This window comes from Flexivirga sp. (genome assembly GCF_051955415.1).
Lineage (GTDB): Bacteria > Actinomycetota > Actinomycetes > Actinomycetales > Dermatophilaceae > Flexivirga.
In genome coordinates this window covers 1-43009 of record NZ_JBQCGS010000019.1, presented here as the reverse complement: position 1 = coordinate 43009, position 43009 = coordinate 1, and the positions used below count along the sequence as shown (strand labels likewise).

Annotated in this window: 39 protein-coding genes and 4 tRNA genes; 15 read left to right on the top strand and 28 right to left on the bottom strand. The window is 70.0% G+C overall.

The genetic code is table 11. The annotated features are described in order from the left end of the window. Positions 1–161: 161 nt before the first annotated feature. From ettA to ACTHL4_RS03570, 5 genes are all read right to left on the bottom strand, one after another. Positions 162–1844 carry an energy-dependent translational throttle protein EttA gene (gene ettA / locus ACTHL4_RS03590; protein ID WP_440281363.1) on the bottom strand — a complete coding sequence of 561 codons (1683 nt, stop codon included), beginning with the start codon at positions 1842–1844 and terminating at the stop codon, positions 162–164. A gap of 68 nt (positions 1845–1912) precedes the next feature. After that, positions 1913–2467 carry a single-stranded DNA-binding protein gene (locus ACTHL4_RS03585; protein WP_440281362.1) on the bottom strand — a complete coding sequence of 185 codons (555 nt, stop codon included), beginning with the start codon at positions 2465–2467 and terminating at the stop codon, positions 1913–1915. A gap of 159 nt (positions 2468–2626) precedes the next feature. Further along, positions 2627–4276: a GTPase gene (locus ACTHL4_RS03580; RefSeq protein WP_440281361.1), complete on the bottom strand. Its 1650-nt coding sequence runs from the start codon at positions 4274–4276 to the stop codon at positions 2627–2629. Beyond that, complete coding sequence (locus ACTHL4_RS03575) at positions 4273–6009, bottom strand: ABC transporter (RefSeq protein WP_440281360.1); 1737 nt, start codon at positions 6007–6009, stop codon at positions 4273–4275. Before ACTHL4_RS03575 ends, ACTHL4_RS03580 begins: the two co-directional genes overlap by 4 nt. A gap of 200 nt (positions 6010–6209) precedes the next feature. Then, a tRNA-Arg gene (locus ACTHL4_RS03570) sits at positions 6210–6283 on the bottom strand. Between the two features lie 71 nt (positions 6284–6354). Here ACTHL4_RS03570 and ACTHL4_RS03565 point away from each other — a divergent pair. After that, positions 6355–6900 carry a group I intron-associated PD-(D/E)XK endonuclease gene (locus ACTHL4_RS03565; protein WP_440281359.1) on the top strand — a complete coding sequence of 182 codons (546 nt, stop codon included), beginning with the start codon at positions 6355–6357 and terminating at the stop codon, positions 6898–6900. Here ACTHL4_RS03565 and ACTHL4_RS03560 read toward each other — a convergent pair. After that, positions 6852–7523 carry a phosphoribosyltransferase gene (locus ACTHL4_RS03560; RefSeq protein WP_440281358.1) on the bottom strand — a complete coding sequence of 224 codons (672 nt, stop codon included), beginning with the start codon at positions 7521–7523 and terminating at the stop codon, positions 6852–6854. The two genes, ACTHL4_RS03565 and ACTHL4_RS03560, sit on opposite strands and share 49 nt — an antisense overlap. Positions 7524–7545: 22 nt before the next feature. Then, positions 7546–8700: a PrsW family intramembrane metalloprotease gene (locus ACTHL4_RS03555; protein ID WP_440281357.1), complete on the bottom strand. Its 1155-nt coding sequence runs from the start codon at positions 8698–8700 to the stop codon at positions 7546–7548. Positions 8701–8738: 38 nt separating this feature from the next. On the opposite strand from ACTHL4_RS03555, the gene orn reads away from it, so the two are divergent. Together orn and ACTHL4_RS03545 are read left to right on the top strand one after the other, a co-directional pair. Beyond that, positions 8739–9386, top strand: a complete 648-nt coding sequence (orn, locus tag ACTHL4_RS03550) for an oligoribonuclease (protein ID WP_440281356.1) — start codon at positions 8739–8741, stop codon at positions 9384–9386. A gap of 64 nt (positions 9387–9450) precedes the next feature. After that, a tRNA-His gene (locus ACTHL4_RS03545) sits at positions 9451–9528 on the top strand. A 79-nt stretch (positions 9529–9607) separates the two neighbouring features. On the opposite strand, the gene ACTHL4_RS03540 is transcribed toward ACTHL4_RS03545, so the two are convergent. The 4 genes from ACTHL4_RS03540 to ACTHL4_RS03525 all read right to left on the bottom strand — a co-directional run bounded on the left by ACTHL4_RS03540 (position 9608) and on the right by ACTHL4_RS03525 (position 13745). Then, positions 9608–10504 carry a sucrase ferredoxin gene (locus ACTHL4_RS03540; protein ID WP_440281355.1) on the bottom strand — a complete coding sequence of 299 codons (897 nt, stop codon included), beginning with the start codon at positions 10502–10504 and terminating at the stop codon, positions 9608–9610. Next, entirely contained in the window at positions 10501–11706 is a 1206-nt protein-coding gene (locus ACTHL4_RS03535) for a cupin domain-containing protein (protein WP_440281354.1), read from the bottom strand. The genes ACTHL4_RS03540 and ACTHL4_RS03535 overlap by 4 nt, the downstream gene beginning before the upstream one ends. After that, positions 11703–11891 carry a hypothetical protein gene (locus ACTHL4_RS03530; RefSeq protein ID WP_440281353.1) on the bottom strand — a complete coding sequence of 63 codons (189 nt, stop codon included), beginning with the start codon at positions 11889–11891 and terminating at the stop codon, positions 11703–11705. Before ACTHL4_RS03530 ends, ACTHL4_RS03535 begins: the two co-directional genes overlap by 4 nt. A gap of 138 nt (positions 11892–12029) precedes the next feature. Beyond that, positions 12030–13745 (bottom strand): YihY/virulence factor BrkB family protein, encoded by a 1716-nt coding sequence (locus tag ACTHL4_RS03525; protein ID WP_440281352.1) that lies wholly within the window; start codon positions 13743–13745, stop codon positions 12030–12032. A gap of 176 nt (positions 13746–13921) precedes the next feature. Here ACTHL4_RS03525 and ACTHL4_RS03520 point away from each other — a divergent pair. The 3 genes from ACTHL4_RS03520 (at position 13922) to ACTHL4_RS03510 (ending at position 16339) form a co-directional block, all read left to right on the top strand. Next, a tRNA-Lys gene (locus tag ACTHL4_RS03520) sits at positions 13922–13997 on the top strand. A gap of 107 nt (positions 13998–14104) precedes the next feature. Further along, a complete protein-coding gene (tdh, locus tag ACTHL4_RS03515) occupies positions 14105–15142 on the top strand; it encodes an L-threonine 3-dehydrogenase (protein ID WP_440281351.1) in 1038 nt (345 codons plus the stop codon). Between the two features lie 3 nt (positions 15143–15145). Next, entirely contained in the window at positions 15146–16339 is a 1194-nt protein-coding gene (locus tag ACTHL4_RS03510) for a glycine C-acetyltransferase (protein ID WP_440281350.1), read from the top strand. Here the strand turns inward: ACTHL4_RS03510 and ACTHL4_RS03505 are convergent, their stop codons facing one another. Both ACTHL4_RS03505 and ACTHL4_RS03500 read right to left on the bottom strand, forming a co-directional pair. Further along, complete coding sequence (locus tag ACTHL4_RS03505) at positions 16340–16636, bottom strand: GroES family chaperonin (protein ID WP_440281366.1); 297 nt, start codon at positions 16634–16636, stop codon at positions 16340–16342. Between the two features lie 28 nt (positions 16637–16664). Then, complete coding sequence (locus ACTHL4_RS03500) at positions 16665–16949, bottom strand: DUF3618 domain-containing protein (protein ID WP_440281349.1); 285 nt, start codon at positions 16947–16949, stop codon at positions 16665–16667. Positions 16950–17082: 133 nt separating this feature from the next. Here ACTHL4_RS03500 and bcp point away from each other — a divergent pair, with 133 nt between their 5' ends. From bcp to ACTHL4_RS03485, 3 genes are all read left to right on the top strand, one after another. Continuing rightward, positions 17083–17550: a thioredoxin-dependent thiol peroxidase gene (gene bcp, locus ACTHL4_RS03495; RefSeq protein WP_440281365.1), complete on the top strand. Its 468-nt coding sequence runs from the start codon at positions 17083–17085 to the stop codon at positions 17548–17550. Positions 17551–17614: 64 nt separating this feature from the next. After that, positions 17615–18223 (top strand): class I SAM-dependent DNA methyltransferase, encoded by a 609-nt coding sequence (locus ACTHL4_RS03490; protein ID WP_440281348.1) that lies wholly within the window; start codon positions 17615–17617, stop codon positions 18221–18223. A gap of 30 nt (positions 18224–18253) precedes the next feature. Beyond that, a tRNA-Leu gene (locus ACTHL4_RS03485) sits at positions 18254–18328 on the top strand. Here ACTHL4_RS03485 and ACTHL4_RS03480 read toward each other — a convergent pair. Next, positions 18317–19192, bottom strand: a complete 876-nt coding sequence (locus tag ACTHL4_RS03480; RefSeq protein ID WP_440281347.1) for an alpha/beta fold hydrolase — start codon at positions 19190–19192, stop codon at positions 18317–18319. The genes ACTHL4_RS03485 and ACTHL4_RS03480 overlap by 12 nt on opposite strands. A gap of 64 nt (positions 19193–19256) precedes the next feature. Between ACTHL4_RS03480 and ACTHL4_RS03475 the strand changes: the two genes are divergently transcribed. Beyond that, positions 19257–19589, top strand: coding sequence for an antibiotic biosynthesis monooxygenase family protein (locus ACTHL4_RS03475; RefSeq protein WP_440281346.1), 333 nt, complete (start codon positions 19257–19259; stop codon positions 19587–19589). 82 nt (positions 19590–19671) lie between these two features. Here the strand turns inward: ACTHL4_RS03475 and ACTHL4_RS03470 are convergent, their stop codons facing one another. The 4 genes from ACTHL4_RS03470 to ACTHL4_RS03455 form a co-directional block, all read right to left on the bottom strand. Then, positions 19672–21285 (bottom strand): molybdopterin-dependent oxidoreductase, encoded by a 1614-nt coding sequence (locus ACTHL4_RS03470; RefSeq protein WP_440281345.1) that lies wholly within the window; start codon positions 21283–21285, stop codon positions 19672–19674. 32 nt (positions 21286–21317) lie between these two features. After that, entirely contained in the window at positions 21318–21932 is a 615-nt protein-coding gene (gene rdgB / locus ACTHL4_RS03465) for an RdgB/HAM1 family non-canonical purine NTP pyrophosphatase (protein WP_440281344.1), read from the bottom strand. Further along, complete coding sequence (rph, locus tag ACTHL4_RS03460; protein ID WP_440281343.1) at positions 21929–22687, bottom strand: ribonuclease PH; 759 nt, start codon at positions 22685–22687, stop codon at positions 21929–21931. The genes rdgB and rph overlap by 4 nt, the downstream gene beginning before the upstream one ends. 65 nt (positions 22688–22752) lie before the next feature. After that, entirely contained in the window at positions 22753–23256 is a 504-nt protein-coding gene (locus ACTHL4_RS03455; RefSeq protein WP_440281342.1) for a MarR family winged helix-turn-helix transcriptional regulator, read from the bottom strand. A 69-nt stretch (positions 23257–23325) separates the two neighbouring features. On the opposite strand from ACTHL4_RS03455, the gene ACTHL4_RS03450 reads away from it, so the two are divergent. The 3 genes from ACTHL4_RS03450 to ACTHL4_RS03440 are packed head-to-tail and all read left to right on the top strand — an operon-like array spanning position 23326 to position 26959. After that, the gene (locus tag ACTHL4_RS03450) at positions 23326–24585 is read left to right on the top strand and encodes an MFS transporter (protein WP_440281341.1); all 1260 of its coding nucleotides are present in this window, start codon (positions 23326–23328) and stop codon (positions 24583–24585) included. A gap of 9 nt (positions 24586–24594) precedes the next feature. After that, entirely contained in the window at positions 24595–25740 is a 1146-nt protein-coding gene (locus ACTHL4_RS03445) for an SPFH domain-containing protein (protein ID WP_440281340.1), read from the top strand. Between the two features lie 10 nt (positions 25741–25750). Further along, positions 25751–26959 carry a hypothetical protein gene (locus tag ACTHL4_RS03440; RefSeq protein ID WP_440281339.1) on the top strand — a complete coding sequence of 403 codons (1209 nt, stop codon included), beginning with the start codon at positions 25751–25753 and terminating at the stop codon, positions 26957–26959. A 55-nt stretch (positions 26960–27014) separates the two neighbouring features. Here the strand turns inward: ACTHL4_RS03440 and ACTHL4_RS03435 are convergent, their stop codons facing one another. From ACTHL4_RS03435 to ACTHL4_RS03420, 4 genes are all read right to left on the bottom strand, one after another. Further along, positions 27015–27797 carry an MBL fold metallo-hydrolase gene (locus tag ACTHL4_RS03435; protein WP_440281338.1) on the bottom strand — a complete coding sequence of 261 codons (783 nt, stop codon included), beginning with the start codon at positions 27795–27797 and terminating at the stop codon, positions 27015–27017. Further along, positions 27794–28645 carry a glutamate racemase gene (murI, locus tag ACTHL4_RS03430; protein WP_440281364.1) on the bottom strand — a complete coding sequence of 284 codons (852 nt, stop codon included), beginning with the start codon at positions 28643–28645 and terminating at the stop codon, positions 27794–27796. The genes ACTHL4_RS03435 and murI overlap by 4 nt, the downstream gene beginning before the upstream one ends. Positions 28646–28744: 99 nt before the next feature. Further along, positions 28745–29572 (bottom strand): fumarylacetoacetate hydrolase family protein, encoded by an 828-nt coding sequence (locus ACTHL4_RS03425; RefSeq protein WP_440281337.1) that lies wholly within the window; start codon positions 29570–29572, stop codon positions 28745–28747. Between the two features lie 27 nt (positions 29573–29599). After that, complete coding sequence (locus ACTHL4_RS03420; protein WP_440281336.1) at positions 29600–30718, bottom strand: SGNH/GDSL hydrolase family protein; 1119 nt, start codon at positions 30716–30718, stop codon at positions 29600–29602. Positions 30719–30810: 92 nt separating this feature from the next. Between ACTHL4_RS03420 and ACTHL4_RS03415 the strand changes: the two genes are divergently transcribed. Beyond that, positions 30811–31701 (top strand): 3-methyladenine DNA glycosylase, encoded by an 891-nt coding sequence (locus tag ACTHL4_RS03415; RefSeq protein ID WP_440281335.1) that lies wholly within the window; start codon positions 30811–30813, stop codon positions 31699–31701. Here the strand turns inward: ACTHL4_RS03415 and cimA are convergent. The 4 genes from cimA to ACTHL4_RS03395 all read right to left on the bottom strand — a co-directional run bounded on the left by cimA (position 31673) and on the right by ACTHL4_RS03395 (position 37093). After that, on the bottom strand, positions 31673–33322 hold the full coding sequence (cimA, locus tag ACTHL4_RS03410; protein WP_440281334.1) for a citramalate synthase: 1650 nt from the start codon (positions 33320–33322) through the stop codon (positions 31673–31675). The genes ACTHL4_RS03415 and cimA overlap by 29 nt on opposite strands. A gap of 444 nt (positions 33323–33766) precedes the next feature. After that, a complete protein-coding gene (locus ACTHL4_RS03405) occupies positions 33767–34585 on the bottom strand; it encodes an HAD family hydrolase (protein ID WP_440281333.1) in 819 nt (272 codons plus the stop codon). Positions 34586–34610: 25 nt separating this feature from the next. Next, positions 34611–35711 carry a branched-chain amino acid aminotransferase gene (locus ACTHL4_RS03400; RefSeq protein WP_440281332.1) on the bottom strand — a complete coding sequence of 367 codons (1101 nt, stop codon included), beginning with the start codon at positions 35709–35711 and terminating at the stop codon, positions 34611–34613. A gap of 329 nt (positions 35712–36040) precedes the next feature. After that, on the bottom strand, positions 36041–37093 hold the full coding sequence (locus ACTHL4_RS03395) for a 3-isopropylmalate dehydrogenase (RefSeq protein WP_440281331.1): 1053 nt from the start codon (positions 37091–37093) through the stop codon (positions 36041–36043). 536 nt (positions 37094–37629) lie between these two features. Between ACTHL4_RS03395 and ACTHL4_RS03390 the strand changes: the two genes are divergently transcribed. Next, on the top strand, positions 37630–40896 hold the full coding sequence (locus tag ACTHL4_RS03390; RefSeq protein WP_440281330.1) for an ATP-binding protein: 3267 nt from the start codon (positions 37630–37632) through the stop codon (positions 40894–40896). Here ACTHL4_RS03390 and ACTHL4_RS03385 read toward each other — a convergent pair. Then, positions 40887–41702, bottom strand: a complete 816-nt coding sequence (locus tag ACTHL4_RS03385; RefSeq protein ID WP_440281329.1) for an ABC transporter permease — start codon at positions 41700–41702, stop codon at positions 40887–40889. The two genes, ACTHL4_RS03390 and ACTHL4_RS03385, sit on opposite strands and share 10 nt — an antisense overlap. Next, on the bottom strand, positions 41699–42754 hold the full coding sequence (locus tag ACTHL4_RS03380) for an ATP-binding cassette domain-containing protein (RefSeq protein ID WP_440281328.1): 1056 nt from the start codon (positions 42752–42754) through the stop codon (positions 41699–41701). Before ACTHL4_RS03380 ends, ACTHL4_RS03385 begins: the two co-directional genes overlap by 4 nt. Between the last annotated feature and the right edge of the window lie 255 nt (positions 42755–43009).

The window sequence follows — 43009 nt, the reverse complement described above, 5'->3', positions numbered from 1 at the left end:
GGTGCGGTCCCCGCCCCCACCCCCCCCCTTGTGGGGTGGGGGCGGCCCCCCCCCCCCCCGCCGCGCGGGCGCCCCCCCCCCCCCCCCCCGCCGGCCGCGCCCACCCCCCCCCCCCCCCGGGCCCGTGCCTGTCGTGCGGAGAATCGAACCCGAGGCTCAGCTCAGTCGCGGGTCAGGCGTCGGTGGGTGACGCGATGCGGACGAGCCGCCTCGGCGCCGAGGCGCTCCACCTTGTTCTCTTCGTATGACGCGTAGTTGCCCTCGAACCAGTACCAGTTCGAGGGGTCCTCGTCGGTGCCCTCGTAGGCCAGGATGTGCGTCGCGACCCGGTCCAGGAACCAGCGGTCGTGGCTGATGACGACCGCGCAGCCCGGGAAGTCGAGCAGGGCGTTCTCCAGCGAGCCGAGGGTCTCCACGTCGAGGTCGTTGGTCGGCTCGTCCAACAGCAGCAGGTTGCCGCCCTGCTTCAGGGTGAGCGCCAGGTTGAGGCGGTTGCGCTCACCACCGGAGAGCACGCCGGCCTTCTTCTGCTGGTCCGGGCCCTTGAAGCCGAACTGCGAGACGTAGGCGCGGGACGGGATCTCGACCTGGCCCACCTGGATGTGGTCGAGCCCGTCGGACACGACCTCCCACAGCGTCTTCTCCGGGTCGATGCCGGCGCGGCTCTGGTCGACATACGAGATGTCGACGGTCTCGCCGACCTTGACCGAACCGTCGTCCGGCTCCTCCAGACCCACGATGGTCTTGAACAGCGTGGTCTTGCCGACACCGTTGGGACCGATGACACCGACGATGCCGTTGCGGGGCAACGTGAACGACAAGCCATCGATGAGCACGCGGTCGCCGAAGCCCTTCCGGAGGTCCTTGACCTCGATGACCTGGGAACCCAGGCGCGGGCCCGGCGGGATCTGGATCTCCTCGAAGTCCAGCTTCCGGGTGCGCTCCGCCTCGGCCGCCATCTCCTCGTAGCGCGCCAGACGCGACTTGCTCTTGGTCTGGCGGGCCTTGGCGTTGGACCGGACCCACTCCAGCTCGGACTTCAGCCGCTTGGCCAGCTTGGCGTCCTTCTTGCCCTGGACCTGCAGGCGCTCCTGCTTCTTCTCCAGGTAGGTGGAGTAGTTGCCCTCGTAGGGGTAGAGCCGGCCGCGGTCGACCTCACAGATCCACCCCGCGACGTGGTCGAGGAAGTAGCGGTCGTGGGTGACCGCCAGGACGGCGCCGGGGTATGACGCCAGGTGCTGCTCGAGCCAGTTGACCGACTCGGCGTCGAGATGGTTGGTGGGCTCGTCCAGCAGCAACAGGTCGGGCTTGGACAGCAGCAGCTTGCACAGCGCGACCCGGCGGCGCTCACCGCCGGAGAGCACGGTGACGTCGGCGTCTCCAGGCGGGCACTGCAGCGCGTCCATCGCCTGCTCCAGCTGGGAGTCCAGATCCCACGCGTCAGCGGCGTCGATCTTCTCCTGGAGCTTGCCCATCTCGCCCATCAGGGCGTCGAAATCGGCGTCCGGCTGGGACATCTCCTCGGAGATCTCGTTGAACCGGTCGAGGTCGGCCTTGATCTGCCCGAGGCCCTCCTCGACGTTGCCGCGCACGTCCTTCTCCTCGTTCAGCGGCGGCTCCTGCAACAGGATCCCGACGCTGAAGCCGGGCGACAGGCGGGCCTCGCCGTTGGAGGGCTGGTCGAGGCCGGCCATGATCTTCAGGATCGTGGACTTACCGGCACCGTTGGGCCCCACGACGCCGATCTTCGCGCCGGGGTAGAAGGACATGCTGACGTCATCGAGGATCAATTTGTCCCCGACAGCCTTGCGCGCCTTGGTCATGGTGTAGATGAACTCGGGCATGCGGGTCAGGCTATCGGGGCAAGGCCGCGCCACCGAAATCGTCGTGCCGGAGCGTGCCGGTCCGTCAGTCAGCTCGCATGCTGCTCCACCAGCGGCCCGGTCGAGGCGGCCGGCAGGTCGTCGCCGTCCGCCGGGTCACCGGCGTCGACCACGTCGCTGGCTGCGCCACCCCACGGGTCGGTCATCGCCACCGCGTCGTCCGTGCGCCAGCTGGGCCGCTCCCCGCTGCCCGCGGTCGCGGCGAAGCCGGACCGCTGGTGCTGGCCGGGCACCTTCTGATAGGTCGAGATGCCGAAGCGCAGGTCGGGCCCGACGTTGATCGCCTCGATCTCCGGGGCGGAGCGGTTTTCACCGGTGGACGTCTGCCACTGGCTCATCCGCAAGATGCCGTGGACGAGCACGGGCATCCCCTTCTTCAGCGACTGCTGCACGTTGGACCCGACCGCGCGGAACGCCACGACCTTGTAGAAGGAGCTGCGGCCGTCGACATAACCGTTGCCGGCCTGGTCGCGGTAGAACTCGTTGACCGCGACCCGGAAGGTCGTGAAGTCGCCCTTGCCACTGGTGATCCGGTCCGGATCGGCCACCACGTTGCCGCAGATGGTCACCTTTGTCTCGTTCATGTCGAACCCCTGTCCGGCGTGCTCGCCCGGTCTGCCGATGCACGCCCTGCGCGTGCGTCGATGTGGACCTTCAGAGTGGGCTCGCGACGCGTCGGCAGGAAGACCGCCCGCGGACCGCTGTGGACGAGGCGTGGGTTGCCGCCGGGATGTGGACAGCGCTCAGCGGACCGCGGCGTCCAGCGCCTCGCGGGTCCGCCGATGGCATCGAAGCACCTGCGCGACCGGCTCGATGATCTGCTCTGCGCCCACGCCGGCGATCGCCGCGCGCAGCCGTGATCGCACCCGATCCGCGCGGCGTTCGGCTCCCCGGGTCGCCGCCCACCGGGAGATCAACGCCAGCAGCACGCCGGCGAGGACGCCGAAGACGAGCATCAGCAGCGGGATCGGCAGTCCCCACCATTGCGGCGCGGATGCGTCGACGTGCGTCATACCGAGCACGACGAGCAGACCGAGCCAGACCAGGCCGATCAGGGCGACCGCGGCGAACACCCACTGCAGGGCGGAGGCCACTGACCACCAGGCGGGCGGCTTGTCGTGCAGCTCGGTGCCGATGACGGCCTGGTCCAGCGCGTCGTGCAGGTGCTCGTCCCCGGGCGTCGCGGCCTCCTGCGCGGCCTCCGCCCACGCAGCGGGCAGACCCTCGGCAGCGCGCCGGCCCAGTTGGCGGGTCGCCACGTCGACCGCGGCACGCGCGGCCGGACCGGGCGGGGGCAGCGACGAGCGGCCGAGCGCCAGCTTGGCGCCCGAGCGGTTCAGGGTGTGTGCCTCGTCGAGGCGCAGCCGCCGCAGCGGCTCGGGGCGCAGCCGATGCACCCACCGGGTGAACGGCCAGCCACCGTGATGCTCGGCCTGGCGGCGGTAGTCACGGCGTACGGCGTCCACCACCGCCGGCACACCGGCGGCGCGGCACAACGCGTCGATCAGTGCGGAGTCGTCCTGGGAATCGAGGTCGGCCTCGGACGGCGCGACGCCGTGACGCAACGCCGTGGCCGCCGCCCGCACATCGGCCAGGAGCCGTTGTTCGGCCGCGTTGCGCTCGGCCACCACCGACCCGATCGTGCCCGCCAGATCGTCGACGCCGTAGCCCCGGACGGCGGACGTCGGCAGGATCGGCACGTCGGCCAGACCGTCGGCGGCCAGCAGCCGGTGCAGGTCGTCGATGCACTGCGAGATCTGCGCCCGATCGAGCCGGTCGACCTGGTTGAGCACCACCAGCGACACCGCGTCGTGGCCCGACAACCGCTTGACGTAGTCGTCGTGCAACACCGCGTCGGCATACTTCTGCGGGTCGGTGACCCACACGAAGACGTCGGCCAGCTCGATGACCCGGTCGGCCTCCGCGCGGTGCTGCGCGACCCGGGAGTCGAAGTCGGGCAGGTCGAGCAGCACCAGCCCGTTGAGCAGCTCCGCGCGCCGCGTCGTGCGCGGCACCTGATGGCGGGTGCCGACACCCAGCCAGTCGAGCAGGTCGCCGCTGGGTTCGTCGCCCCACATGGCCGCCGTCGGCACCGCGGTCGTCGGCCGGCGTGCGCCGATCCGCGACACCGGCTCCGCGACCAACGCGTTGAACAAGCTGGACTTGCCGCTGCCGGTGGCCCCGGCGAGCACCACGACGGTGCGCCCGCCCACCATGGCGCGTCGCGCCGGGATCTTGTCCAGCACCTGCCGTGCCGCGGTGACATCGGTGGCCGGCAGGTGGACGCCACCGACGGTCAACGCCTCGTGGAGGGAGTCCGCGCGTGCGGTGACATCCGCCCAGCTGACCTTCGGTGGCATGGTCGCCCCGCGCAACGACTCGCTCCTCATCATCGATCCGACTTCTGGTGAACAGGGCGGCCGTCCGCCGCCCGGACCTCGTCCATGGCCGCGCGCAGCTCGCCGGCCGATGCGCAGCTCGGCGCGATCTCGGTCAGCACGTCGTCGAAGCGGTCGCGCTGGCCGTCATACAGTTCCTCGGCGCGAGCCAGCAGCCGGGTGCGTGCCTTGCGCGCGAGGGTGCGCACCGCCTGGTCGCCGAAGACCGCCTCCAGCAGCCGCTGCGCCAGCACCGCCGAGCCGCCGGCGATGCCGACCTCCGCACCGGTCAATCCGGCAGTCGCCGAGAAGACCACCAGCATCAGCAACACGGCGATCCCGTTGACGCCGAAGGCCAGGAATCGCGCCGTGGTGCGCTTGCCACCGGCTTCCTCGCGCACCATCGCCAACACGTCGTCCTGCCAGGCCCGCACCAGCTTCTCCGTATCGGCGGCGAAACCCGTTGGGACCGAAGACAACTCGGGATGTGCCTGCACCAGCTCCGCTCCCCCGGGTGTATGGCGCCACTGCCGCGCCACGGTGATCGCGGCGCTCTCGCCGTGCGCCTGCAACAGCGCGGCCACCCCGGTCTGCAGGGCCGCACCGAGGTCGTCGGCGGGCTGCCGCGTGCGAGCGCGCAACACCGAACCCACTCGGTCGCGCAGCCGGCTGACACCCGCTTCGAGCTGCCGGAACACCTCACCGGTGCCGACGAACTCCTGCCACCGGGCCAGCACCTCACCGCGCAGCAGCGTGCCGTCCGCCATACCCTCGGCAACGCCCGCCAGGGCGGCGGCATACCCGTCCCGGGCGATGGTGTGCAGCTCGTCGCGCGCGTCGTCCTGGGCACCGAGCGCCGCGACCAGGTCGGCGGCGCGGCTGTCGAGCGACTCGAGCGCACCCTGCAGGGTGCGGCGGATCACGATGCTGCGCGCGTGCTGATCGGCCGCCAGCGACGCCAGCCAGCCGTTGATGCGCTCCACCTCCACGGCAGGCAACAGGCCGTCCGGCCCGAGCTCGGACTCGGCGATCGCGAAGACCGGCGACTGGCCCAGACCCTGCTCCATCAGCATGGTGGCGAAGTCGGCGCGCACCTCCTCCATCGCGTCCAGCGGCACCCGGTCCAGCACCACCGCGACCGACGTGCCGCGCCGGATCGCCTGGTGCAGGAGGTCCCACGGCACGGCGTCGGCATACCGCATCGCCGTGGTCACGAAGATCCACAGGTCGGCTGCCGACAGCAATTGCCGGGCGAGGTCGCGGTTGGCGGAGACGACCGAGTCGATGTCGGGTGCGTCCAGCAGAGCCAGCCCCTGGGGCACGTCACCGGCGACCAGGCGCAGCGTGCCCGGATCGCTGTCCTCCGGCTGCTCACCCGTCAGCCGGGCCAGCCCGGGCAGTACCCGCGGCCCGGTGAACCACCGGGCGTCGGCCGGGTGGTGGATCAGCGTGGACGCCCGCGTCGTGGGCCGCAGCACGCCGCTCCTGGTGACGACCTCGCCGACCAGCGAGTTGACCAGCGTGGACTTGCCCGCGCCGGTCGACCCACCGACGACCGCCAGCAGCGGTGCGTCCAGCGCCGACGCGCGCGGCAGGATGTAGTCGTCCAGCTGAGCGAGCAACTCCGCCCGCTCCCGACGGACCTGATCGACGCCGGTCAGTTGCAAGGGGTATGCCGTCGCATCGACCCCGCGCCGCAGCGACTGCAACGCGGCCAGCAATCGAGCACCATCGACGTCGTCCGACACGTCCACATAATTTCGTGGCCGTGTCCGCGACTCAACTTGGCCCGCCGCGGTGCGCCGGATCACTGCTCTGCCGCGGCCGCAAACCAGCAGCAAGCTGATGAGTGCACCCCCGTCGGCGGCTCGCCCGACCTCGTACCTCGATCGCCCGAGCCGCCTGTTACTTCTGCCGCGGCCGCGAACCAGCAGCAAGCTGCTGTTTGCACCCCCGGCAGGACTCGAACCTGCGACCTAGACATTAGAAGTGACTTGCTCTATCCAACTGAGCTACGGGGGCAAGGGTCCGCAGATTACCGGAATAGGGTTGATCGACGCCCGGCTGTCTGTCCTCGCACCTACCGTTGCCACATGGCGCACCACACAAAGGACAAGGGCGACTTGGGTACTGCAAAGGCCCACGCCGACCTCGTTGCGTCCGGCTTCACTGTCTTGTTCCCCGCCACTGAGCACGCCCCGTTCGATCTGGTGGCGTACCGGCATGGGGAGTTTCATCGTGTCCAAGTCAAATACCGATCGTCACGCGCTGGCGCCATCTCGGTCAACTTCCGCTCCGTGTGGGCCGATCGGCATGGCACCCACACGAAACGAATCTACAAGTCAGAGATCGACTACGTCTGCATTTACTGTCCCGAAACCGACGAGTGTTACTACATCCGTCCGGACGATCATCAGCAATCGGTTACGCTGCGCGTGGTTCCGAGTCGAAACGCACAGCGTAAGCGCGTCCTCGAAGCCGCACGCTTTCGCCACTTCGGAGTACCAGACCCAGCTGTACCCGAGGCCAATCGTCCGTCGCCGATAGTGGCGAGTGGCGTTGACAACGAACCGATCACCCACTCGACCAGTCAGCAGCCTTCCGCGAGCAGCCGCCGCACCTCCACGTTCGAGGTCTGATCGAAGGCGATGTATGCCGCTCCGACAGCGGTGAAGTCGCGCGGCTGCCGGGGACAGATCACCTCGTCGGCCTCCGTCGCCAGTGCGGCGCATACCTCCGGCGGACCGACCGGAGCGGCGAGGACCAGCCGCGCCGGCCCCTGCCGCTGTATGACGCGAGCCGCCACCCGCATGGTGGCGCCGGTCGCGAAGCCGTCGTCGACCAGGACCACGGTGCGGCCGGCCACCGCCACCGCAGAGCGACTCCCCCGATACGCCTGCTCCCGGCGGCGCAGCTCCGCCGTCTCGGCGTCGTGTACGGCAGCGAACTCCACGTCCGCCACGCCGGCCCGCCGGATCACCGCCGTGTTGCGGACGGTCTCGACGCCTGCACCAGCACCGGCGATGGCGCCCATCGCCACCTCCGGGCGGCGGGGCAACCCGAGCTTGCGGACCACCAGCACGTCCAGCGCTGCGCCCAACCGTTCGGCGACGACGGCTGCGACCGGCACCCCACCACGCGGCAGCCCCAGGACGACGACGTCCGGACGGCCGGCATACGCGGTCAGCCGGCCGGCGAGATCCGTCCCGGCCGCCACCCGGTCGGCATACGGCGGGTGCGGGTGCCTGCTCCAGCCGGCCACGGACCACTCCTGCCGCGAGACGTCACGAGACCGTCAATCCCCGGTCCTCGTAATAACGGTAGAGCGCGGTGTCCAGGAAGCGCACCCGCAGCAGATCCACGAGTTCCAGCAGGTGCCCTTCGGACTCGGCGACCGCTGCGCTGGAGTCGCCGCGGTCGATCCGGGCGCGGACCATCGCCAGTTCGCTCGCGACGTCCTGGAGTTGGTGCATCTCCCGGCGCGCTTGCCGCCCACCGTGACGGTCGGCCCAGGCGAGCGCATAGCGGCGTTCCTTGATCGAGGACAACATGACGACTTCCGGCATCGAGAGCCGCCCGGCATCGACATACACACCGAGTTCACGGCGGATCAGCGTGGCCTCGTGCTTGCGCGCCAGCACGATGAGCGTCACGAACGCGACGAAGAGCGGCAGCTGCAGCAACAGGTAGAAGACCAACCAGCCGTGCTGGGACAGCACGGCGCCGAGGTTCCACACCCCGTGCAGGGTCACCGCGCAACACCATCCGGCCACGGGCGCGGCAACCCGCAGCCGCCGGTGCGGCGTCGTGGCGGCGATGCCGATCCCGATGCCGGTGCACACGGTGAACATCGGGTGGGCGAACGGGCTCATCACCACCCGCACCACGAACGTCGCCAGCAACCCCTGGTCACCCGAATGCGCATAGCCGGAAGCGAGGTAGACCACGTCCTCGACCGCCGCGAAGCCGGCCGCGGTGAGGCCGGCATACACGATGCCGTCGACGACACCGTCGATCTCCCGCGGGCGGAACAGCAGCAACACCAACGGTCCGAGGCCCTTCATCGACTCCTCGACGACCGGTGCCACCCACACCGCGGCCGGCGGATGGGTGCTGCTCACCGGGTCGATGAGCATCGAGCCGACGTTGTTGAGCACGGCCGCGCTGAAGGTCGCGATGCACGCGCCCCACAGCACCGCGAAGACCAGCATTCCGGCCGGCTCCCGTTCGAAGCGGTCCAGCCACAGGAAGACCGGGACGACCACACCGAGCACGACCAGCGACAGCACCAGCCCGACGCCTGTTGCGACCACACCCGACTGGTCGTCGATCAGCACCAGCATCCCCAGGCCGCCGAGCACGAAGCAGATCGCGATCAGGGCGACGATCAGCCACCGACGCAGCGCGGGACGCCGATCGGGGCGAGGAGCGGGCAGCACGGGGGCACTGTATGCCGACAGCGCGGCCTCGCCCACCGATGCCCGCTGTCGATCCCTACAGTGAGCGGGTGAGCGAAGACAAGGCACGCACCGACCGGATCGTCTGGATCGACTGCGAGATGACCGGATTGAGCCTGACCGACGACGCGTTGATCGAGGTCGCCGCGTTGGTCACCGACTTCGAGCTGAACCAGCTCGGCGACGGGGTGGACGTCATCATCAAACCGCCGCAGGCGGCGCTGGAGCAGATGAACGACTTCGTCCGGGAGATGCACACCAGGAGCGGTCTGCTCGAGGAGCTGGCCGGCGGGGTATCGATGGCCGAGGCCGAGCAACAGGTGCTGGACTACGTGCGGCAGTTCGCCGCTGAGGAGGCCAAGTGGCCGCTCGGCGGCAACACCGTCAGCACCGACCGCGGCTTCCTCGCCCGGGACATGCCGCAGCTGGAGTCGCACCTGCACTACCGGATCATCGACGTGTCCTCGATCAAGGAGCTGTCGCGGCGGTGGTACCCGCGCGCCTACTTCAACGCGCCGGCCAAGTCCGGCGGCCACCGGGCGCTCGCCGACATCCGCGAGTCGATCGAGGAACTGCGCTACTACCGGGAGGCCGTCTTCGTGCCGCAGCCCGGCCCGGACAGTGACACGGCCAAGGCGATCGCGGCGAAGTACCGCGCCGGTGACTGACCCTGTCACGACCACTCCCGGGGAGCAGGTACGATAGTCCGCGCTGCCTCCGAGAGGCGGTCATGGTGGGTGTAGCTCAGCTGGTAGAGCGTCGCGTTGTGGTCGCGAATGTCGCGGGTTCAAGTCCCGTCACTCACCCCCATCCGCAAGGACCCCGGCCTGTGCAGGCCGGGGTCCTTGCCTGTTCCGGACCGGTGATCGCCGACGGCCCGGTCGGCTGGTCAGTGAGACGTCAGGGACACCGTCTCCCACGCGACGCCCCGGGTCTCGGTCGGCGCCAGGCAGGTCAGGCGGGCGGCAGGCTGCGCGAAGGAACGCACCACGGCCGTCACCCGGGCCGGTAACGGCGCCGCGCACTCCAGCGTGACGGTCCATCGGTCCCGGTCACGCCGCGCCGACGTCACCTGTATGGCGTGTCTGCCGGCCGGGCCCCAGCGCCGCAGCACCACGACGACGGCGTACTGCGCGGGCGCGGACAGGTCGCAATAGCCGCGGAGATGGTCGGCCGCGACCAGGCCGTCGCGCAGCTGGCGGACGGCGGCCGGCGCCGTGGTCGCGGTGACCTCACCGAAGTAGATGCCGTCCGGCGCGACCAGCAGGTTGCCCGCGTAACGGTCCCCGCCGACGTGGCTGCACTCCCAGGTGTGGTCGGGCCATTCGGCAGCCAGGGCGGTGGCCACGGGCCGGCCGCGGATCGCGCAGCAGGCGTCGTGGATGCCGTGCGTGCACACCAGGTAGACCGGCGGCAGCCCGACCGTGCCGGCGCGATCGATGGCCGCGACGATGCCGCGCAGACCTGACGGGTCGGACCAGCTGCCCCACTGCTGTCGGTGGCGGCCGTCAGCGTCATACCGCAGGACGGCCCAGGCGAACTCAGGCGGGCGCGGGCGGCGTCCGTGCCGGCGGATGAGCAGGATGCGCAGGCCGGCGGCCAGCGCCGCCTGCCGGACCTCGCCGATCACGTCGCCGGGCAGCGGGAGTTCGGCGAAGCCGCCGAAGGGCCACGGTCCCGGGTGCTCGACCAGCACCCAGCCGTGTGCCCGTGCCGCGGTGCCGGCCGGGTCGTCGTGCCGGTCTCGAGCGGCGGTCGCGCAACGGAACGCCGCCGGGCGGCTCACGGCTGCGTCGGCAGCGCCACCCCGGCGCGCAGCAGCCGCTGCGCCAGGCCGAGACCGACCTCCGATGCGGTCCGCGGCTGCCCGTCGAGCAGGGTGCGGACGGCCGCCAGCTCGGCTTCGTCCAGGTCCAGCCATCCCACGCGGGTGTGCAGTCGGGTGCCGTCGAGTGCGGTGGCCAGTCCGGCCCGTAACCGGATCGTCGACCGCTCGTCCAGCGAGTCGATCGCGGCCTGCTGGGCCAGCGGCCCCAGTGGCGCCGGCCGTCCCTGCCCTTGGCGGGCACGCCGGAAGGCCGGGCGCGGGTCGGCTTCGTCGAGTGCGGCCAGGAGTTGTGTGCGCACCGCCGCCACCACGTCGTCCGGGCCGTCGACACCCAGCGGTAGGGATTGGCGAGCGTCCGGGTCGTCGCGCAGCCGGGCGAGCGCGTCCTGCATCAGTTGCTCGGCGACGGCGTATCGGGTCCACACGTGCACCCCGAGGGTGAGGTGGACGGAGACCTGGTCCTGCGCCTCGGCGGCGTGCAGCCAGCCGCGCGGCAGGTAGAGGCAGTCGCCGGGCTGCAACACCGTGTCGATGATCGGCTCGCGGCGCGCCGCTTCGGCTACCTCGGCGCGGCGGTCGGTCCAGGGCTGGTCCCGCAGTGGGGCCGGGTGCACCGGCTCGTGGATGATCCAGCGCTTGCTGCCCTCGATCTGCAGCACGAAGACGTCGTGGACGTCGTAGTGGTCGTCGAAACCGCGGTTCTGCCGCGGCGTGATGTAGGCGTTGGCCTGCACCGGGTGGCCCAGCTCGGTCGCCAACCGGCGGGTGAAGTCGCCGATCGGTCCCCAGGTGCGCTGCAGCGCCTGCAGCACGATGGTCGCTCCGTCGGCGAACTGTCGCCATACGGCGGTGTCGTCGACCTGGTCCGCGATCGTCGCGCCCACACCGGCCGGAGCCGTGAAGCTGCGCTCGGGCAGCGTGCCACCGTCCTTGGCGAGCCGGAGGAACGGCGTGCGCAGCCCGCGGCGGGACAGCAGCTCGTCCACCGCAGCGGTGGAGAAGAGGTCGCCGAAGTCGCTCGCGCCGCGGGTCAGCAGCGCCTTGCGCGACCAGTGCTCCTCGGCGAACTCCTGCAACGGTATGCCGAGCAAACGGGTTTGAGCGACCCCGGCACCGAGACCGGTGCCGGGGTCGTCGTCATAGCGGCGGGCAGTGCTCAACTGTCGTTGCCCGCCCCGCCGTCGGCGCCACCGTCCTGCACACCCGAGGTGCCCGATGCGCCACCGTCGGCCGGACCCTCCTGGCCCGCACCACCGTCAGCGCCGCCGTCCTGCACACCCGGTCGGCCGTCGGCACCACCGTCGGCGGGGCCCTCCTGGAACGGATCCTGCGTGGAATCAGTCATGCATCCTCCTGCGAATCTCGCGGCCCGCGCAGGGGCCGTGTGCGTGCGAGCACCGGCTCGCGACGGCGTCAGGCCGACACCGCCACCTCCTGTCTACCCCAACTGACCCGGAGTCAAAAAGGGCTGCGGAGGGCCGATTCACTGTGCGCGTCGTCTCGGATGCAGCGTGAACCACCGATCGCGCCGATCCTGCTGATCCTGCTCGATCTCGGTGCGCAGCGCCGACGGTCCGGGTGACGTGGCGCTGCGGTGATGCTTGGGCGCGGGTCGGTCGGTCGATCGGGGCGACCGGACCGCCTCGGCGTGCTTGTCGGCCAGCTCCGCCTCGTATGCCGCGCGCCGCGCCTGACGCTCGGCGAGAACCTCGTCCCGCTGCGGCGTCTCGGGCGGCGCGAACTTCGCACGCACCTTCGCCACCGACGCCCACCGCTGCTCGCGGGTGACGTAGGACTCCTTGATCTTGATCTCCCGGGCGGCCTCGGCCTCGCGCTGCGCCGCGCGGCGCGCTGCCTTGGCCCGTTGCCGGTCGAGTCGGTCGCGCACCCGGCGCGCCTTCTGCGACTTCAGCAGCCACGTATCGCGGCGCCGCAAGCGCGCCTCCTCGATGGCGGCCTGTTCCTCGGCGTCCACGGCCATCGCACCCACCTCTTCATCGCTGGTGATCTCGTCGCGTGGCACCGTCGCATCACGCGGCCCCACCAGTCCAGTACTACCCGATCGCTGTGACGTGCTGGCCTCCCCCACCAGCTGGGCCGCGCGCCCGGCGGCCAGCGCGGCGCGACCGTAGAGGTAGGGGTCGTCGGCCGCCTCGCGCATCGACTCCAGCCGCAGTTCGTGCGCTGCGTCGTACTGCTTGGCGAGCTTGAGGTCGAGCTTGGCGAACTGCGAGTCGTCCTTGGGCGGCAACAGGATGATGTCCTCCGCCGGCAGACCGGACTTGAGCTGGCGGGTGCGCAACAGTTCGGCGTCGACCTCCGCACCGAACAGCACCGCGAGGTTGGTGATCCACAGCCACAACAGGAAGATGATCGCGTTGGCGAAGATGCCGTAGGTCTTCTGGTAGCTGGCACCGTGGCTGAGAGTGATGTAAACACCCAGCGCGATCGATGCCAACAGCCAGACGACGAAGCCGATGAGCGCACCCCAGGTGAAGAGGTCCTTCTTGGTCTTCTGCACGTTGGGCGCTGCCCAGAAGAGCATGCCGATGATCAGCACGACGATGAAGATCACGAACGGCCATTTAGCCCAGTCCCACACGGTGACCGCGGTCTGGCCGAGCCCGACGGCGTCGCCCACCTGCTGGGCGACCGAGCCCGTCGTGACGATGGCGAAGATCACCACGAGGATCAACACCACCTCGATGGCGGTGACCAGCAGCAGGGACGCCTTGAGCCTGATCGTCGAGCGGCCCTCGCGGACGTCATACATCTTGTTGGCGGCCTTGCTGAACGCCTGCACGTAACCCGATGCGGAGTTCAGGGCGAGCAGCACGCCGATGACGAACGCGATCGCGCCGCCGCCCTGGGTCGTGATGTGCTCGATGAAGGTCTTGATCGTGCCGAGCGACTTGTCGTGCGGCGACTTGCCGACGATGGCGGCCAGCTTGTCGACGACGTTGTCGGCCGTCTCCTTCCCGTTGCCGAAGAGATTCAGCAGCGACAGGACCGCGATGATCCCGGGGAACAGCGACTGCATCGACCGGTAGGTCAGCGCCGCGGCCAGATCGGTGCATCCGTCCATGCCGAACTTGCTGACCGCGCGTTTCAGCGCGATCTTCCAGTCCGCCTTCGCGGTGACGTCCGGTATGTCCTTCGGACGCTCGACTTCTTCGTCTTCCAACAGCAGCAGTGACATCCGTGGAGTCCTTCGGTCGGGGCCAGAGACGTGCATCGACGAATATGCATCGGCAGACAGCGTCGACAACTGGATCGACTTGGCAACCTAGCGGCTGCAACCCTCGATTTCATTTCTGCCGGTCGTCCCTGCTATGTTTTTCCACGCACCGAGGCGCTCATGCCCGGTGACACCGGGCGCCATTAGCTCAATTGGCAGAGCAGCTGACTCTTAATCAGCGGGTTCGGGGTTCGAGTCCCTGATGGCGCACCAGCACACTCCGGATCGCCTTGCGGTCCGGAGTGTTTCGTTGTCCGCCGACCCGACACCCTGTTACCCCGCTCACATGCTGGACGGGGCCGCGTAGCAGACTGTCCGGCGTGCGTGCACTTGCGAAGACAGGAGCCCGACCGGGCTTGGAGTTGATCGACGCACCGGAGCCGACCGCCGGCCCCGGCGAGGTCAAGATCAAGGTATGGCGGGCGGGCCTGTGCGGCACCGACCTGCACCTGGAAGGCTGGGACGACTGGGCCGCGGCCACCGTCGAGCCACCGTTGATCATCGGACACGAGTTCTTCGGTGAGGTCGTCGACGTCGGCCCCGGGGTCACCAGCGTGGAGGTCGGCCAGCGGGTCTCCGGCGAGGGGCACGTCGTGTGCAACGAGTGCCGCAACTGCCGGGCCGGCCGCCGCCAGCTGTGCATCCGCACCAGCTCGGTGGGTGTCAACCGCAACGGCGCCTTCGCCGACTACGTCGTCATACCGGCCTCCAACGTGTGGGTGCAGCCGGCCGACCTGGATCCCGACGTCGGTGCGATCTTCGACCCGTTCGGCAACGCCACCCACACCGCGCTGTCCTTCCCGATCGCCGGCGAGGACGTGCTGGTCACCGGAGCCGGGCCGATAGGCGTCATGGGCGCAGCCATCGCCAAGCACGTCGGTGCCCGGTATGTCGTGGTGACCGATGTCAGCGATTACCGGCTCGAGCTGGCCAAGGCGGCCGGCGCCGACCGGGTGGTCAACGTCGCCCGCGAACGCATCGCCGACGCGCAGGCCGACCTGGGCATGCGCGAAGGTTTCGACATTGCCCTGGAGATGTCCGGAAACCCTTCCGCGGTCAGCGAACTCATCGACAACATGAACCACGGTGGCCGCATCGCGATGCTCGGCCTGCCCGGTGACCCGTTCGCCATCGACTGGGGCAGGGTGATCACTCACATGCTGACCATCAAGGGCATCTACGGCCGCGAGATGTACGACACCTGGTACGCCATGAGTGCGATGCTGCAGTCCTCGCCGGCGCTGGCCGACGCCGTGCACTCGGTCATCACCCACCGCTTCCCCGCCGAGCAGTGGCAGGACGCGTTCAACGCCGCCCGGTCGGGCGAGTGCGGCAAAGTCGTCATGGATTGGAGCTAGGAGATGTACGCCAACAAGGACGCGCTCGTCGCGACGCTGCAGGAGATCGACGACGCCGGACTGACCAAGCACGAGCGCGAGCTGTCCACGCCGCAGTCGGCGAAGGTGCAGACCGCCGGCACCGACGCACTGAACTTCTGCGCCAACAACTACCTCGGCCTCGCCGACCACCCCGACGTCGTGGCCGCGGCCCGGGATGCCCTGCAGCAGTGGGGTTTCGGTATGGCGAGCGTGCGCTTCATCTGCGGCACGCAGACCCAGCACCGGGACCTCGAGCGACAGATCGCCCACTTCGTCGGCACCGACGACGCGATCCTCTACTCGTCCTGCTTCGACGCCAACGGCGGCATCTTCGAGGTGCTCTTCGGGGCAGAGGACGCGATCATCTCGGACGAACTGAACCATGCGTCGCTGATCGACGGCATACGACTGTCCAAGGCCAAGCGCTTCCGTTACCACAACGCCGACATGACCGATCTGCGCGCGCAGCTGGAGGCAGCGCAGGCCGCGGGCGCGCGCCATACGGTGATCGTCACCGACGGCGTCTTCTCGATGGACGGCTACTACGCGCCGCTGGCCGAGATCTGTGATCTGGCCGAGGAGTTCGGCGCGCTGGTGATGGTGGACGACTCGCACGCCGTCGGCTTCGTCGGCGAGGACGGCCGCGGGACACCCGAGCACTGCGGCGTCATCGACCGGGTCGACATCGTGACCGGCACGCTCGGCAAAGCGCTCGGCGGCGCCTCCGGCGGCTACGTCGCGGCGCACCAGGAGATCGTCGACCTGCTGCGGCAGCGGTCACGGCCCTATCTGTTCTCCAACGCGGTCGCCCCGTCGGTTGTCGCTGGTTCGATGAAGGCCCTTGAGATCGCTGGCAACTCGCGCGCGCAGCGCGAGAAGCTGAACGCCAATACGGTGCTCTTCCGGACCATGATGACGGAGGCCGGCTTCGAGGTGTTGCCCGGCAGTCACCCGATCACCCCAATCATGTTCCCCGGCGAGGACGGTGCCCGGCAGGCGGCGCAGATCGCCGATGCCATGCTCCGCCGCGGCGTCTACGTGATCGCGTTCTCCTACCCGGTGGTGCCGCAGGGCAGGGCGCGCATCCGTGTGCAGCTGTCCGCGGCGCACAGCGAGGACGACGTGCGGGCCTGCGTGCGAGCGTTCGAGGAAGGCCGCGCCGAGGTACTCGGCTGACTACAAGTAGAGCCCGGTGCTGCCGGTCTCGACGCGCTGCGCGGCGACGGCGTGCAGATCACGCTCCCGCAGCAGCAGGTAGGTGCGGCTCTGCAGCTCGACCTCGGCCCGGTCTTCGGGGTCGAACAGCACCCGGTCGCCGATCTTGACCTGCCGCACGTGCTGGCCGACCGCGACGACCTCGGCCCAGGCGAGCCGCTTCCCCACCGAGGCGGTCGCGGGTATGACGATGCCGCCGCCGGACTTGCGTTCGCCGCCGTCGCCGTCGGCGGACACCAGCACCCGGTCGTGCAGCATCTTGATGGGCAGATTGCCCGCTGCGGGCTCAGCCACGTGCGCGGCGCAGGATGCCCAGGGTGAGCAGCACCACGGCGACGCCGCCCAGCGCCATACCGAGCTTCTGGGTGTCCAGCTGACCGTCCGGAGTGTGGGTGAAGCCGCCGACCTTGAGCTTGACGTCCTCGACCTGGCGCTTGGCGAGCTCCTTGGGCTGTGCGCGGAACGCCAACTCGTCGATGGTGCCGGCCAGCCGCTCGCGCGTCGCCGCGAGGTCCGCCTCGATGTCCTTGGCGGAACGCGTGGCGGGTTTCGCGGGGGCCTTGTCAGCCATGGTGTCTCCTCGGCTCGAAGTTCGTTCGGCACGGTCGCGCCGCGTGTGTCGGGCTCGCCTGAGACGATAACGGATGACGAACGACATTCGCACCGGCCCACACGTGGGCGGAAGCTTCCAGGAGGTCACAGGGATGGCTCGACTCGAGATCGGCGACCAGGCGCCGGAGTTCACACTCACCTCGGACAGCGGGAAGGAGGTCTCGCTCAGCGACTTCCGTGGCACACACCTGGTGATCTTCTGCTACCCGGCCGCGATGACGCCCGGCTGCACCAAGGAGGCGTGTGACTTCCGTGACTCCCTGTCCACCCTGCAGGGTGCCGGTTACGACGTGATCGGCATCTCCCCCGACCAGCCCGAGAAGCTCGCGAAGTTCGTCGAGAAGGAATCACTCACCTACCCGCTGCTCGCCGACCCGGACAAAGCGGTCCTGGAGGCCTATGGGGCGTATGGCGAGAAGAAGCTCTACGGCAAGACCGTCGTGGGTGTGATCCGGTCCACGATCGTGGTCGACCCGGAGGGCAAGGTCGAGCTGGCCCGGTACAACGTCAAGGCCACCGGGCACGTCGCGTCGCTGTCCAAGGCGCTGAAGCTCGGATGAGCGGGCGTCGCGAGCGATCGATGGGCACAGGCCGGATGCAGCATCCGAGGCAGGAGGCAGCTGCATGAGCAATCTGTCCCGTTGGGAGCAGGGGCACCACGGTTACGGCGCACGGTTCGCACAGCTGCTTAAGGACGGTGTCGACATCACCGGTGAGGCACGGCTGGCGGACGTCCTGCTGCCCCGGTCCGGCACGGTGCTGGACGCCGGCTGTGGGATGGGCCGGATCGCCGCCGCCCTCGAGGCGGCCGGACACGACGCTTATGGGGTCGACCTCGATGCCGAACTGCTCGCCCAGGCCGGCCGGACCTACCCCGCGCTGCCCGTGGCGCAGGTGCGACTGGAGGACGTCAGTCCCGATTCCCTTGCCGCCCAGGAGTTTCCCTCGTCATACGACCTCATCGTGTGTGTCGGCAACGTGCTGACGTTCCTCGCCGAGGACTCCGAACGCGCCGTCCTGGCGGCATTGCGCACCGTCGTGACACCCGAAGGTCGCCTGCTCGTGGGCTTCCACCAGGACGGTGGTTCCGGTCGGCGCAGCTACCCTGCCGCGGAGTTCATCGCCGACGCGGAGGCCGGTGGCTGGCGGCTCGAGTCGCGCTACGCGACCTACGACCTGCGACCCGAGCCGGGTGACGACGAATTCTTCGTCGGGATACTGCGCGCGGCATGACGGGGCCGACACCCTAGACTCGTGCGCCGAGCGGCCGTAGCCCAACTGGCAGGAGGCACGGGTTTTAGGTACCCGACAGTGTGAGTTCGAATCTCATCGGCCGCACGTCGCGCGGAGCTCGTCGAGCATCTGCGGCATCGCACCCATGCCGATCGAGAGATGCCCTTCTCCTTCGAGCAGGTGCGCCGTGGCGTCCGGCACATTCGCGGCCAGCCACTGGCCGTGCGCGAACGGCACCATCAGGTCGGCACTCCCCTGCCAGACGAACGTCGGCACGCAGATCGATCCGAGGTCGAAGCCCCACGGGACGGTGAACGCCAGGTCGTCGTCCGCCCAGCCGTCGACGCCGTTCTTCAGCGCCTCCCGGAAGTTGGCGGCCATCTCCTCGCCGGCCTCGTCGGTGATCTGCTGCCGATCCACCTCCGGCAGCAACGTACTCAGTTCGCTGAGGATCGCCGCCGGGGTGGCGTTCTTCAACTCCTCGCGCATACCGTCCAGCAGCGGTCGCAGCTCGGGCTCGCCGTCGAGGGCCGCTCCGAACTCCTCGATGTTGCCCTCGCCCATACCGGCGAGGAAGTCCAGCCCCGCGGCGTCGTACGGCGCCACACCCGCGATGGACAGCACGCCGGTGATGCGCTCGGGCAGCAGGGCGCCGGTTGCGAGGGCGTGCGGGCCACCACCGGACCAGCCGGCCGTCATCGCCTTCTCGGCACCCAGATGGTCCAGGATCGCTGCCACGTCGCCCGCGATGTCGGCGACGGTGCGTCCTGGGCGTCGCGACGAATCGCCATACCCAGCGCGGGAATACGTCACCAGCCGGAGCCCACGCTCGGCAGCCTGCTCCACCATCTTCCGCCGTGGCAGCACCGAGCCCGGAGTGCCGTGATGAAAGACGAGGACGGGGCCGTCATCGGGCCCGCTGACCTGTATGTCGAGGGAGCGGCCGTCGGGAAGTGAGATGGAAGTCATGGGACCAGCGTGCCATGCAGCAGCCGGCGCCGTACCGCGACCGCTGCACGTAGAGTGCGCCCCCATGAGCACACCGATCGACCGCCCGCGCGACGTCTCCCCCATCCTCGAGGCGGTCGTCCTGCCGGTGCGGGCAGGCCAGGAGGAAGAGTTCGAGCGGGCCTTCGCCGCCGCGGTGCCGATCATCAGCAGACAGAAGGGATTTCGCGACCTTCGACTGACGCGCTGCGTCGAGCGACCGAACGAATACCTGCTCCAGGTGCAGTGGGAGCAGCTCACCGATCACACCGTCGGGTTCCGGGAGTCGGACGACTACCAGCTGTGGCGCGCGTCGCTGCACCACTTCTACGACCCGGTGCCGGCCGTCGACCACTTCGTCGACGTGTTGCGCGGCTGACCGAGACCTACGGATCGCACCGAGTGGTCAACGGATGTCGCCGGACGGCCATCTCGCGACATCCGTCGACCTCTCGGTGACTTCAGCGCACGGTCACCGAGATCGAGTGGTACCCGGTGGACCCGTCCGGTGCCGGCGGGGCGAAGGCAGCGATCTGGACCTTGCCGTCACCGTCCACCGCCCGCACGGTAAGAGTGTGGTGACCGGAGGTCGCCTGCCACGAAAAGACCCACTGGCGCCATACATCCGCGTTGGCGGCGGCGCCGAGCCGGGCGTCCTGCCACGCGCCGTCATCGACTTTCACCTGCACCTTCGAGATGCCCACGTGCTGGTGCCAGGCGACGCCCGCGACCGCGACGGTGCCGGCGTCGAGTTTGGCGCCGCCGTGGGGTACGTCGATCCGCGAGGACGTCTTCACCGGTCCCCGCGGCGACCAACCACGGGGAGTCCAGTAGCCCTGGTCCTGCTGATAGGTCGTGACCTTCAGCTCGGTGAGCCACTTGGTCGCGGAGACGTAGCCGTAGAGACCGGGCACCACGAGGCGCACCGGGAAACCGTGCTCGGCCGGCAGGGCCTGCCCGTTCATCGCCACCGCGATGAGGGCGTTGCGGTCGTCGGTCATCGCCTCGATCGGCGTGCCGGCGGTGAATCCGTCCACGCTGCGCGACAGGACCATGTCCGCACCGTCGCGCACGCGCGCCTCGGCGAGCAGTTCGCGCACCGGCCAACCGGTCCACACGGCGTTGCCGTTGAGGTGGCCACCGACCTCGTTGGAGACGCACATCAGGGTGACCATCGCCTGCTGCATCGGCTTGGACAACAAGGTCTGCCAGTCGATCTCGAGATCGTGGTCGACCATCCCGGTGACCCGCAGCCGCCACGAGTTCGGGTCCACCTGCGGCACCACCAACGCCGTGTCGATGCGGTAGAAGTCGCTGTTCGGAACGATGTATGGCGTCACGCCGGGCACACCCACCGACGCACCCGGCGGCGGCGTCACCGGCTGGGGCACCCGGGGCACGACGAACGCATCGCGCGCTGCCTGCACGGCCCGGGCGCCGTTGCCCCATGCCCGGCCCACCGACCCGAGCAGGACCGCGACAACGGCGGCTCCGGCACCGAGCAGCACCGGACGACGGCCTGCTCCGGCCCTCGGCCGATCCCCCGGGCCCGCGGCGGCAGCACCGCCGGCGGCGGCCGCCGGCAGCAACACCCGCTCGCGCCACAGATGCAGCGTCGCCAGACCGGCCACGGCACCCACCAGCAATGGCACCAGATCGGCGGCGCCGGCGTGCGGGCGGGAGGTGACGGCCGCCGCAGCGACCCCGATCAGCACGATGAAGAGCACGAGCGCGGCGGTGAATCGACGCGGCAGCAGCCAGCCGATGAGGAGACTGAGCAGTACCAGCACGACGGCGATCCCGCCGAGGAGCACATGCTTGTCGTTGGTGCCGAACGTGTCGATGGCCCAGGTCTTCAGCCACGGCGGCGTCCGGTCGATGAAGGCGCCGCCGACGGCGAGCACCGGTGACGGCGTGCCGTCACTCCAGCCCTGACGCAGCAACACCCCGGCCAGGAACTCGGCGCACCCGACGGTCACCAGACCGGCGATGAAGCCGCCCAGGGCCGAGAGCCGGCCGCGGCCGGACGACCCCGGCTGCGCCGGCTGCATCGTTTCGACGTATTCCTTGACCACGTGTCCATCGTCGCACCGGCCGCTGTGAAGCCCTAGCGCGTCAACAATTCGGTCAGGTCGGCCCGCAGCGCACGCAGCGCGTTGCCACGGTGCGAGATGGCGTTCTTCTCCGCATCGGTCAGTTCGGCAAGCGACCGCCCGTCGGGCAACTCGAAGATCGGGTCGTAGCCGAATCCGTTGTCCCCGCGCTGGTCTCGCGTCAGCCGTCCGTGAACCTCGCCGAACCGCGAACGCTGCGTGCCGTCCGGGAGAGCGAGCACGACGCAGCAGACGAACTTCGCGGTCAGCCGCTCCACGGCGACGTCGGTGGTCTGCGCCAGGAGCAGGTCGATGTTGGCCTGGTCGGCACCGTGCGTGCCGGCCCAGAGCGCGGAGAACACACCCGGGCAGCCGCCGAGTATGTCGACGGCGAGACCCGAATCGTCAGCGATGGCGGGCAGTCCGGTCGCCTTTGCCACGGCCTGCGCCTTCAGCGAGGAGTTCTCCAGGAAGGTGACGCCGCTCTCGACGACTTCTCCGACGTCCGGGAACGACGCGACCGAGACGACCTCGACACCGATCAGCTCGGGCGTCTCGGCGACGAGTTGCCGCATCTCGCGCAGCTTGCCCTCGTTGCGGGTGGCCAGGACGACCGTGCGGTCGCTCATCGCCGACGCTCCCGGGCCGGAGCGGCCAGCGCCTGCTGCTGGAGGGACGTCAGGTCCCCGATGCCCTTTTCGGCCAGCGCGAGCAGCGTGTCGAGCTCGCCACGGTCGAAGGGCTTGCCCTCGGCGGTGCCCTGCACCTCCACGAAGCCGCCCTCGCCGGTCATCACGACGTTCATGTCGGTCTCGGCGGTCGAGTCCTCCGGGTAGTCCAGGTCGAGCACCGGGCGGCCCTTGACGATCCCGACGCTCACCGCGGCGATCGACCCGGTCAGCGGCTGCGCCTTCGGCGCCAGCAGACCGCGGTCGCGGGCATCGGCGATGGCGTCGGCCAGCGCGACATACGCGCCGGTGATCGAGGCGGTGCGCGTGCCGCCATCGGCCTGCAGCACATCGCAGTCGAGCACGATCGTGTTCTCGCCGAGCGCCTTGGTGTCGATGACGGCGCGCAGCGAGCGCCCGATCAGGCGGGAGATCTCGTGGGTGCGACCGCCCACCTTGCCTTTGCGCGACTCACGACTCGAGCGCGTGTTGGTCGAGCGCGGCAACATCTCGTACTCCGCGGTCACCCAGCCGGTGCCCTGCCCGGCCAGCCAGCGCGGCACGCCCGCCGTGAACGACGCCGCGACCAGGACCCTCGTCTTGCCGAACTCCACCAGCACGCTGCCCTCGGCGTGGTCCAGCCAGTTGCGGGTGATCCGCACCTCGCGCAACTGGTCGGGGGCACGGCCGTCATGTCGGGTCACGTCGTCACTCATGCAAGCAAGGGTAGGAGGAGGACGGCGTGCGGCGGCGCGCGGATCTGCGCCGCCCCGAGGCAGCATCACTCCAGGGCCCGAACCGCCTTGCGCAGCAACGCGTTGAGCTGCACCATCTCGCGGTCGCTCAGCGCGCCGAGGATCTCCTGCTCGCGGCGCATGCCGGCGTGCACGTAACGGTCCCACGCCTCCCGGCCCGCCCGGGTCGGTCGGACCAGGACGCGGCGACGGTTCTTGCTGTCGGTCTCGCGGGTGATCATCCCGGAGCGCTCCAGACGATCCAGCCGGCCGGTCATCGACGCCTTGGTGACACCGACCGCCTCGGCCAGCTGCGTCGGCGTCGCCTCGGTGGGATAGGGCTGCACCATCAGTTCGTGCAGTGTGCCGTAGTCCTCCATGGTGAAGTCGTGCCCTGCGAACGCCGCGGCGTCGCGCCGGGCCTTGAGGCGCAGCAGGAACTGCATCCGCGTCATGGCCGCCTCGACCTCGCCGTCGAAGGACGGGTTGCCGTCCCACAACGCCGCCCATCGCGCAACATGCAGATCGACCGAGTCCTGCGCCCTGCTCATCCCCACAGATTAGTACGTCGGTTAATTGTTCGTTGACTGACTGTTTGGCATCAAACTATCGTCGACGGTGTGAAGCTCCGATCCCGCGAAGCCGGCGCGCTCTCGCCCGACTTCCGGCTGCTTGCCGTCGGCCAGGGCATGTCCTGGCTGGGCAACGCGTTCCAGCCGATCGCACTGTCCGTCGGGATCCTGCTGCACGGCGGATCGGTCGGCGAGCTCGGCTACCTGATGGCCGTGCTGATGGTCAGCCGCACCGCATTCACCCTGGCCGGCGGCGTGTGGAGCGACCGGCTGTCGCCGCGCACCGTGATGCTCTGGTCGGATCTGGTGCGCGCCGTCACCGCCGCGCTGACCGGGGCGGTCTTCGCGACCGGACACGCCTCGTTCGCGATGCTGGCGCCGCTGACGATCGTCTCCGGCGGCGCGGGTGCGTTCTTCCAGCCCGCGATGCAGTCGCTCAAGCCCACTCTGGTGCGGGCCGATCAACGCCAACACGCCAACGCGCTGCTGAGCGTGCTGCAGGGCGTCAGCATGATCGCCGGGCCGGCACTGGCGGGGATCGTCGTCGGATTCGCCGGTGCCCCCACCGGTTTCGTCATCAACGCACTCACCTACCTCGCCTCCTGCGCGACCGTATGGCGGATCCGCAGCACCGTCGTCCGGACCGGCGACCGGGGCAGTTTCCGCGCCGACCTGGCCGCCGGCTGGCGCACCATCCGCGAACGCGACTGGCTCTTCGCCGGCATCGCCGCCGCGGGGATCTACCACGTGGCCAACGGCGTGCTGCTGGTGCTGGTGCAGGTGGTGGCGCTGCGTGATCTCGGCGGACCGCACGCCTTCGGATTCATCGCCGCAGCGGAAGGCGCCGGGGGCCTGATCGGCAGCGCCATCGCGCTGCGCGCGCGGCCACGCCATCCGTTGCGCATCGGCTGGCTGGCCTGCGCGCTGATGCCGCTGTGGGCGGCGGGCTATGTCTGGCCCGGCCGGCTCGACACCGTCATCGTGACCGGGCTCATCGGCTACGCGGGGCTGATGTTCTTCAGCGTCATGTGGGAGACCGCCATCCAGGACGAGGTGCCGCATCATCTGCTGGCCCGGGTCGCTTCCTGGGACAGCCTCGTGTCGTTCGTCGGCATGCCGCTGGGCAACGCCCTGGCCGGGCCGCTGACCGGCTGGTACGGCGTGAAGCCGGTGATCGGCGGGTGCGCGATCGTCCTGGCCTGCTGTGCCCTGGCACCGTTGCTGGGCCGCGGCAGCCGCAATCTGCGCCGGGCGATCCCGGCCCCCGATGACGGCGTCCCGGCTCCGGAGGCCGCCCGCCATACCTAAGCTGTGGGCATGGGACTCATGGACAAGATCAGGGGCGAACTCGTCGACATCATCGAGTGGATCGATGACTCGCACTCCGCACTCGCGTGGCGCTTCCCGCGCTACCACAACGAGATCAAGAACGGCGCCAAACTGATCGTCCGCGAGGGCCAGGAAGCGGTCTTCGTGCACACCGGCAAGCTGGCGGACCGCTTCGGGCCGGGCATGTACGAGTTGACCACCGAGAACCTCCCGATCATGGCGACGCTGCAGGGCTGGCAGCACGGCTTCAACAGCCCGTTCCGCAGCGAGGTCTACTTCATCAACACCCGTCCGGTGACCGATTTCCGTTGGGGCACGGCCAATCCCGTGACCGTGCGGGATCCGGACTTCAAGATGGTGCAACTGCGCGCCAACGGGCTGTGCGTGGTGCGGGTCGTGGACCCGGCGATCTTCCTGCGCCAGGTCATCGGCACCGACTCCCAGGTGCAGATCGACGAGATCGGCGAGCTATTGCGCCGCGTCATCACCCTCGCCTTCTCCGACATGGTCATGGAGACCAAGCTGGGCGTGATCGACCTGCAGGGCAAGCAGGTCGAGCTGTCCGACAAACTGCGGCAGTTCGTCGCCGAACGCGTCGACGACGAATACGGCCTGGGCATCGACGCGATCACCATGAACATCTCACTGCCGGACGAGATCACCAATGCGATGACCCGCGGTGTCGCCAAGGGCGTCGAGGCGTCCGGCTGGGCCGGCAATGTCGGCGACATGCAGCGCTACCAGCAGGCGATGGCTGCCGAGGCCATGGTCACCGCCGCAGGCAACCCCGGCGGCGGCCCCATGGGCCAGCTGATGGCCGCCGGGATGGGTGCGGCGATGGGCGCCCAGATGGCCGGTCAGACGGCCGGCGCGCTGGGCGGGCAACCGGCCGGCACTCCCCCGCCGTTGCCCGGCGGAAAGACCTTCTACCTCGCCGTGAACGGCCAGCAACAGGGCCCGTTCACGCTCGATGAGTTGCGCTCCTCGGGTCACCTCACCCCGGAGTCGCTGGTGTGGACGGCCGGTATGCCGCAGTGGTCGCCTGCTTCCGCCGTGCCCGATCTCGCGCCACTCCTGGCGCCCACGCCGCCGCCCCTGCCGGACGCCGCTCCACCGGCTCCCCCGGCGGAGTGACGTCATACCGATGACGGACGACCAGCCGCAGCCTCCGCCGCTGCCGACGCCACCGCCGCTGCCGCAACCCGCGCGCCTGCCGGACCCCGGTGCGTTGCGCGACCCGGCACAGATACAACGCAGCGAGCAGACCCGCACCTACCCCTGCCCGCAGTGCGGGGCGAACCTGTTCTACGACCCCGGCCATCAACGACTGGCCTGCCGCGCCTGCGGACACACCGAGCCGTTGACGGCGCCGCAGGGCACCGTCACCAAGCGTGACCTCGGCACCGCGATGCACGACCTGGCGCAGCGCATCGCGGCCGGTGAGCACGGCCGGCCCAGGTCACTCACCCGGGAGGTGGTCTGCCAGAACTGTGGTGGCAGAACGTCTTTCGAGGGCACGCTGACCGCGACGAAGTGCCCCTACTGCGCGACACCGATCCAGCGCAACGACCTGCAGCAGGCACCCGAGCGGCTGCCGATCGACGGAGTGCTCCCCTTCCAGGTCGACGAGTCCGCCGCGCACCGCGCCGTCAACGAGTGGATCAACAGTCGGTGGTTCGCGCCGCGCGAGTTCAAGACCTACCGCGAGGTCGGGTCGTTCACCAGCATCTACCTGAGCTACTTCACGTATGACGCGCAGACCGTCACCGATTACACCGGTCAGCGCGGTGAGCACTACACCGTGGTGGTGGGCGAGGGCGAGAACCGCCATACCGAGACCCGCACGAACTGGTGGCCGGTATCGGGACGGGTGGCCAACGATTTCCGCGACGTGCTCGAACCGGCGAACACCGGCCTGGACCACAAGAAGGTCGTCGCACTCGAGCCGTGGCCGATCCCGTCGGCGCAGCCCTATTCGCCGCAGTACATCGCCGGCCACCTCAGCCGCACGTATGACGAGGACGCACAGCAGCGGTTCGAGGACGGCGCACGCGGCCAGATGGACGACGAGATCCGCTCGACCATCCGCCAGGACATCGGCGGCGACGAACAACGCGTCGGTCAGGTCAGCACGTCGTTCCGCACGCTCACCTTCGCCCAGCTCCTGCTGCCGGTGTGGCTACTGACCGTGACGTTCGAAGGCCGCCCGTTCCAGGTCTTCATCAACGGCGTGACCGGTGAGGTGCAGGGCCGGCGGCCGTGGAGCAAGGTCAAGATCGCGTGCGCGGTGCTGCTGGCGATCATCGTCGTCGTGATCGTGGTGCTGGTGGTGAAGATGACCAAGGGCGGTTGACGGACGCCCTGGAATCACCGACGCCCGCCGGAGCGCCTGACGGCCCGGGAGTCGCTCAGATCTGGTATGACGCGAACGGCTCGGCGACCTCGACGTCCCCGGGCCACCCCGCGGCGGCCTGCTTGCGACATACCTCGGGGTCGTTCCAGGCCGGGATGTGGGTGAGCATCAGCCGCTGCACGCCACCGGCGGCGACGGCGGCCTCGGCCGCGCGACGGCCGGACAGATGGACGCCCTCGGCGTCGTCGCGGTCGTCGCAGAACGCGGCGTCGGTCAACGCCAGGTCCGCGCCGGTCAGCAATGGGCCGAGCGCCGGGGTGCTGTCGGTGTCACCGGTGTAGGCCAGCACCGTGCCGTCTGCCTCGACGCGCAGCCCGTAGGCCTCGACCGGGTGGTTGACCCGCACGGCGGTGACCGTGAACGGGCCCACGGTGAACGCCCCGCGGTCGGTGAGATCGCGGAAGTCGTACTCGGGCTCCAGCAGCGCGGGGTCGTTCGCCTCGTCGTCGGTGACACCGGCGGCGCGGGCCACGCGCAACCCGGTCCCCTTGGGCCCCCAGACCGGCACGGTGACCGACTGTGGCTGCGTGGGGTGATAGCGCAGCACCACGTGCAGCCCGGACAGGTCGGCGCAGTGGTCCGGGTGCAGGTGCGACAGCACGATCGCGTCGATCGACAGCGGGTCGATGAAACGCTGCAGGGTGCCGAGCGCGCCATTGCCCAGATCGAGCAGCAGGTTCCAGGTGCGACCGTCGCGCTCGGCCTGCACCAGGTAGCAGGAGGCGGGCGAATCCGGGCCGGCGTACGAGCCGGCGCAGCCCACGACGGTCAGCTTCATGAGACTTCCTCTACTTTCACACCGCGACGGAAGTTGCCGGTGAAAACGTGATCGAACTCTGGACCGAGCCCGAGGAATCGCCTTGCCAACCGGCGGAACTCGTCCGGATCGCCGGTGGTGGTGAACGAGTGTCCGGGCGCACCGGCGGTATCCGGCCGCAACAGGCCGGTGTCGGCGAGCACCCGGTAGAGATCCTTGGCGGTCTCCTCGGCCGAGGACACCAACGTCACCCCGTCGCCCATCACGTAGGAGATCACCCCGGTCAGCAGCGGGTAGTGGGTGCAGCCGAGCACCAGGGTGTCGACGTCGTCCTGCTTCAACGGCTCCAGGTAGGAGCGTGCGCACTCCAGCAGCTCCGGCCCGCCGGTGACGCCCGCCTCGACGAACTCCACGAACCGCGGGCACGGGACGCTCCTGACGAAGAGGACCGGTGCGGCCGCGAACGCGTCCGGGTAGGCGCGCGACTGATGCGTGCCCCGGGTCGAGATCACCCCGACCCTGCCGTGGGTGGTGGCGCGCACCGCGCGGCGCACGGCCGGGCGGATCACCTCGACGAGCGGCACGTCATACCGCTCCCGCGCGTCGTGCAGCACCGCGGCAGAGGCGGTGTTGCAGGCGATCACCAGGGCCTTGACGCCGTGGTCGACCAACCGGTCGAGGCAGTCGAGCGCGAGCGCCCGCACCTCGCCGATCGGACGCGGCCCGTAGGGCGCGTGCGCGGTGTCACCGAGGTAGGCGATGGATTCGTGCGGCAGCTGATCGAGCACGGCGCGGGCGACGGTCAGTCCGCCGTACCCGCTGTCGAAGATGCCGATCGGTGCCTCGGCGGCACAGGCCGCTGCGGGCACGGGTCCACCCGGCGATGACGGTCGGGTCGGCGGAGCAGGCACGAATTCCAGCCTAAGGTCTCGCACGAGTCGCTTCGACCGGATGCAGCGTCGGACGCGTCACACCGCGGGTGCGGCGTCCCCGTTGCCGGCGGCGTCATCCGCTTCGTCGTGAGGGTCGTGCCGCACGAACGGATTGTCCAGGACACCGATGTCGGCGATATCCACCGAGACCCGCTGCCCCGACCGCACCGGGCCGACCCCTTCGGGAGTGCCCGTGAGAATGACGTCGCCGGGCAGCAGGGTGAACGCCTTGGAGGCGTAGGAGACCAAGGACGCGACGTCGAAGATCATGTCGGCGGTCGTGCCGTCCTGCACGGCCACGCCGTCCAGCCGGGTGACCACCCGCTGACGGGTCGGGTCGAGGTCGGTCTCGATCCACGGCCCGAGCGGGCAGAAGGTGTCGAAGCCCTTGGCCCGCGCCCATTGCTTGTCGGTCTGCTGCAGGTCACGGGCGGTGACGTCGTTGGCGCAGGTGTAGCCGAAGATCACCGACCGTGCCTCGTCCGGCTCGATGTCCTTGCACATCCGGCCGATGACGACCGCCAGCTCGCCCTCGTAGTCGACCCACTGCGACTGCGGGGGCATCACCACGGGGTCGCCCGGGCCGACGACGGCGGTGTTGGGCACCAGGAACATCAGCGGCTGCTCGGGCACGTCGTGGCCGAGTTCGGCCGCGTGCTCGGCGTAGTTCCGGCCGATGCCGATCACCTTCGAGCGCGGGATGACCGGCGACAGCAGGCGCACCTCGTCGACGGTCGTGGTGACGCCGGTCAGCTGGATCTTGGTGTAGAGGGGGTCCCCGGAGATCTCGGCGATCTTCTCGCCGGCACCGTCGACCAGTCCGAAGGTCGGGTCCTCACCAGTGGTGTATCTCGCGATGCGCACCGGCCCAGCCTACGGGGGCGCCGGACGTCAGTCGCGCCGACGTCGCGTGCGGGCGAAGGCGCCACCGGCCACCGCCGCTGCGCCGATCGCCGCGACACCGGCACCGACCAGCACCGCGTCGTTGCTGGCGCCCGTCCCGCCGTCGGTGATGATCGGCGGACCGGTGGTTGCCGACGTGACCGTGCCGGTCGTCGTCGCCCTGCTGGTCGTCGTGGACTGTGGTGGCGAAGTCGGGCTGGACGGCGGCGCAGGAGAGGTCGGAGTCGTCGGAGGCGCCGCGGGGATCGCGGCGATGACGGACGTGGCCATCGCGGCGTAGCCGGCGTCGTTGGCGTGGATGTTCTGCTGGGAGCACATCCAGGTCCACTCACAGATCCGCGCGACGTTGAGCGGCAGCTCGCCATACGGCTTGACCTCCACCAGGTCGGTGAAGTCGGTGCTGGAGAAGGTGTTCGCCACGTCGGCCCTCGGCGCTCCGACGGCCTTGCCCGCGGCGTCGATGATGCCGTTCAGCTGCCCCTGCAACGTCACCGACGCCTTGGCCAGGGTCTGCCCGTCGTTTCCGAGCAGCCATGCCGCGAGGAACGGGTTGTAGTAGTTGGCCACCACGATCCGGGCGTGCGGTGCGGCGGCACGCAGCTTGGCCATGATGTTCGGCAGATTCTTCGTGATGTCCTGCATGCCCTGCGTGACGCATTTCAGGTCGATGCCGGTCGGGGTCGCGCAGGTCTGCACGTCGTTGGCGCCGATGTCGAGTGTCACCAGGCTGATGTGCGGGTGGTCCTTGAGGAAGGCGACGGCTGCGTCGACCTGATTGCCTTCGGGGTAGCGGCATCTGCCGCCGTTCAGCATGGTGATCGTGGTCTCACCGGAGCACGCGAGATTCTCCAGTTGCACGCCGGGCTCGGTCTGCTTCAGGTGTGCCAGCACCCCTCCGACATACCCGCCGGTCTTGTCGTCGCCCGCGCCGGGCTGATAACCGGCCGCCAGGGAGTCGCCGAGCGCCAGGTACCACGGCGGCGCGGTCGTCGCTGCGGCACGGACGGCGGTGGCGGGGCGTGCGGTGGCATCTGCTGCCGCGATCGGCAGCAAGGCGCTCGCGGCGGCCACCGCGACGGCTGCGGCGACGGAGAACTGGCGGCGCATGGGTGGCTCCTCGGACCCGGTGACTGAGCAGGCTCACTCTAGTCAGCCGAGCGGCCCGGGCCGCCGACTTCGCCGAAGATAGGATCGGCCGAATGTCCACCTGCCTGTCGTATGCCGCCTGGGCGCCGCTCGCGGCGGCGCACGAGCGCCGGGCGGACGCGTTGACCGCCGGTCATCGGCAACGTCGCCGAGGCGGTCGGGCGCACCCGGTCGAGGACTTCCTCTTCACCTATTACTCCCACCGCCCGAGCCGGTTGCGGCGCTGGCACCCCGGTGTCGGAGTCGGGCTGCGCGACGCACCGGACCATGCCGGCGCCGGCTTCTACCGCGAGGTCGACGGCGTCACCTCCCTGGACGCGTCCCTCTTTGTCGCCAAGCGCGGAGCGACGCTGCGGTTCGTGCGCTCGTTGCTGGCCGCCACCGCCGGCCGGCCGGCCACGCTCGGCTGCTTCGGGCTGCACGAGTGGGCGATGGTCTACCGGTCCGGCGACATACGGCACGAGGACTGGCCGCTGCGGCTGGGCGGCGCGGGCACCGACGAGGTCGTCGAGCGCCATACGGTGCGGTGCTCGCACTACGACGCGTTCCGGTTCTTCACCGACGAGGCCCGGCCGCACAACACCCTGCAACCCACCCGCGAACAACAGCTCGCGCTGGAGCAGCCGGGTTGCCTGCACGTCGGCATGGATCTCTACAAGTGGGCGTACAAGCTGTCACCGGCCGTGCCGGGCGATCTGGTGCTCGACTGTTTCGAACTGGCTCGTGACATCCGGACCCTGGACATGCAGGCCTCGCCATACGACCTGTCCGAGCTGGGCTATCGGCCCGTGCCGATCGAGACACCGGAGGGCAAAGCCGAATATGTCCGTCGGCAAAGGGAATTCGCCGACCGCGGACAGCGTCTGCGGACCCGTCTGCACACGGTGTGCGAGCAGGTGGAGGACGCGGCGGCGCTCACCGGCGCGGGTCGACCCCCCGCTTGAGCAGCCCGTAGGTGAAGGAGTCGACCAGGGCGACCCAGCTGGCGTGCACGATGTTGGGGGCGACACCGAGGGTCTGCCAGCTGCCCTGCTCGTCGCTGGTCTCGATCAGCACCCGGGTGGTCGCGTCGGTGCCGTGCGAGGCGTCCAGGATGCGCACCCGGAAGTCGATCAGCTCGAACGCCGCCAGCTCGGGATAGGCATCGGCGAGCGCCTCGCGCAGCGCGTGGTCGAGGGCGTTGACCGGACCGTTGCCCTCACCGGTGGCCACGACGCGGCGACCGGCCGCGTGCAACTTGACGGTGGCCTCCGACAGGGACGGCCCGTTCGCGCTCGCGGAGTCCATGATCACGCGCCACGACTCGGTGTCGAAGTAGCGGAGCGGCTCGCCGGTGACCTCCTGGCGCAACAACAGCTCGAACGACGCGTCCGCGGCGTCGAAGGTCCATCCCTGTTGCTCCAGTTCCTTGACCCGCTTGACGGTGCGGGCGGCCAGGTCCGGGTCGTGCGTGAGGTCGTAGCCGAGCTCCTTGGCCTTGAGCTCGATGCTGGCGCGGCCGGCCATGTCCGAGACCAGCGTGCGCATGGAGTTGCCGACCAGCGCCGGGTCGGTGTGCTGGTAGAGGTCGGGATCCACTTTGAGCGCGGAGGCGTGCAGGCCGGCCTTGTGTGCAAACGCGCTGGCGCCGACATACGGCTGGCGACCGTAGGGCACGACGTTGGTGACCTCGCTGATGGCGTGGCTGAGGTGTAGTGCGCGGCGCAGCCGGTCCGGTGCGACGACCTCACGGTCCAGCTTCAACTGCAGGTTGCTGACCACCGTCACCAGATCGGCGTTGCCGGTGCGTTCGCCATACCCGTTGATGGTGCCCTGCACGTGGTCGGCGCCGGCCGCGACGGCGGCCAGTGAGTTGGCCACGGCGCACCCGGTGTCGTTGTGACAGTGGATGCCCAGCCGGGCCTGGGTGCCGGCCAGCACCTCGCCCACGACGTCGGTCACCTGTGGCGGGAGCATGCCGCCGTTGGTGTCACACAGGGCGACGACCTGCGCACCGGCGGTTGCCGCGGTGCGGACGACCTCCAGGGCGTATGCCGGGTCCGTGCGGTAGCCGTCGAAGAAGTGCTCGGCGTCCAGGAAGACCGAACGCCCTTCCCGGGTCAGGAAACTGACGGTGTCCTCGATCATCGCGAGGTTCTCCTCCGGCGTGGTGCGCAATGCCTCCCGGACGTGCCGGGAGTGTGACTTGGCGACCAGGGTGATGACGTCGGTGTGCGCGTCCAGCAGGGCGCGGACTTGCGGGTCGTCCGCGGCGACCGTGTGGGCGCGGCGGGTCGAGCCGAACGCGGCCAAGGTGGCGTTCTGCAACTGCAGTTCGGTGCGGGCCCGGGCGAAGAACTCGGTGTCCTTGGGGTTGGCGCCGGGCCACCCACCCTCGATGAAACCCACGCCCAGTTCGTCCAGGTAGGCGGCGATCGCGAGCTTGTCGGTCACCGACAGGTTCAGGCCCTCCTGCTGCGCGCCGTCGCGCAGGGTGGTGTCGTAGACGTGGAACTCGCTACGGGGCCTCCGCGAAGTATTCGGTGGAGCGAAGCGGGGGAGAAACTTCGCGGGGTGTTCGTTCATGCGGTGCGCCTTTCGAGGCGATGCTGTGCAGCGGGTCGTCGGTGTTCCGGTGGCCACGCCGGGCCGGTCCTTCGCTCGCGCCGTCCGTGTTGGGGCCGGACACGAAAAAACCTCCCGGGGTAACGGGAGGTTGCGCGTCGGACCGGGTCCGACGCGCTAGCTGATAATGACCGATGCGGGGGTAACCGCGGTCACTCGAAGTGCCACGTGCACAGCTTGCCACCGATCGTCCGAGGCATGACACCGGCGTCTCGTCATACGGGATGGCGTTGAGGGGGCGGCGGCGCGGCGTGCCGGGCGCGCGTACCGAACCCGACCCTGGGGAGACTTCGGTACAAGAAACGGGCCGGATCCGTGCCGAACCCCACCCTGGGGAGACTTCGGTACGGCGCTGGGACCCGGCACAGCGCTGCGCCGCTCGACCGGCCGTCGAAAAGGCTGTCCTTACAGCGTTTCCAGCACTTGGGCCACGCCGTCGTCGGCGTTGCTCTGGCACACCTCGTCCGCGGCGGCGAGCACCTCCGGGTGCCCGTTGGCCATCGCGTATGACGTGCCGGCCCAGCGCAACATCGGCAGGTCGTTCGGCATGTCCCCGAACGCCCACACCTGTGTTGCGTCGATCCCGAGCTCGTCGCACCAGCGCTGCAGACCGCTGGCCTTGGTGACACCCGGGGCCGAGATCTCGGCCGGCCCGCCGTAGTGCGACTGGACGACGACGGCCCGGTCCCCCAGCACGTCGGCGACGGCCTCGACGAAGCGTTCGTCGTCCAGCGCCTCGCGCCGGGCGAGCAGCTTGCCGACGACCGCGTCGGGTGCAAGCTCTTCGAGCGGGGCACGCACCGTACCGTCCGGGAACCACTCGTTGCCCTCGCCGGGCGTCCACTCGACGTCCAGCCCGGGATAGTCGGGCTCGACCTGTACTCCTGTCGCCAGTTCCGCCAGGAAACCGACACCCGGGACGTGTTCGCGCAACAGCGCGGCGATCTGACGCACCTGTTCGTGCTCGATCGCATGGGCCTGGCGGACGGCCCGGCCCGGCACGTCATACACGAACGCGCCGTTGGCGCAGATCGCGACGCCGTGCTCTCCGACGACGGCTTCGAGCGCGTGCAGCCACCGAGGTGGCCGGGCCGTCACCACGACCGACGCAATGCCCAGCTCAGGCAGACGCGACCACGCCGCAGCCGTTCGAGGCGATACGGTCGCGTCCGGGCGCAGCAGGGTGCCGTCGAGGTCGCTGGCGACCAGGCGCGGGCGCGTCACGGGGCAGTGCGAACGGCGTTGCGGCTCAGGCCAGCCGGGTTAGCCAGCCGTGGGTGTCCTCGACACGGCCGTACTGGATGTCCAGCAGGGTCGAGCGGATCTTGCCGGCGACCTCGTCGACGTGACCCTCGCGCCGGTGGTCGCAGGAGCCGCCGTCCCAGCGCAGTTCGCCGACGGGCGTCACGACCGCGGCGGTGCCGCAGGCGAACACCTCGGCGAGTTCGCCGGCGGCTGCGGCGTCCTTCCACTCCTGGATCGGGATGCGGCGCTCCTCCGGCGACAGGCCGAGGTCCTTGGCCAGCTCGAGGATCGAGCTGCGGGTGACGCCTTCGAGGATCGTGCCGGTGAGTTCCGGCGTGACAATGCGTCCGTCCTTGTAGACGAGGAAGAGGTTCATGCCGCCCAGCTCTTCGATGTAGGTGTGCGTCGAGGAGTCCAGGAAGACCGCCTGGTCACAGCCGGCGGCGATGCCTTCCAGCTGTCCGGCGAGCGAGGACGCATAGTTGCCGCCGCACTTGGCACCGCCGGTGCCGCCCTCGCCCGCGCGCGCGTAGTCGGTGGAGATCCACAGGTTGACCGGCTTGACGCCGTCGCCACCGAAGTAGGCGCCGGCGGGCGAGGCGATCACCGAATAGGTGACCTTCCGGGCGGGACGCACACCGAGGAACGCCTCGGACGCGAACATGAACGGTCGCAGGTAGAGCGAGGCCTCGCCGCCGTCGCCGGCCTCGGGCACCCACGCCTTGTCGACCGCGACGAGCTCCTTCAGTGACTGGACGAAGTCTTCCTCGGGCAGCACCGGGAGCGCCAACCGTGTTGCACTGCGAGCGAATCGAGCGGCGTTCGCCTCCGGGCGGAAGGTCCACACCGAGCCGTCGGCGTGCCGGTAGGCCTTCATGCCCTCGAAGATCTCCTGCGCGTAGTGCAGGACGGCCGCTGCCGGGTCCAACTGGAACGGGCCGTATGCCGCGACGCTCGCGTCGTGCCAACCGCTCTCGGCGTCCCACTCGATGCGGGCCATGTGGTCGGTGAAGTAGTTGCCGAAGCCCGGGTCGGCCAGGACCTTGGCACGGTCTGCTTCGCTCGCGCGGTCGGTCCGCTCGGTGACCGTGAACTCCAGTCCCATGACTTCCTCCGGGTGACTTTCAGTTTGGTTGGACTTCCAAGCAATAGCGTAGGCCCACGCCACCGGCCGCGCAGCGGCGGGCGGTGACGTGGGCCACATGCCGACGAGGCAGCTTCCCGCCCGACCGATCCGTCGGCCCGTCCGGGCAGGTTTCCCGTGCACAACCGGCAACGGTCGCCGGAACATCACGCACGCCGGCGAGTTCGCCGTGCACAACCGGCAACGGTCGCCGAAAGTGGACGGGTCGGCGCACTTCCGGCGTGCACAACCGGCAACGGTCGCCGAAAGTGGACAGGTCGCCGAGGCGGGCCGCCTCCTACCGACTGGCGTCAGAGCCGCGCCGCGATGGCGTCGCCGACCTCACTGGTGGAGCGCTGTGCGGTGCCGCGCGCTGCCAGGTCCGCCGTGACGGCATCCTGCACCCGTTGCGCGGCCGCGTCGTGGCCGAGGTGGGCCAGCAGCAGACCGACGGACAGGATCGCCGCGGTCGGGTCGGCGATGCCCTTGCCCGCGATGTCCGGCGCAGAACCGTGCACCGGCTCGAACATGCTCGGGGCGGTGCGGTCCGGGTTGATGTTGCCGGACGCGGCGAGCCCGATGCCGCCGGTCACCGCGGCGGCGAGGTCGGTGATGATGTCGCCGAAGAGGTTGTCGGTGACGATCACGTCGAACCGGCCGGGATCGGTCGTCAGGTAGATGGTGGCCGCGTCCACGTGCGCGTAATCGGTGGTCACGTCGGGGAACTCCGCACCGACCTCCTCGACGGTCCGGCGCCACAGGTGGCCGGCGTGGGTCAGCACGTTGTGCTTGTGGACCAGCGTGAGCTTCTTGCGGTCACGCGCCTGGGCGCGCGCGAAGGCGTCACGCACCGCACGCTCGGCACCGAACCGCGTGTTGACGCTGACCTCGGTCGCCAGTTCGTGCGGTGTGCCGACGCGCAGCGCACCGCCGTTGCCGGTGTAGGGGCCCTCGGTGCCTTCGCGCACCACGACGAAGTCGATGCCCTCGGGTGCCACCTTCTGCACGTCCAGCGGCGAGGACGTGCCCGGGAAGAGCTTGGCAGGTCGCAGATTGATGTAGTGGTCCAACTCGAAACGCAGTCGGAGCAACAGGTTCCGCTCCAGCACCCCACTGGGCACGGACGGGTCGCCGATGGCACCCAGCAGGATCGCGTCGTGGCCGCGCAACTCGGCCAGCACGCCGTCCGGCAGCGTCTCGCCGGTGGCGTGCCACCGCTGGGCGCCCAGGTCGTACTCGGTGCGATCGACCGTGGTCTCGGACACCGCGTCGAGGACCTTGAGCCCTTCGGCGACGACTTCCGGCCCGATGCCGTCGCCACCGATGACGGCGAGATTGATGGTCTGCGTGGGAGCTGGCGTCATACCGCCAGCGTAAGTGGACGTCTCGTTATTCGATATTTGGATCTTGTATGTCGGACACCACGCGCGGCCGCGGACACACCAGGGCCCCGGCTGGATCGCAGCCGGGGCCCTTTTCAGGAGAAACGCATCGAGCGCTGAACACGATGCGTGCGCGGATGGGTCGACCCCGACCGATCCGCACGACTGTGGCGGTCGTCAGTCCCTCAGGTCCATGGACTCTTGCAGGGCGCGACGGGCTTCCAGCTGTTCTTCGGTCATGATGCGGTCCTTCACGAGAATGCGTGGTCCCGGTGTTCCCCCGTATGGAACCGGGCCAGGCGGAAATCAAAAGGGGGGCGAGTGGTCAGCGCAGCGCGGGTTCTCCGCGGCGAGACGCTGACCTAGAGCTCGCCGCGGCAGCCGATGAGGATGAAGAGGCTCCGCGTCATACCGCCAAAGCTACGCTGCGCTGTCCGCCCACCGATACCCATATCTCAACATGTGGACGGCTGCGATCGACCCACGGACGGTCCGCGCCGCCGACTAGGCTCGCGGGGGTGAGTGTCCGGTTGGTCGTGCTGCCCGAGATCTGTTTCGACGGTGCCCCGATCACCAGCGTCGCGATCGGCCGCCTCCTCTGCGCACTCAGCTGCGACCCGCGGGTAGGCGTCAGCAGCGCCCGGCTGATCGACGATCTGTGGCCGCGGCAGCGTCCGGAACACCCCCACAAGGCGCTACAGGTCCTGGTCTCCCGGGCGCGGTCCACCCTCGGCCACGCAGCGATCGCCAACACGCGGGCCGGCTACCGGCTGTCCCTCGCCGAGGACGAGATCGACGCGACCGCGGTCCGGCTGCGGGCCACCGCGGCCCGCCGCGCCGCGCGGGACGGCGACCCGGCCACCGCACTGGAACACGCCGACGCAGGCCTGGCCCTGTGGCCCGGGGCCGCGACCGCCGGCGAGGACCTCGTCGCCACGGACGACCCGGTCCATCGCGTGCGGCAGGAGACACTGCCGTTGGTCGCCGTCCTGCACCGCGAGCGGGGTCTCGCGCTGGCGTCGCTCGGCCGCCACGGGGAGGCCCTGGACGAACTCGAGGCATGCGCTGACGAGGCGGCCGACGACGAGACCGTGCTCGCCGCGCTGTTGCGCGCGGCCGCGGCCAGTGGTGCGCGGGCCGCTGCGCTGGATCGCTACGAACGGCACCGCCGCCGGCTGCGCGACACGCTCGGCACCGATCCCGGGCCGGCCCTGCAGGCCGTGCACCGTGAACTGCTGGACAGGGACCGTCCGCAGCTGCGCACCGGTGTCGAGCACGAGCCCAATCCGCTGCTGGGCCGCGACCAGGATGTCGCCGCCGTGACGGCACTGACCACCACCTCGCGGGTGACCTCGGTGCTCGGGCCCGGCGGGCTGGGCAAGACGCGGCTGGCGCACGCGGTATGCCGCCGAGCGCTGCAGCGTTCGGTGCAGTTCGTCGGCCTGGCCGGTGTCACCGATCCCGCGGACGTCGCGGCCGAGGTCGCCTCGGCGCTCGGTGTCACGGGCGCCAGCACCCGGGCCGGACGCACCACCGAGGGACCCACCGATCTGACCACGGCCATCGCCCGCAGCCTGGCCGGCGGTTCGGCCCTGCTGGTCCTGGACAACTGCGAGCACGTGCTCGACGGCGCGGTCGAACTCGTCCGCGCCTTGGTGGCCCTGCTGCCCGACCTGCGGATCCTGACCACCACCCGGGCGCCGCTCGGCTTGTCCTCCGAGACGGTCTATCCGCTCGCGGAGCTGACCCCGGACACCGCCGTCCAGCTCTTCGGCCAGCGCGCGCGCTCGGTGCGCCCTGACATCGAGCTGCCCGATGCCGTCGTACGACGCCTGTGCGCCCGCCTCGACGGGCTGCCGTTGGCCTTGGAACTGGCGGCTGCCCGCACCAACGTGCTGTCGGTGGAACAGATCGAGCAACGCCTCGGTGACCGGTTCGCGCTGCTCAACCGCGGCGCCCGCGACGCCCCGGACCGGCACCGGACGCTGCAAGCGGTCATCGACTGGAGTTGGCAGTTGCTCGGCGCGCCCGAGCAGCAGGCACTCGCGACCCTCTCGACATTCGCCGACGGCTTCGACCTGGATGCCGCCTCGGCGGTGCTCGCCGCCATACCGAACGGCGGCGATGACCTCGGCGTCGATGACCTCGGCGTCGATGACCTGGGCCCCGACGGCGCGGATGCCGACCCGGTGACGATCGTCGAGCACCTCGTCGACCAGTCGCTGCTGCGACGGGCCGACCGTGACGGGCGGCCGCGGTTCCGGATGCTGGAGACGGTGCGGGAGTTCGGCACCGAGCAGCTGGCACGCACCGGACGCACCGACAGCGCCGCCCGAGCCGTCACCGCCTGGGCGGCGGGGGCCGGCCGGGTGCACGGACCGCTGCTGTTCGGCCGGGACCCGGATGCCGCGCTGCGTTCCCTGCTCGCCGAGGAGGACAACCTCACCGCTGCGCTGCGCACCGCCGTGGACGCCGAGGACGAGCCGGCGGTGGCCGCACTCTTCGGCGCGCTGGGTGCACTCTGGTCGGTCCAGTCACGCCACGAACTGGTCTTCGGACCGGCAGCGGAGGCGATCCGGGTGTTGAGCCACTACCGCCCGGGATCGGCGGACCTGGAGATCACCCGCCAGGCCCTGGTGCTGGGTGCGGTCAACCTCAACATCGTGGGCAGCCCGGGCGGCCTGCGCGCCCTCGTCCTGTTGCGGCGCCTGCCGCCGTCCACCGATCCCGGCATCGTCGAAGCCCTCGGCCGGCTGATGACGGACGCCGGCGGCCGCTCCCCCGTCGGCGGCAGCGTGCTGGACGCCGAACACGCCCTCGAACTCGCCGACTCGGCGGACCCCATGCTGCGCGTCACGGCGATGCTGCTCGCCTCGCACATCCTGGAGAACGACGGGCGTGGCGAGGAGGCACTGCAGCTCGCGCGGCGGGCACTGGGGGAACCTGCCATGACACAGAGCCTCTGGGGCAGCCTGGTCAACCAGTCGCGTGTTGCCGAACTCGCAGCGGCCGCAGGCGAATACGTCGAGGCGGAGGCCAGCGCCGAACGCCTCCTGCCGCTGCTGGAACGCTTCGGGGCCCAGGGCGATGTCAGCTCCATGCGCTGGATCCTCGCGATGCTGCGCCTGCACCGCGGCGATCTCGCCGGCGCCTCCGCGCAACTGCAGTCCGCCGGTCTGGAAGCCGCGGACGACTCCTTCGGCGAGGGCACCACCGGTCTCACCATCCGCGCCGAACTGGATCTGGCGAACGGCCAGGTCGACTCCGGACTGCGCCGCTACCGCGCCGCGGTGGAGCACGCCGAGAAGCGTTCGCACCTGGCGCCGTTCGTGGGCCAGGAGACCACGACACCGTGGGTCACCGTGGCCCGGGCCGGCAGTCTCATCCGGCACGCGGTGCACGACCGGCTCGACGACGTGCCGGACCTTGCGACGAAACTGATCACGTCCCTGCGCGAGATTCCCGAGAACGCACAGCCCGCGTCACTGGTGATCCGGGTGGACCTGCCGGTCTGCGGTTGCGCGGTGCTCGGGTTGAGCTATGCCCTGGCCGCTCGCGCGACCACCGCCGACGCGCGCGCTCACGCGGCACGGGGTGTCGCCCTGTCCGCCGCTCTGGGGGGGTCGCGCCCCTCGCCGGCCAGGTGGCGCGCGCGGGCCACCGCGCTCGCCATAAAGCCCGACGCGCCGGCATACACCTCCGGTCGGGAGCTGTATGCCGGCGCCGGACGCGACGCGTTGCTCACGCGGATGCGCGAGTGGCTGGCCGGCCTGCCTCAGAGCTGACGGCGATACCCCCGGACCGCGAGCGGCACGAAGATCGCGACCACGGCAGCGCAGGCGAGCAACGCCCAGCCCACCTCACCGTCGACCGTGCCGTCGTTGGCCAGGGAACGCAACGCGGACACGATGTGCGACACCGGGTTGACCTGGACGAATCCCTGCAGCCAGCCCGGCAGCGTCGACGTCGGCACGTAGGCGTTGGACAGGAAGGTCAACGGGAAGAGCACCATCATCGAGATGCCCTGCAGCCCTTGCGCCGATTTCATGATGGTGCCGAGGAAGGTGAACACCCAGGACAGTGACCAGGCGGCGACGATCACCAACAGCCCGGCGGCCAGCACGCCGAGGACACCGCCATCGGGCCGGTAGCCCATCGCCAGCCCGACAAGGAGGGTCAAGGTGGTGGCGATGGTGTAGCGGAGGGTGTCGGCGAGCGCCGGTCCGGCCAGCGGCGCGACCCGGGACATCGGCAGCGACTTGAAGCGGTCGAAGACGCCCTTCTCCATGTCCTCCCGCAACGTCACGCCGGTCGCCATACAGGTCGTCAGGGCGGTCTGCACCAGGATCCCCGGGATCAGCAGCGGCAGATACTTCGAGACGCCGCCTGCCACCGCGCCACCGAAGATGTAGCCGAACATCGGTGTGAACAGCAGAGGTTGGAGCGTCACGTCGAAAAACTGCTCGGGGTTGCGCCGCATCTTGCGCAGCGCGCGGCCGGCCATCAGCAGGATCTGCCGCAGCGTCTCCCCCGTGCTGACGTGTGCGTGCAGCTCCGGCAGCGAGGCCTCGTGGGCGGTCAGCATGGTCATCGGGTGGCCTCCATGCGGTCGAGCTGCGGGGCAGCCGTGTCGGTGCCGATCCCGGTGTCGTCCGGGCGGTCGTCGCCGGCGCTGCCGATGCCGCTGTCGTCGGTGGCCGGCGCACCGGTCAGGGCCAGGAACACCTCGTCCAGAGTGGGCTCCTCCACCGTGACCTTCTGCACGCTGATGCCGTCGTGCCGCAGGGCGACCAGTGCTTCGGCCGCGTCGTCGGCACGCTCCATCGGCACCGTGAGCCGCGCGGCCTCCGGCGTCCGGCTCGCCGGCCGGCCGAGCACCGTGGCGACCGCGCGAGCGGCGCGGTCCATGTCGTCCGGGTCCGCCAGCCGCACCGCCAGGGTCGACCGGCCCACCGACGCCTTGAGCTCCCCCGAGGTGCCCTCCGCGACCTTGCGGCCCTTGTCGATCACGGCGATGCGGTCGGCGAGCTGATCGGCCTCATCGAGGTACTGCGTCGTCAGCAGGATCGTCGATCCCTGCCGCACCAGATCGCGAATGGTGTCCCACATCTGCCCGCGGGTGCGCGGGTCCAGCCCGGTGGTCGGTTCGTCCAGGAAGATCAACGGCGGGGAGGAGATGAGGCTGGCCGCCAGGTCGAGCCGCCGACGCATCCCACCGGAGAACTTCTCCAGCAGGCGGTCGCCGGCGTCGGTGAGCGCGAACCGGTCCAGCAGGTCCCCGGCGGTACGCCGCGCCATACCGCTGCGCTGTCCGTGGATGCGCGCGAAGAGAACGAGATTCTCTCTGGCAGTGAGCTTCTCGTCGACCGACGCATACTGGCCGGTGAGGCCGATGAGCTGGCGCACCTTGTGCGGCTCGTCGTGCACGTCGACGCCGAAGATGCGCGCCGAACCGGCATCGATCCGCAGCAGCGTCGCCAGCATGCTGAGGGTGGTGGTTTTACCGGCTCCGTTGGGACCGAGGACGCCATACACCTCGCCGGGCCGGACGTGCAGGTCGATGCCGTCGACGGCGCGCAGTGTGCCGAACCTCTTCACCAGCCCGCTCGCGTCCACGGCGAGAGTGGTCGTGGTTTCGTTCATGACGCCACCGTGGGCGGCGCCGGCTTCGCGCCGGTTTCAGCGCGGTTTCAGCGGCGTACGGCGCACGCCCGCCGTTCGAGACGCGGGCGACAGCGCACCTCCACCGGGCCGAACGACAAGCCGACCCGCGCGGCGACGACGAGCAATGCAACGGGCGGGGGGGGTGGGGGGGCTGGGTGGATCCGGCCACCCCCGCCGTGCGCGGCGGGGCGTGTCCGGAATTAGGCCGGCAGCGGGCCGAGCGCGCGTGGGAGG

What these genes read in the sequence shown, in the direction of transcription:
- ettA (WP_440281363.1), bottom strand. Translation starts at nt 1,844, where the DNA reads ATGCCCGAGTTCATCTACACCATGACCAAGGCGCGCAAGGCTGTCGGG.
- ACTHL4_RS03585 (WP_440281362.1), bottom strand. Translation starts at nt 2,467, where the DNA reads ATGAACGAGACAAAGGTGACCATCTGCGGCAACGTGGTGGCCGATCCG.
- ACTHL4_RS03580 (WP_440281361.1), bottom strand. Translation starts at nt 4,276, where the DNA reads ATGATGAGGAGCGAGTCGTTGCGCGGGGCGACCATGCCACCGAAGGTC.
- ACTHL4_RS03565 (WP_440281359.1), top strand. Translation starts at nt 6,355, where the DNA reads ATGGCGCACCACACAAAGGACAAGGGCGACTTGGGTACTGCAAAGGCC.
- orn (WP_440281356.1), top strand. Translation starts at nt 8,739, where the DNA reads ATGCCCGCTGTCGATCCCTACAGTGAGCGGGTGAGCGAAGACAAGGCA.
- ACTHL4_RS03530 (WP_440281353.1), bottom strand. Translation starts at nt 11,891, where the DNA reads ATGACTGATTCCACGCAGGATCCGTTCCAGGAGGGCCCCGCCGACGGT.
- ACTHL4_RS03525 (WP_440281352.1), bottom strand. Translation starts at nt 13,745, where the DNA reads ATGTCACTGCTGCTGTTGGAAGACGAAGAAGTCGAGCGTCCGAAGGAC.
- ACTHL4_RS03510 (WP_440281350.1), top strand. Translation starts at nt 15,146, where the DNA reads ATGTACGCCAACAAGGACGCGCTCGTCGCGACGCTGCAGGAGATCGAC.
- ACTHL4_RS03505 (WP_440281366.1), bottom strand. Translation starts at nt 16,636, where the DNA reads ATGCTGCACGACCGGGTGCTGGTGTCCGCCGACGGCGACGGCGGCGAA.
- ACTHL4_RS03500 (WP_440281349.1), bottom strand. Translation starts at nt 16,949, where the DNA reads ATGGCTGACAAGGCCCCCGCGAAACCCGCCACGCGTTCCGCCAAGGAC.
- bcp (WP_440281365.1), top strand. Translation starts at nt 17,083, where the DNA reads ATGGCTCGACTCGAGATCGGCGACCAGGCGCCGGAGTTCACACTCACC.
- ACTHL4_RS03490 (WP_440281348.1), top strand. Translation starts at nt 17,615, where the DNA reads ATGAGCAATCTGTCCCGTTGGGAGCAGGGGCACCACGGTTACGGCGCA.
- ACTHL4_RS03480 (WP_440281347.1), bottom strand. Translation starts at nt 19,192, where the DNA reads ATGACTTCCATCTCACTTCCCGACGGCCGCTCCCTCGACATACAGGTC.
- ACTHL4_RS03475 (WP_440281346.1), top strand. Translation starts at nt 19,257, where the DNA reads ATGAGCACACCGATCGACCGCCCGCGCGACGTCTCCCCCATCCTCGAG.
- rdgB (WP_440281344.1), bottom strand. Translation starts at nt 21,932, where the DNA reads ATGAGCGACCGCACGGTCGTCCTGGCCACCCGCAACGAGGGCAAGCTG.
- rph (WP_440281343.1), bottom strand. Translation starts at nt 22,687, where the DNA reads ATGAGTGACGACGTGACCCGACATGACGGCCGTGCCCCCGACCAGTTG.
- ACTHL4_RS03455 (WP_440281342.1), bottom strand. Translation starts at nt 23,256, where the DNA reads ATGAGCAGGGCGCAGGACTCGGTCGATCTGCATGTTGCGCGATGGGCG.
- ACTHL4_RS03445 (WP_440281340.1), top strand. Translation starts at nt 24,595, where the DNA reads ATGGGACTCATGGACAAGATCAGGGGCGAACTCGTCGACATCATCGAG.
- ACTHL4_RS03440 (WP_440281339.1), top strand. Translation starts at nt 25,751, where the DNA reads ATGACGGACGACCAGCCGCAGCCTCCGCCGCTGCCGACGCCACCGCCG.
- ACTHL4_RS03435 (WP_440281338.1), bottom strand. Translation starts at nt 27,797, where the DNA reads ATGAAGCTGACCGTCGTGGGCTGCGCCGGCTCGTACGCCGGCCCGGAT.
- ACTHL4_RS03420 (WP_440281336.1), bottom strand. Translation starts at nt 30,718, where the DNA reads ATGCGCCGCCAGTTCTCCGTCGCCGCAGCCGTCGCGGTGGCCGCCGCG.
- ACTHL4_RS03415 (WP_440281335.1), top strand. Translation starts at nt 30,811, where the DNA reads ATGTCCACCTGCCTGTCGTATGCCGCCTGGGCGCCGCTCGCGGCGGCG.
- cimA (WP_440281334.1), bottom strand. Translation starts at nt 33,322, where the DNA reads ATGAACGAACACCCCGCGAAGTTTCTCCCCCGCTTCGCTCCACCGAAT.
- ACTHL4_RS03400 (WP_440281332.1), bottom strand. Translation starts at nt 35,711, where the DNA reads ATGGGACTGGAGTTCACGGTCACCGAGCGGACCGACCGCGCGAGCGAA.
- ACTHL4_RS03395 (WP_440281331.1), bottom strand. Translation starts at nt 37,093, where the DNA reads ATGACGCCAGCTCCCACGCAGACCATCAATCTCGCCGTCATCGGTGGC.
- ACTHL4_RS03385 (WP_440281329.1), bottom strand. Translation starts at nt 41,702, where the DNA reads ATGACCATGCTGACCGCCCACGAGGCCTCGCTGCCGGAGCTGCACGCA.
- ACTHL4_RS03380 (WP_440281328.1), bottom strand. Translation starts at nt 42,754, where the DNA reads ATGAACGAAACCACGACCACTCTCGCCGTGGACGCGAGCGGGCTGGTG.